Source organism: Paenibacillus sp. DMB20, assembly GCF_000987955.1.
Classification (GTDB): Bacteria; Bacillota; Bacilli; order Paenibacillales; family Paenibacillaceae; genus Paenibacillus_AQ.
In genome coordinates, this window is the sequence record NZ_LAZU01000040.1 from 1 (window position 1) to 57,671 (window position 57,671).

The 57,671-nt window shown below is 46.3% G+C and carries 64 protein-coding genes, 8 pseudogenes and 1 riboswitch (1 of these 73 running past the window's edge); of the genes and pseudogenes, 66 read left to right on the top strand and 6 right to left on the bottom strand.

Annotated elements, in window-relative coordinates; genetic code table 11:
* Positions 1-225: pseudogene (locus XI25_RS23465) on the bottom strand (IS110 family transposase); the annotation flags it as partial.
* 334 nt (positions 226-559) lie between these two features.
* Here XI25_RS23465 and XI25_RS23470 point away from each other — a divergent pair.
* From XI25_RS23470 to XI25_RS32450, 14 genes and pseudogenes are all read left to right on the top strand, one after another.
* Positions 560-760, top strand: coding sequence for a hypothetical protein (locus tag XI25_RS23470; RefSeq protein ID WP_046680524.1), 201 nt, complete (start codon positions 560-562; stop codon positions 758-760).
* Positions 761-1,920: 1,160 nt separating this feature from the next.
* Positions 1,921-2,451, top strand: a complete 531-nt coding sequence (locus XI25_RS23485) for a hypothetical protein (RefSeq protein WP_046680527.1) — start codon at positions 1,921-1,923, stop codon at positions 2,449-2,451.
* Between the two features lie 155 nt (positions 2,452-2,606).
* Entirely contained in the window at positions 2,607-3,092 is a 486-nt protein-coding gene (locus tag XI25_RS23490; RefSeq protein WP_046680621.1) for an NUDIX domain-containing protein, read from the top strand.
* Positions 3,093-3,251: 159 nt separating this feature from the next.
* The gene (locus XI25_RS33050) at positions 3,252-3,485 is read left to right on the top strand and encodes an HAD family hydrolase (protein ID WP_152669206.1); all 234 of its coding nucleotides are present in this window, start codon (positions 3,252-3,254) and stop codon (positions 3,483-3,485) included.
* Positions 3,486-3,701: 216 nt separating this feature from the next.
* Positions 3,702-3,845, top strand: a pseudogene (locus XI25_RS37010) (immunity protein Imm33 domain-containing protein); the annotation flags it as partial.
* 33 nt (positions 3,846-3,878) lie between these two features.
* Positions 3,879-4,448, top strand: coding sequence for a histidine phosphatase family protein (locus XI25_RS23495; RefSeq protein ID WP_046680528.1), 570 nt, complete (start codon positions 3,879-3,881; stop codon positions 4,446-4,448).
* Positions 4,449-4,514: 66 nt separating this feature from the next.
* Complete coding sequence (locus XI25_RS23500; protein WP_268794558.1) at positions 4,515-5,042, top strand: GrpB family protein; 528 nt, start codon at positions 4,515-4,517, stop codon at positions 5,040-5,042.
* 44 nt (positions 5,043-5,086) lie between these two features.
* Positions 5,087-5,464: a class I SAM-dependent methyltransferase gene (locus XI25_RS33800; RefSeq protein ID WP_200901475.1), complete on the top strand. Its 378-nt coding sequence runs from the start codon at positions 5,087-5,089 to the stop codon at positions 5,462-5,464.
* A gap of 406 nt (positions 5,465-5,870) precedes the next feature.
* Positions 5,871-6,278 (top strand): NUDIX hydrolase, encoded by a 408-nt coding sequence (locus XI25_RS23510; RefSeq protein WP_046680529.1) that lies wholly within the window; start codon positions 5,871-5,873, stop codon positions 6,276-6,278.
* A gap of 172 nt (positions 6,279-6,450) precedes the next feature.
* Positions 6,451-6,648 (top strand): hypothetical protein, encoded by a 198-nt coding sequence (locus XI25_RS23515; RefSeq protein WP_046680530.1) that lies wholly within the window; start codon positions 6,451-6,453, stop codon positions 6,646-6,648.
* Positions 6,649-6,752: 104 nt separating this feature from the next.
* Positions 6,753-7,676, top strand: coding sequence for a DUF7638 domain-containing protein (locus XI25_RS23520; RefSeq protein WP_046680531.1), 924 nt, complete (start codon positions 6,753-6,755; stop codon positions 7,674-7,676).
* Between the two features lie 22 nt (positions 7,677-7,698).
* Positions 7,699-8,091 carry a DUF6508 domain-containing protein gene (locus XI25_RS23525; protein WP_046680532.1) on the top strand — a complete coding sequence of 131 codons (393 nt, stop codon included), beginning with the start codon at positions 7,699-7,701 and terminating at the stop codon, positions 8,089-8,091.
* Between the two features lie 306 nt (positions 8,092-8,397).
* The gene (locus tag XI25_RS23535) at positions 8,398-9,207 is read left to right on the top strand and encodes a GNAT family N-acetyltransferase (RefSeq protein ID WP_046680534.1); all 810 of its coding nucleotides are present in this window, start codon (positions 8,398-8,400) and stop codon (positions 9,205-9,207) included.
* Between the two features lie 280 nt (positions 9,208-9,487).
* A complete protein-coding gene (locus XI25_RS32450; protein WP_082112479.1) occupies positions 9,488-9,913 on the top strand; it encodes a CPBP family intramembrane glutamic endopeptidase in 426 nt (141 codons plus the stop codon).
* A 221-nt stretch (positions 9,914-10,134) separates the two neighbouring features.
* Here the strand turns inward: XI25_RS32450 and XI25_RS23540 are convergent.
* A pseudogene (locus XI25_RS23540) lies at positions 10,135-11,044 on the bottom strand (EamA family transporter).
* A gap of 479 nt (positions 11,045-11,523) precedes the next feature.
* Here XI25_RS23540 and XI25_RS23545 point away from each other — a divergent pair.
* From XI25_RS23545 to XI25_RS23750, 43 genes and pseudogenes are all read left to right on the top strand, one after another.
* Positions 11,524-11,979, top strand: a complete 456-nt coding sequence (locus XI25_RS23545) for a RidA family protein (RefSeq protein WP_046680623.1) — start codon at positions 11,524-11,526, stop codon at positions 11,977-11,979.
* A gap of 150 nt (positions 11,980-12,129) precedes the next feature.
* Positions 12,130-12,954, top strand: coding sequence for an isoprenyl transferase (locus XI25_RS23550; RefSeq protein ID WP_442950430.1), 825 nt, complete (start codon positions 12,130-12,132; stop codon positions 12,952-12,954).
* Between the two features lie 286 nt (positions 12,955-13,240).
* Positions 13,241-13,506 (top strand): annotated as a pseudogene (locus XI25_RS36480) (FadR/GntR family transcriptional regulator); the annotation flags it as partial.
* 201 nt (positions 13,507-13,707) lie between these two features.
* The gene (locus tag XI25_RS23555; RefSeq protein WP_046680535.1) at positions 13,708-14,490 is read left to right on the top strand and encodes an ABC transporter ATP-binding protein; all 783 of its coding nucleotides are present in this window, start codon (positions 13,708-13,710) and stop codon (positions 14,488-14,490) included.
* Between the two features lie 242 nt (positions 14,491-14,732).
* On the top strand, positions 14,733-15,164 hold the full coding sequence (locus XI25_RS23560) for an NUDIX hydrolase (RefSeq protein ID WP_052759726.1): 432 nt from the start codon (positions 14,733-14,735) through the stop codon (positions 15,162-15,164).
* Positions 15,165-15,195: 31 nt separating this feature from the next.
* Entirely contained in the window at positions 15,196-15,579 is a 384-nt protein-coding gene (locus XI25_RS23565) for a hypothetical protein (protein WP_046680536.1), read from the top strand.
* Between the two features lie 92 nt (positions 15,580-15,671).
* Positions 15,672-16,037, top strand: a complete 366-nt coding sequence (locus XI25_RS23570) for a DUF4180 domain-containing protein (protein ID WP_046680537.1) — start codon at positions 15,672-15,674, stop codon at positions 16,035-16,037.
* Between the two features lie 59 nt (positions 16,038-16,096).
* The gene (locus tag XI25_RS23575; RefSeq protein ID WP_046680625.1) at positions 16,097-16,525 is read left to right on the top strand and encodes a hypothetical protein; all 429 of its coding nucleotides are present in this window, start codon (positions 16,097-16,099) and stop codon (positions 16,523-16,525) included.
* Positions 16,526-16,570: 45 nt separating this feature from the next.
* A complete protein-coding gene (locus XI25_RS23580) occupies positions 16,571-17,185 on the top strand; it encodes a cyclase family protein (protein WP_046680538.1) in 615 nt (204 codons plus the stop codon).
* Positions 17,186-17,223: 38 nt separating this feature from the next.
* On the top strand, positions 17,224-18,021 hold the full coding sequence (locus XI25_RS23585) for a phosphotransferase family protein (RefSeq protein ID WP_046680626.1): 798 nt from the start codon (positions 17,224-17,226) through the stop codon (positions 18,019-18,021).
* 152 nt (positions 18,022-18,173) lie between these two features.
* On the top strand, positions 18,174-18,716 hold the full coding sequence (locus tag XI25_RS23590) for a GNAT family N-acetyltransferase (protein ID WP_046680539.1): 543 nt from the start codon (positions 18,174-18,176) through the stop codon (positions 18,714-18,716).
* A 139-nt stretch (positions 18,717-18,855) separates the two neighbouring features.
* A pseudogene (locus XI25_RS36485) lies at positions 18,856-19,231 on the top strand (hypothetical protein).
* A 615-nt stretch (positions 19,232-19,846) separates the two neighbouring features.
* Positions 19,847-20,263, top strand: coding sequence for a hypothetical protein (locus XI25_RS23600; protein ID WP_235440134.1), 417 nt, complete (start codon positions 19,847-19,849; stop codon positions 20,261-20,263).
* A gap of 130 nt (positions 20,264-20,393) precedes the next feature.
* Complete coding sequence (locus XI25_RS23605; RefSeq protein ID WP_046680540.1) at positions 20,394-20,903, top strand: NUDIX hydrolase; 510 nt, start codon at positions 20,394-20,396, stop codon at positions 20,901-20,903.
* A gap of 17 nt (positions 20,904-20,920) precedes the next feature.
* Positions 20,921-21,460, top strand: coding sequence for a histidine phosphatase family protein (locus tag XI25_RS23610; protein ID WP_046680541.1), 540 nt, complete (start codon positions 20,921-20,923; stop codon positions 21,458-21,460).
* Between the two features lie 36 nt (positions 21,461-21,496).
* Entirely contained in the window at positions 21,497-22,054 is a 558-nt protein-coding gene (locus XI25_RS23615) for a GNAT family N-acetyltransferase (RefSeq protein WP_046680542.1), read from the top strand.
* A gap of 42 nt (positions 22,055-22,096) precedes the next feature.
* Complete coding sequence (locus XI25_RS23620) at positions 22,097-22,549, top strand: NUDIX domain-containing protein (protein ID WP_046680628.1); 453 nt, start codon at positions 22,097-22,099, stop codon at positions 22,547-22,549.
* A gap of 177 nt (positions 22,550-22,726) precedes the next feature.
* Positions 22,727-23,143, top strand: a complete 417-nt coding sequence (locus XI25_RS23625; protein ID WP_235440136.1) for a hypothetical protein — start codon at positions 22,727-22,729, stop codon at positions 23,141-23,143.
* A 1-nt stretch (position 23,144) separates the two neighbouring features.
* Positions 23,145-23,633, top strand: coding sequence for a GNAT family N-acetyltransferase (locus XI25_RS23630; RefSeq protein WP_046680544.1), 489 nt, complete (start codon positions 23,145-23,147; stop codon positions 23,631-23,633).
* Positions 23,634-23,707: 74 nt separating this feature from the next.
* Complete coding sequence (locus XI25_RS23635) at positions 23,708-24,370, top strand: HAD family hydrolase (RefSeq protein ID WP_046680545.1); 663 nt, start codon at positions 23,708-23,710, stop codon at positions 24,368-24,370.
* 104 nt (positions 24,371-24,474) lie between these two features.
* Positions 24,475-24,628: riboswitch (adenosylcobalamin (AdoCbl) riboswitch) on the top strand.
* Between the two features lie 505 nt (positions 24,629-25,133).
* Positions 25,134-26,276 carry a 1-propanol dehydrogenase PduQ gene (locus tag XI25_RS23640; protein ID WP_046680546.1) on the top strand — a complete coding sequence of 381 codons (1,143 nt, stop codon included), beginning with the start codon at positions 25,134-25,136 and terminating at the stop codon, positions 26,274-26,276.
* Positions 26,277-26,472: 196 nt separating this feature from the next.
* Positions 26,473-26,823 (top strand): BMC domain-containing protein, encoded by a 351-nt coding sequence (locus tag XI25_RS23645; RefSeq protein ID WP_046680547.1) that lies wholly within the window; start codon positions 26,473-26,475, stop codon positions 26,821-26,823.
* 11 nt (positions 26,824-26,834) lie between these two features.
* Positions 26,835-27,266 (top strand): EutP/PduV family microcompartment system protein, encoded by a 432-nt coding sequence (locus XI25_RS23650; RefSeq protein ID WP_046680548.1) that lies wholly within the window; start codon positions 26,835-26,837, stop codon positions 27,264-27,266.
* A gap of 64 nt (positions 27,267-27,330) precedes the next feature.
* Positions 27,331-27,903, top strand: coding sequence for an ANTAR domain-containing response regulator (locus tag XI25_RS23655; protein WP_046680549.1), 573 nt, complete (start codon positions 27,331-27,333; stop codon positions 27,901-27,903).
* Complete coding sequence (locus XI25_RS23660; protein WP_046680550.1) at positions 27,896-29,320, top strand: sensor histidine kinase; 1,425 nt, start codon at positions 27,896-27,898, stop codon at positions 29,318-29,320. The genes XI25_RS23655 and XI25_RS23660 overlap by 8 nt, the downstream gene beginning before the upstream one ends.
* A gap of 132 nt (positions 29,321-29,452) precedes the next feature.
* Positions 29,453-30,883, top strand: a complete 1,431-nt coding sequence (gene eutA, locus XI25_RS23665) for an ethanolamine ammonia-lyase reactivating factor EutA (RefSeq protein ID WP_046680551.1) — start codon at positions 29,453-29,455, stop codon at positions 30,881-30,883.
* 30 nt (positions 30,884-30,913) lie between these two features.
* Positions 30,914-32,280 (top strand): annotated as a pseudogene (locus XI25_RS23670) (ethanolamine ammonia-lyase subunit EutB).
* A gap of 43 nt (positions 32,281-32,323) precedes the next feature.
* Positions 32,324-33,268 (top strand): ethanolamine ammonia-lyase subunit EutC, encoded by a 945-nt coding sequence (gene eutC, locus XI25_RS23675; RefSeq protein WP_046680552.1) that lies wholly within the window; start codon positions 32,324-32,326, stop codon positions 33,266-33,268.
* 19 nt (positions 33,269-33,287) lie between these two features.
* Positions 33,288-33,941 carry an ethanolamine utilization microcompartment protein EutL gene (eutL, locus tag XI25_RS23680; protein WP_046680553.1) on the top strand — a complete coding sequence of 218 codons (654 nt, stop codon included), beginning with the start codon at positions 33,288-33,290 and terminating at the stop codon, positions 33,939-33,941.
* Positions 33,942-33,951: 10 nt separating this feature from the next.
* Positions 33,952-34,704, top strand: a complete 753-nt coding sequence (locus XI25_RS37015) for a BMC domain-containing protein (protein ID WP_052759727.1) — start codon at positions 33,952-33,954, stop codon at positions 34,702-34,704.
* 27 nt (positions 34,705-34,731) lie between these two features.
* Positions 34,732-36,198, top strand: a complete 1,467-nt coding sequence (locus tag XI25_RS23690) for an acetaldehyde dehydrogenase (acetylating) (protein ID WP_046680554.1) — start codon at positions 34,732-34,734, stop codon at positions 36,196-36,198.
* 111 nt (positions 36,199-36,309) lie between these two features.
* On the top strand, positions 36,310-36,600 hold the full coding sequence (locus XI25_RS23695; RefSeq protein WP_005549798.1) for a BMC domain-containing protein: 291 nt from the start codon (positions 36,310-36,312) through the stop codon (positions 36,598-36,600).
* A gap of 152 nt (positions 36,601-36,752) precedes the next feature.
* Positions 36,753-37,562 carry an ethanolamine utilization cobalamin adenosyltransferase gene (locus tag XI25_RS23700; protein WP_046680555.1) on the top strand — a complete coding sequence of 270 codons (810 nt, stop codon included), beginning with the start codon at positions 36,753-36,755 and terminating at the stop codon, positions 37,560-37,562.
* A gap of 10 nt (positions 37,563-37,572) precedes the next feature.
* On the top strand, positions 37,573-38,208 hold the full coding sequence (eutD, locus tag XI25_RS23705; protein ID WP_046680556.1) for an ethanolamine utilization phosphate acetyltransferase EutD: 636 nt from the start codon (positions 37,573-37,575) through the stop codon (positions 38,206-38,208).
* 18 nt (positions 38,209-38,226) lie between these two features.
* Positions 38,227-38,928 (top strand): ethanolamine utilization protein, encoded by a 702-nt coding sequence (locus tag XI25_RS23710; protein ID WP_046680557.1) that lies wholly within the window; start codon positions 38,227-38,229, stop codon positions 38,926-38,928.
* Positions 38,929-38,943: 15 nt separating this feature from the next.
* Positions 38,944-39,219 (top strand): EutN/CcmL family microcompartment protein, encoded by a 276-nt coding sequence (locus tag XI25_RS23715; protein ID WP_046680558.1) that lies wholly within the window; start codon positions 38,944-38,946, stop codon positions 39,217-39,219.
* On the top strand, positions 39,212-39,757 hold the full coding sequence (locus XI25_RS23720) for a BMC domain-containing protein (RefSeq protein ID WP_046680559.1): 546 nt from the start codon (positions 39,212-39,214) through the stop codon (positions 39,755-39,757). The genes XI25_RS23715 and XI25_RS23720 overlap by 8 nt, the downstream gene beginning before the upstream one ends.
* 49 nt (positions 39,758-39,806) lie before the next feature.
* Positions 39,807-40,916, top strand: a complete 1,110-nt coding sequence (eutH, locus tag XI25_RS23725) for an ethanolamine utilization protein EutH (RefSeq protein ID WP_046680630.1) — start codon at positions 39,807-39,809, stop codon at positions 40,914-40,916.
* A gap of 418 nt (positions 40,917-41,334) precedes the next feature.
* Complete coding sequence (locus tag XI25_RS32460) at positions 41,335-44,814, top strand: discoidin domain-containing protein (protein WP_052759728.1); 3,480 nt, start codon at positions 41,335-41,337, stop codon at positions 44,812-44,814.
* A gap of 134 nt (positions 44,815-44,948) precedes the next feature.
* Positions 44,949-46,110: pseudogene (locus tag XI25_RS35185) on the top strand (glycosyl hydrolase family 8); the annotation flags it as partial.
* Positions 46,111-46,161: 51 nt separating this feature from the next.
* Positions 46,162-47,619: a CBM96 family carbohydrate-binding protein gene (locus tag XI25_RS36490; protein WP_327204854.1), complete on the top strand. Its 1,458-nt coding sequence runs from the start codon at positions 46,162-46,164 to the stop codon at positions 47,617-47,619.
* Positions 47,620-48,073: 454 nt separating this feature from the next.
* Positions 48,074-48,604, top strand: a complete 531-nt coding sequence (locus tag XI25_RS23745) for a class I SAM-dependent DNA methyltransferase (RefSeq protein WP_160308951.1) — start codon at positions 48,074-48,076, stop codon at positions 48,602-48,604.
* Positions 48,604-49,578, top strand: coding sequence for an SMI1/KNR4 family protein (locus tag XI25_RS23750; RefSeq protein WP_046680561.1), 975 nt, complete (start codon positions 48,604-48,606; stop codon positions 49,576-49,578). The genes XI25_RS23745 and XI25_RS23750 overlap by 1 nt, the downstream gene beginning before the upstream one ends.
* 189 nt (positions 49,579-49,767) lie before the next feature.
* On the opposite strand, the gene XI25_RS35900 is transcribed toward XI25_RS23750, so the two are convergent.
* A complete protein-coding gene (locus tag XI25_RS35900; protein WP_327204855.1) occupies positions 49,768-50,190 on the bottom strand; it encodes a cytochrome P450 in 423 nt (140 codons plus the stop codon).
* Positions 50,105-51,148: a cytochrome P450 gene (locus XI25_RS23755; protein WP_268794561.1), complete on the bottom strand. Its 1,044-nt coding sequence runs from the start codon at positions 51,146-51,148 to the stop codon at positions 50,105-50,107. The genes XI25_RS35900 and XI25_RS23755 overlap by 86 nt, the downstream gene beginning before the upstream one ends.
* A 384-nt stretch (positions 51,149-51,532) precedes the next feature.
* Here XI25_RS23755 and XI25_RS36495 point away from each other — a divergent pair, with 384 nt between their 5' ends.
* The 6 genes and pseudogenes from XI25_RS36495 to XI25_RS23790 all read left to right on the top strand — a co-directional run bounded on the left by XI25_RS36495 (position 51,533) and on the right by XI25_RS23790 (position 55,165).
* Positions 51,533-52,000, top strand: a complete 468-nt coding sequence (locus XI25_RS36495) for a phosphotransferase (RefSeq protein ID WP_046680563.1) — start codon at positions 51,533-51,535, stop codon at positions 51,998-52,000.
* Positions 51,979-52,476 carry a phosphotransferase family protein gene (locus XI25_RS36500; RefSeq protein WP_046680564.1) on the top strand — a complete coding sequence of 166 codons (498 nt, stop codon included), beginning with the start codon at positions 51,979-51,981 and terminating at the stop codon, positions 52,474-52,476. Before XI25_RS36495 ends, XI25_RS36500 begins: the two co-directional genes overlap by 22 nt.
* A gap of 67 nt (positions 52,477-52,543) precedes the next feature.
* Positions 52,544-52,901: pseudogene (locus tag XI25_RS23775) on the top strand (VOC family protein).
* Positions 52,902-52,951: 50 nt separating this feature from the next.
* On the top strand, positions 52,952-53,602 hold the full coding sequence (locus XI25_RS23780) for a Gfo/Idh/MocA family protein (RefSeq protein ID WP_046680565.1): 651 nt from the start codon (positions 52,952-52,954) through the stop codon (positions 53,600-53,602).
* Positions 53,592-54,065, top strand: coding sequence for a hypothetical protein (locus XI25_RS23785; RefSeq protein WP_046680566.1), 474 nt, complete (start codon positions 53,592-53,594; stop codon positions 54,063-54,065). The genes XI25_RS23780 and XI25_RS23785 overlap by 11 nt, the downstream gene beginning before the upstream one ends.
* Before the next feature lie 95 nt (positions 54,066-54,160).
* Entirely contained in the window at positions 54,161-55,165 is a 1,005-nt protein-coding gene (locus XI25_RS23790) for a phosphotransferase (RefSeq protein WP_046680567.1), read from the top strand.
* Positions 55,166-55,261: 96 nt separating this feature from the next.
* On the opposite strand, the gene XI25_RS36505 is transcribed toward XI25_RS23790, so the two are convergent.
* Entirely contained in the window at positions 55,262-55,756 is a 495-nt protein-coding gene (locus tag XI25_RS36505; protein ID WP_327204845.1) for a polysaccharide deacetylase family protein, read from the bottom strand.
* Positions 55,671-56,114: a polysaccharide deacetylase family protein gene (locus XI25_RS36510; protein ID WP_327204846.1), complete on the bottom strand. Its 444-nt coding sequence runs from the start codon at positions 56,112-56,114 to the stop codon at positions 55,671-55,673. Before XI25_RS36510 ends, XI25_RS36505 begins: the two co-directional genes overlap by 86 nt.
* A gap of 554 nt (positions 56,115-56,668) precedes the next feature.
* Between XI25_RS36510 and XI25_RS35210 the strand changes: the two genes are divergently transcribed.
* The 3 genes from XI25_RS35210 to XI25_RS23810 all read left to right on the top strand — a co-directional run.
* Positions 56,669-56,860, top strand: a complete 192-nt coding sequence (locus XI25_RS35210) for a hypothetical protein (RefSeq protein ID WP_235440138.1) — start codon at positions 56,669-56,671, stop codon at positions 56,858-56,860.
* A gap of 61 nt (positions 56,861-56,921) precedes the next feature.
* Positions 56,922-57,284, top strand: a complete 363-nt coding sequence (locus XI25_RS23805; protein ID WP_046680568.1) for a VOC family protein — start codon at positions 56,922-56,924, stop codon at positions 57,282-57,284.
* A gap of 50 nt (positions 57,285-57,334) precedes the next feature.
* Positions 57,335-57,671, top strand: the 5' portion of a protein-coding gene (locus XI25_RS23810) for a GNAT family N-acetyltransferase (protein WP_046680569.1). The gene runs 80 nt beyond the window's last position; only the first 337 of its 417 coding nucleotides appear in the window; its start codon is at positions 57,335-57,337; the stop codon falls past the right edge of the window.

Below are 57,671 nucleotides of genomic sequence, written 5' to 3' on the forward strand. Positions count from 1 at the left end.
GAAAGAAGCAATAGGTTTTGAATAATTCCCAGTGGCTTCGAGAACCACTTTTGGTTCTTGACCGGAGAGAGACTTCAATTCCTCCAGAATAGCCAGGACCCGCTGAAGATCTTCTTCTGAATGGTAAAACGGAAACGGTTTATACATACAATCTTGGTAAGAAAGAAACGCAGCAGCAACGCTTTTTCCTTTCGCAACATCGATACTTAGAACAGGTTGATTCATATAACCTCCTTAAATAAACCGGGGCAAGCACTTTTGCTCTCCACAGGTTGGCACGGTGATACGGGTTCTAGACCCAACCAGCTGAATCGGGGTATGAACAAAAGGCTAGGGCGTACAACACTTTATGCGACAGGATCTGTGTCCTAACAAAACATATGTTTTTCAGCCCGGTGTTTTCTCCAGTATAAAAGAAAAAGTTCATCCCCGAACCAGTCGGGTATGAACTGAGAATACCAACAACATATTCACGCTTTGGGCCATTCGACCCTCGGTCGCCCGGAGTCCGATGTATTTCGAAGAGGCATTACAGTATCTGAAGAACGGAGGATAATAGATGAAATCAGATCTGAATGAACTTAGTTTCGAAATTAAGAACGAAGCGGAAGAAATTCTTTATGAGCATGGTTTAATGAGGATTTTGGAACGATTCGGAAAAATCTTTGTAAGTGGCAGTTACTTTTTGGATTTAATGACTTGGAGAGATTTGGATATTTATTTAGAAGGCGACAATATGAATATTGAAACTTTTTTTTGAATTAGGCAAGGACATATCTTTATGTATAAAACCTTCAAAAATGAATTATCGAAATGAGTTTATTGGGCGTACTGAACATTTGCCGAAGGGATATTATTGGGGGTGTCATGCACTTATTAATTCAAGTGCTTGGAAGGTTGATGTTTGGTCGATATCTTCTAAAGATTTTGCTCAAAAAACAGCGTGAGGTACATGAATTGAAATCCCAGATTAATGGAGTGCAAAGAATGGCTATTTTGAAGTTAAAGAACAACCTAGATGGCCACCCTTTATACCGTAAAAAATTCTTTAGCGTAGATATTTATAATGCAGTAATCCAAGATAATATCTTTTCAGTAGACAACTTTAGAGAGTGGTTACAACATACCAGAGCAATTACTTTGTAAATGGAATCTTGTGAACTAGGCACGATAAGGTCTTATGGTGGGGCGTGGTAAATGCGAGAAACGTTATTATGAAGCTTTGAAAATAATATTGGTCAAGATAAATCGGAGAGGTATTAAAGAGATGGAAAAAATCAAAGCCATAAAAAACCGAATTAGGTGAAATTCATGGAAGAGACGCGATCTTCCTTGATGAAATTCAATTCAATCATCAAAAGAATGAAGTTAAATTAATTGGTGAGATAAATGGACTATTATGTACAGAATCAGATGATGATGAGTTTATTGGATACGAATTGCTATTCAAGAAAGTTTATTACTTTAATATGGTTGAGTTAGATGTAAGTTTACACATGTTTGATAATCCATACAATGAAAGTAGTAGTTTTGGGGAAATATCTAACACAAAAATACTTAGAGATATAAAGAATGCAAGAGATCTGGAGTTAAAGCAATATGTCATATATACATACGACGACGTTTTCGTTATAGCATGTCAAGAGTTCGAATTAAGGTTAAAGAAATAAGAGCAGTGGGCAACAAATTAGAAGGCTGATTCAGAGAAAACTAGAAATTTATTTAACATGCTATATCTAGATTTGGGTTTTACCCTTGGTTCACATGGTTGTATGCAGAAAGAGGATTCAGTGAACAACCCTGCTAGTCCAAGTCCGTCGGCCCCGGCGCGGAGCGCCTAAAGCTCTCGGGTTCATAGATATAAGAACGTTATATGAAAGAGTCGCAAATATAAAAAAAGTAAAATCAAAAGGAGAAGAAATGAAAGAGCCAGTAAAGGCTATTGTTATTGGTTTATTGGTTTGTTTTGGAATTATATCCTTGTACGTAAATAATTACAACAAAGAATATTTTATAAGTGACTCGATCAGAGATACTGAAACTGTGTTGGAAGAAAGATTGGGTACAGATATTACAGTTCGGACTAGTAAAGTAACAGACGATAAAATACATTTTGTTTTTACAATCGGTGAAACTGTCGGATCAGGTGAACTAAGTCTGGGCTGGAATCATAAATACAAACTTGAGTACTTTGGACATGGAACTAATTGGATACGAGAGAGAATTATTGAGTCTAAGTCTGGACAGTTTTTAAAACTTGCAGGACGTAATGATGAAAACATCGGGAGTATTAGAGCATTTATTGATCATGAAGTATATAACGTTAATATTCCAGATAAAGAGTATTATGTCGTGATGATACCAGTGAAAGAGACGAAACGGGAATTTACATCTGCAATGATTGTATATGATAGAGAAGGAAAAGAAATTGAAAGAAAAAATTCTTCCTAGCGAGTAAAATTCAAAGAAGGCAATTTCATTATATAACAACGTAATTACGCTGCGGGCTTATCGCCCTTGGTTCGCAAGAGTCGAATGTTAAACAAATACACGGAAGATCAAATGATTTTTCCTATGGACTGGACTCAAACATGAAGATGAGGGAAATGGCAACAGCCTTTATTTCATACAAAAATCAGTTGCTTTTAATAAAGAAGAAGCCCGGAGGATTATTTCCTTTTGAGTTTTGGAGTGGAATAGGAGGACATTTAGAAGCAGAGGAATTAAACCATCCATATACCGCTTGCCTTAGAGAGATAGAAGAAGAGACGGGCTTAAAGAAAGATGATATAGCGCATTTGGAATTGAGATATATTTTGTTGCGTCGGAAAGACAATGAAATCAGACAACAATATGTTTATTTTGGAGAGAGTAGGCATTCGAATGTGATTAGTTCTGAAGAAGGAGAATTATGCTGGATACATAAGGATGAAATAGCGAATTTAAAGATTTCTACGATTTTGAAGTACATGATTCAGCATTATAACGAGAATAGAAATAAAACAAGCGTTTATGTAGGGACAATGACAATGAGGAATAATGAAAAACCAGAAGTACAATGGACTGAATTAATAGACCCAATGATATTTTAGCAAATTCTAAGAAAGCATCCCCATCATAAAAACAACGCAGCGTGCCGAGGAATCTCGCCCCTTGGTTGTCGGAAACTTAGGACATAGAAGCGTATTCGGACAACACATCCCCGGCCTAAGAAAGAGCTATCTAAGGTTGGGTCATTTCATGAATACAAAATGATAGCAAGATTTTATACTGATTATGGGATTCATACTTTTATTTCTGAGCAATATCAATCTTATAAAAATGATGACAAGAATACGATGTTTAAAGAATTACTTAAATTTTATAATGCAGACCCAAGAAAAGTTATTCACATAGGAGATTCTATTTCCGATGTTGTAGGAGCAAAGCGAGAAGGAATCATAGCATGTTGGTTAAATCGAGACAAAAAAGACGTGGGAACATGAACTGAAACCTGATTTAGTTATAGAATCATTAAATGATTTAGAAAATATTTTGTAAATACTCTTAGAAGTCATTGCAAGTGACAGAATAACAGTGGAATAGATGCAAGGTCGGGTTTATGTATAGGGAGGAAACTTGGAATAGTAAATATCCAGATAGTGGGTGAAGGTTTATGGCTGGGGATGAGGACGAAGAATACATGAAAAAATGCTGATAATCATGCCATTTATCTGGTTAACACGATATGCAATTATGATCCCGATAGTATACTTTTTCTTAACTCGGCCCCAGGGACAGCGTTCATTCGGAGTGAAAGTGGAGTATTAGTGCTCGATGAGGAGTGGGAAGATCCGAATCATTAGTAATAACTTTGCGAGGAAATACAAGGAGGTAACATGAAAACAAACATTTTTATGGTCAGGCATGCTGAGTCTCCATTCGTTTTTGGTGAGGAACAAACTCGGGGGCTTTCTGACGAAGGGTTTCGTGATGCCGTCAAAGTTGCTGATTTATTAGAAGTTGAGGACATACATATCGTTGCTTCGAGTACTTATGCTAGAGCGAAACAAACCGTTCAGTTTTTAGCCGAGCGTAAAGGCTTGCCGATCATAGAGTTTGAAGAATTAAGAGAAAGGGCAATTAAAGGATTGAACTATAAAGCTCCGTGGGAGGAGCTTTTGATCGCAATAGATAGGTCTTTTACTGATCTGGATTTTGCATTGGAAGGTGGGGAATCAACGAGAAAAGCACAAGAAAGAGCAGTCCCGGTAATCATGGATTTGCTAGAGAAAAATAATGGGAAAAACATAGTATTAGGAACTCATGGGAATATCATGACAATCGTAATGCACTACTTTGATAGGAACTACGGGTTTGAATTTTGGAATAGCACATCGAAGCCGGACATCTATAGGATGACTTTTATAAAAGGGCAGTTGCAAGGTATCGACCGTTTATGGACTTGAGAGTAGCTAAAGAAGAGGCTGGCGTTCAAAGGAGAAATTTGATGAAGAGTCAAAAATCAAAAACCAGTGATAATTGAAGAATATAATAATGAATGGCCCGAAATGTTCAAAAATATTGAATCCATCGTATCAGAAAAACTTGATGGTCTTGTATTACGCATAGAGCATGTCGGTAGTACATCGATTCCAAATCTGGCAGCCAAGCCAATCATCGATATTGATGTCGTAATTGAATCCATGGATGATCTGCCAAGGGTAGTCAAAAAGTTAGATGAACTGGGATATGCACATGAAGGGGATTTGGGTATCAAGAATAGAGAAGCCTTTGCAAGAAGGGACGATAAGGTACCATATAGTAGTGATGGCAATGATAAGTGCGAACATCATCTATATGTATGCAATAAGGATAGCGAAGAATTAAAGAGACATATTTTGTTTCGGGATATATTAAGAAAGCATCCTTCTTTGGTATCAGAGTATGCAAAATTGAAAATTGAACTTTCTGAAAAATTCAAAAACAACCGAAAAGCTTATACCGATGGAAAGTCACAATTTGTTACGGAAGTAATGCGAAAATATAAAGAAGTTTTGTAGTTATTTGAGATGGACATAGATCTTAACTATTAGGGGTGTTTTCTTTGAAAATCGTAAGTACAAAGGAACATTATGATCTCTTGATTGAAGAGGGAAATGATCCATATTATGACCCGCCATTACTTCAAGAATATATGAGTAATTGGGATGGACCGCACTTTTATAAAGCTTTGGATGTTAAAGATAAAGTGGTTTTGGAAATTGGAGTAGGGACCGGTAGATTAGCAAAGAAAATGTTATTGTCGGGGTGTAAAAAATTCGATGGAATTGACATTTCCCTCAAGACATTAAATAGGGCAAAAGAAAATCTTGTTGATTTTTCAAACGCTGAATTTGAATTGGTTGATATTATTGACTATGTAAGACCTGATTTTTACGACTGTGCCTATAGTGTTTTAACTTTTTTTACATATCGAAGATAAGGAAAGGGCTTTCAATAACATAAACAAATCGCTTAAGAATAATGGAACGTTTGTTATATCAGTCAGTAACGATAATGATTGGTTAGAGATTGGTAACGACAGAAGAATAAAACTTTATCCACTCATGTTGGATGATTATTTGAATTTATTAACTAGAAATGGATTTATCATTGAATCCGTTCATGAGACTGAAAGTAAGTTTGCTACTGTAATAAAAAAGCATCAAACCCTGAAAGCAAATGGGAAGAAGAGATACACCGACCTTTGATATAAGAAGATCCATGAGATCAACTCATATCCAGAACCTTAGTTCACTTTGAATCAGTAAGCAATCTAATGGAATCACGGAATGCAATAAATACCTTAAAGCCCCTTTCAGTGCATTGTTTTGAGTAAGGAGAATAGTATGAACCCACCTAAACATTTTATTTCTGCTGCTGCCATTGTTTTGAATGATCAAAATGAAATATTGCTTATCCGAGGTCCGCAAAGAGGTTGGGAAATGCCAGGCGGAGTAGTTGAAGTCGGCGAGTCACTGGCACAAGCAGCAATCAGGGAAACCAAAGAAGAGGCTGGTGTTGATATTGAGATCATAAGATTTTGTGGGGTATTCCAAAATGTAAAGGAGAGTATTTGTAATACACTTTTTCTAGCGAAATACATTGGGGGTACTCCAATAACTACAACAGAGAGTCTTGAATCAGGATTTTTCCCAATTGATAAAGCATTGACCATGGTGACATATATGAATTTTAGGGAGAGAATAGAAGTTTGCTTAAAACCAATTGAAGAGCCGGTATATGTTGAGTTCTAGAATAAAGTGGCGACAACCCTGCACCACCTAAACACACCGCGACGGGTGAACCCGGGAGGAACGCCTGCAAAAAAAACGGTTTAAACTTCGAATTTTAGTATTCTGTACAGCGTCGTCTGGATTGACGGTTTGGCCGAGTTGCTTGCACGTTGAAAAAGGATAAACCGAAACCATGAAACAACTCCAAACACAGAACCGTGAATATTTGTTGTCGATTAACGATATGGGGAAGCGTGTGACCTATAGCAACACCATGGGAGAAACGTTTCAGAATCCCAGCCTGATTCCATCATTGCAAATCGAAGAGAGCAAATCATATTCATTTTTAGAGTCGGTGAATGTTCTGGCCGACCACGCATTGAATCCATAATTAAATGGAACGTATATACAGGGATGCATGGTTTGCTAATTGACCCATGAATCTCGGGTTCGTGAAATACCTGAAAGGACAACCATAATCGGAAGGTGATCTCCATGAAGAAAATTCGAAGATCCAAAATAGTTGAGGGTACTTCTATACCCGGTATTATTTGTAACGGCGGTCAATACTTTTATATTGACGTAGATATCTATGAAGATGGTATGACGAATTGCTGGGAGCTTGTGGATCTAAAAGGTTTAAAAAATAAAATCAATTCGAACTGGCTCACGCCTGTAGTTCCGGTTGGCGAAAATCTGTCCATCCATGGTTTGGGTGCATTCCAAGTCGAGGAAGCCAGCTGGAGGTTTGATCAAGAAAGTTATTATCAACACATTGAACAGACCATTCGCGTGCTTAATCCGGAATTCGTGAATATATATGAAGTTTCAGAGCGAGAGCAGAAGCAATGGGAAACTAGGAGAGTGGCACATTCCCCCAGCTTCACTGATTTTTACGTGAAAAGCGAAATGTTCTATCAGACCGTGGAGGGTAACGGCTTCACCATTTTCATGAAACACGATGGTAAGAATTATTTAGTTCATATGATCGTTTACATGGATGGCCAAGTCGTGATCTACAACCTTCCCCAAGAAGTGCAATGTAATATTGATGAAGTAAGTGAATGGTTCCAGGACGGGACATTTTTCACTACCTTCGATAATTCCAAGCCCATTTGTATTCTGGGACTCGGCGAAGTAACATTGTCTGAATCGCTGTATGCGGCAGAGGTTGAGGAGAAGTTTAAGGAACTCATGGATATTCACAAGAAATTGAATGGAGAAAAATCAACGCTCGAAGAATGCAGGGACGCTTATTATTTATATTTAGAAAATCCAATTGAGTTTTACAGGGAAAACTTAAGAGAGAAGTATGAACGGGTACCCGAGCATGAAAGAATGTATTTGGGTGATATGGATACTAGAGATTGGGATTACCAAAGAATCCTATATCGGCCGGATGAGAAACGGGAAGTGTAATGATCAAAGCGGGGAGGATTTTATGCCGTATAACTCGGATTTAACCGTTGCAGATGTGGATCGATTACTCCAATACCTCGAATATTTCCAAGATCCTTATACTGTTTTCTATCATGAAGTAAATGGATACATGTGCGAAAGTCAGGAAATCGGAAGTTTTCGTAAAGCAATAGATGATACCGGTTTCTTATTGGTATTTAATTGGAGCGAATGGTTAGCAGAGAATGAGGTCTATAGGAATTTAGATAACAATATTGAGAGCAACATCATGAACGCCGATCTGGAAACCCTTAGAAAATTAATGACCAGTTATCTTCGAGGGGATCGCTTCAGTGAAGGGTTATTTATCAGCGTATGCATGAAAGGGCATGCAGCTAAAATCTTGTTAAGACTGAGAGAATTGAAGAACTCATGATAATACTTACGCCAGGACGGAGAGGAATAAATGCAAGTAACTATAAATCTGACTGACCATAGTACTAAATTCATAATAAACAATTTATACCCGTTATATTTGCATGATCTATCTGAGATATGGGGATGGAAGCCCAATATATACGGGGTTTTTGAAGACGATGAGATTTTATCTTTGAATGAGCAGAATGAAGTTTTTGATTTAGATTTAACAAAAGCAATAAAGAATAAACAATTGCAAGGATTTCAAAGTTCCATCGTGTAACAACGTTAAACGACATTTTCTAAAACCATAGTGAGGTGAAGCATGGGCAATATTCTACCCTCTCAAGAATTAGTAATGAAGATTGAACAATCAGAGAAAGATTATATGAAAGACAGGATGGAAGCCATTCAGAATCGACAGGGTAATCCTGAAGGAGTTGAAATTGCTTACTTCGGTACGGCGATGTGCTTGTACAGCAGAACTATGCCCTGGCCAACTTTTAATACTGTCAAAGGATTAACTACGGCAGACTTGGATTATCTTGATGATATTATTGACTTTTACAGAAAGAGAGAACGGAAAGTACAATTTGAAATCGTTCCAACAAGAGTTGATCTGCGGGTATTATCCGAGTTAAGTAATCGAGGCTTGTACCAGTCCGGATTCCATGCATCGACATATTGTACACCCGTGGATCAGTTATTGTTTAAACCTGATCATGTACATATCACAGAAGTGGAGGAAAAAGACTTCCATATTTACGCTGCTATCCATTGTCGCGGAACAGGACTACCGGATGATGGGATACCATACGTGGCAGAGAATAACAAGGTCCTGTGGTATCGTCATGGGTGGAAATTCTATATTGCATATGCCGAAGAGCAGCCTGCTGCTACCGGGGTGATGTACACGAAGGATGGGATAACTTCATTAACTTTTGCCGCTACTTTACCGGAATATCGAGGACAGGGATTGCACAAGTATTTGCTGAATACCAGACTATATGAGGCATCCCAACAAAACTGTGAATTGGTGGTTGGGCAGTGTACGTTTTTGTCTCAAAGCCATCGGAATATGGAACAAGCGGGCATGAAATTAGGGTATGTAAGAACTACTTGGACAGAACGGTAGTATGAGGAAACTGAGAAGTGGAAACGTCATATAAATGTACAATGCCAATAGCGACAGAGATTTTTTAGGAATCGGGGAAGAAGTTATCTATGTTCATAGCCTTAGGTTTATCATTAATTTTAGCTTTTTCATATAAAATTGTTGAGATTTTCATCAGAATATGGTCTAAGGGTCTGATAAGATACAGTTTTATATTTTTGGGCTGTTGTTATCGTGATTCTGGTACCTTTTTTTTAAGGGGAATTATATAGTCAGTGCTCCAGTTAACATCATAACGGCAATGCCGGGATTCCTGATACTTATTGCAGCTAATTATGCATTATCCCGATTTTCGGGATATGATCCAATCGGCAAATTCAACATAGTGAATTTTGTGATCATCTATCCCATTATTGAAGAATTCATCTTTAGAGGTTTAATCCTTTCCAACTTGAATCCATATCTTAGTTCTGAAGTGTTATTGGAATTGTTGTATATGCCGGTGACTCTTTCGGTGGTCATTACTGCATTGCTATTTGCTGTTTCGCACCTGCAATATTATAGATTATCGCGACAAAGTATAAGATATATGTGTTTTGCTTTTATTGGAGGAATCTTTTTCGGGGCAATGGCAGATATGACGCAATCTATTTGGTTATCGTGTTTGTTGCATATTGAATTTAATGTATTGGCAGTATACTTCGGGAAAAAAACTCAGAGAATTTGATCATAAGAAGACATGAGAAAACTTATGGGTCATCGTCCCCGGATACCGTCATTCCCAAGCCGACCGTTTAAGGTCGGCTTTTTTTAGATATAGAATTTATAAGTTATCAGCGGAGCTGATGGAATTCTATATCGCAAGAAAAACTTCTGCTAAATGCGGTCTGTCTTCTGAGAAAGTACGACGATAGGCGTTTTTCTTAGGCTTGGTGAACAAAAAACAGACTACAGCTCATCCGCAAGGCCTAACAAAGCGATGCCGGCGATGACCATGACAACAATCGCATATTGCTTCTTGTTCAGCCGCTCCTGAAGAAAGATTCGGGACAGGATGACCGAAAAAATACTGTAGGAAGCAATGAGGGGCGCCGCAATGATGGCATTGCTGGACATGGCGAACACATAGAAGAACTGCCCCGTTGTTTCAAATAGGGCGGCATAGCCTTTCACGCGTTCCTGGAATATGCGGAAAGGCTGTTTTTTAATAAATTTCAGATATGTAAAGGCCAACACGGCGTAAATGAAAAAGGTGAATTCATACGCGAGCAGAGCAGCGTCTTCGCTGATTAGACTCAGCTCATCCAAATAAATCCCGTCGGCAAACGTCCCTAGCCCGTCGATAATGCAGTATAGAATCGGGAAGGTGATGGCCATAAAGCCGATTTGATATTTTTGATCGATTGGGGTCGAGCTGTTCTGAAGCGCCTCGCGTTCCGCCCTCTTTTCAAAAACGGCAATCCCAATCACGCCGGCAGTAATCATGGTTATGCCTAATATTTCAATGATGCTCAGCTCATGGGTGAAGAACATAAACAATAGTATGGCGGTGACGGCTCCAGACGAATTCTGTACGGGAGATGCTATGGACAGCTCCATATACCGCAACCCAATATAACCGATCGTCATCGACAAGATGTACATCGCGGATACCGGCAAATAGCGAACGAGATCCATCGGGTCAAAATTAATTCCTTTGATGAACAGATAAGTCGTAGCGTGAATTCCCATGACCAAACCGACCATAATGACGATTTTGATATGGCTGAATCGATCATGAGGATCGCTGCCTTTTTTTATAAAAGAGATCAGCGCCTCCCCAAGCTAAAGCGGTTACTACCGCAAACAAAAACCACATGACTTCGCTCTCCTTGTTATATATTTCACATATCCTATAAGCTTTATCATTATAATGACTTCGCCATGAATGTCAAGAGCATGAGATCGCGATGCAGGTCAGATATAGAGCAAGGTATGCTTGATAAGATCACAGGGAAAAGGCGGGGGCCTTCGTATATGAATGGAAATACACTTCTACGCATGATACTTAAAATAATTGTCCAAATAATCATCGCTACAATAGCGTTATAAAATGAGTTATACTGAGGCCATAGGTCAAGAGATCGACCGTTATCACCTCCCTTCACATTGAACTTGCGTTGCGGGACAATCGCCCCTTGGTTGTCGGAGGTTATACAATTAGAAGAATAATATTCAGACAACACACGACCCGGCCTAAGATAAGAGCTATCTAAGGCCGGGTCGCGTCGTAGATGCGGAAACGTTATGTGAATCCCTTGAAATTATTTTTAACCATGAAAGGCGGAAAACACATTGATACAATCCATTGAATCCAGATTAGAAAGTTTAGGAATTGTTTTACCTAAAGCCAGCAATCCTCAGGCAAGTTATACGAATTTCGTAATCGTAAACGGACTAATGTTTGTTTCAGGAAAAGGCCCAACAGGAAACCCGAAAGGTAAACTCGGAAGTGATTTTTCAACTGAACAAGGCTATCATTTTGCCAGGTTGACTGGGATTGAGGTTCTTGCAGTATTAAAAGATGCTTTAGGATCATTAGATAAAGTAAAGAGGGTAGTAAAAGTCCAAGGATTTGTTAATGCAGAACCGACTTTTGAAGAACACCATAAAGTTTTGAATGGATTCTCGGAACTGATGTTTGAAGTATTTCAAGACAAAGGAGTACATGCAAGATCCGTCTTCGGAGCGGTATCGGTAAGGGATAACCTTCCGATTATTGTGGATTCCATATTTGAAGTGCAGGAACCTTAGATGAGACCGCCAAGATCAATTAAAAAAAAGCAGGTGTGAAGTTGAAGCCTTTAGATCCGGACGCGAAAGAGAAATCAAAAGTTATATGATCACTGGCAGGACATATTGAACGATTAGTAAAGGAAAGAAAACCGGATTTATAATCAATATGTGAAAAGCAATTTTGTCTGCTTCTCGAAGAAGTGGAAGTATCATCTAACACGGTATTTAAGCATATGCACATTTTGTGAAGGGATTTCATCAGGATGCCTATTAAAAAAAACAAATTTGGATCAAAATTCATTTGAAATGTCGGGCGTTATTCCAAAACATATTGCCATCATGATGGATGGAAATGGAAGGTGGGCTACAAAAAGAGGTTTACCGCGCACTGCCGGGCATTATGCAGGCATGATGGCAATGAGAGAAGTCATTCGAAATTGTAATGCATTTAATATTAAATGTCTTACTTTGTATGCCTTTTCAACAGAGAATTGGAAACGACCAGAAGAAGAGGTAAACTATCTGATTAACTTGCCTAAACTTTTTTTTCAAGCTGAAATCATTAACGAGCTTGTGATTAATAACATAAGTATCCGGTTTATTGGTGATTTGTCCCGATTTCCCATCTCCATACAAGAGATTTTGCACAACGCTGTTGAAATTACTTCTGCAAATACGGGAATGATTGTAAATTTCGCAATGAATTATGGCGGTAGGGCAGATATTATACAAGCGTTTAAAAATTGCATTCGGGATGGGGTTACATCTGAGGAATTAACTGAAGCGCATTTTCAATCTTATTTATATACAAAAGAATGGTCAGAACCGGAACTCATATTAAGAACCAGCGGGGAACGAAGACTAAGCAATTTCTTATTGTGGCAATCATCCCAATCCGAGCTCATGTTTATCGATACGCTATGGCCAGATTTTAATGCAGAACATTTGAAGAAGGCCATCATGGAGTATCAGGAAAGATTAAAGAGATTATGATAGTGACTGTCATGACAATGAACCGGCCATTAAGACTTATGAAAAAAGCCGGTATGTCAGAGTAGAGGAAATCGTACTCGAAAAGGAGCTTGACTGATCAATTAGATAAATGATGCCAAGAAGCTTGGGGACTATTCCCTAAGCTTCTTTTTGTTTGTGGAGGAAGATTTATCTGTTCCTTATGGACCGTTGATTTATGCATGCCCCACATCGCGGGCTGCACTTAACGCCAGATGGTACTTTTTTTCTTGTATGCTTTTTGTGAATATGTTAAACTTCCAGAAATAAAATTCCAACAGAACCGGAACTGATGGAACTATTCGGAGTACGGCGATCCACGATCCGTGAAGCTATCCGGGTCCTTGTGCATGCTGGACTGCTTGAGAAAAAACAAGGTTCGGTACTTATCTAAAAGCCAGCCCCGTCATCCAAGAGCCTCTTGCACATCGGCTGCATCGCGCAGAGCTTATAGAGGTATACGAGGCGAGGAAGATGTTGGAGTTGGAAATATCACGGTTAGCCGCTCTTCGCCGGGATGAAGCAGTTATACGAGGCTATTAAGGATCAAGCCCCGGATCTTGCTTTAAAGTGGACGCTTCTTAATCTGGAAGGAACAATTGCTGGGTTATAGCCATTTTTTTTATGACAAAACAGCAGATGATGTGATCTTTAACTGAAAGCGGAAAATCTCAAAGGCAAATGGACTTTCAGCATACATAATTCTGCTACCCCAAATCTAGGAGGAATAATGCTATGTCAAATATTATTGAGGTCAAAGATGTCCTTTGGGGGCGTGATCAAAAAATCATATTGAACAACATCAATTGGACGATCCGAAAAGGGGAACATTGGGCGATTTTGGGACTAAATGGCTCGGGAAAGACCACGCTATTGAATATGATAACGGGGTACATTTGGCCGACAAAAGGACAAATTTCCGTATTGGGCCATCGGTATGGAACCGTCGATTTGCGGGAAATGCGCAAACGAATCGGATGGGTAAGCTCGTCTTTCCAAGAACGGATTCACCCCAATGAGAAAACGCAGCATTTGGTGATCAGCGGGCTGCATGCCTCCGTTGGATTATTTGAGAAACCGACGGAGGAAAACATCCAAAAAGCCGCTCACCTCATGGAAACGCTCGGCTGTGCACACCTGTTTGACCGTCAATATCAGACCTGCTCACAAGGGGAAAAACAAAAACTTCTTATCGCCAGAGCGCTTATGGCCTCGCCGGAGTTGCTTATTTTAGATGAAGCTTGTAACGGACTGGACTTCTTGTCCAGAGAATCCTTGCTTCAAAGCATCGTAAATCTGACTAATCAAGAAGACGCTCCTACGCTTTTGTATGTGACCCATCATGTGGAGGAAATATTGCCTGAATTTACGCACTCCTTGCTGCTCCGAAGAGGAACCGTATTTGGAAGTGGAAGAACGACAGAAGTTCTTACCAGTGAACAGTTATCCGCTTTGTTTGAGACCCCTGTTCAAGTATCTTGGCAAAACAAGCGGGCTTGGCTTTCGCTTTCGCGATAACGTATTGACGCAACTTCAGAGCACAAAAACTGCATAGAGAAGCAGTCGACCGCAAGTAGTCGAAATTGACCGTTGCCTTAGGGGGGCGGTCCATTTCTTTTTGGGTTGAACATTAATTTCGAGTCAGCCAATTAAAAACGATTTATTGTGCCAAAAGGAGGCCAAAATGGAGGAATTAAACATCATATACCGAAATAATGGAAAAACCATCGTAGAAGATAAATACAAAAAAGACCTATATCATGGAAGAGGATAATCATGCTGTAGTGATATTGGCCCGATATTTGAATTCCTTTATTTTTGTAAAGCAATTCAGAAGAGCTGTTAACGATGATGTCATTCAACTTCCTGGAGGAAAGGTCGAAAAAGGGGAGGAACTTGAGAAAGCCGCTCGCAGGGAGTTCCTTGAAGAAACAGGTGCTCAATGCGGAAGTATGGATTATCTTGGTTCTCTAGTACCGGCTAGTTGGATAAGCAATGTCGTGACTCATGTGTTTTATACAGATGATATTGTAAACTTTTCGGATCAGCAGCTTGAGGAATATGAATCCATTGAAGTGCTGAGAGTGAGTGTCGAAGATACCGTAAACATGATTAAAGAGAGCAAGATCAATGATTCCGAGGTAACCTTTGCCGTCTTGCAAGGAATACTCAAAGGCTATATTAAACTATAAGTTTCGATCAGGTTTAAAAGGAGGCGAGTATATGTTGGTGATGGAATCTGCAATAATATTTTCTGCTTTAATTGGTATTGTGGTTGTATTCCAGCTATTGTTAGCTGCAGGAATGCCATGGGGAAGTTACGCGATGGGCGGGAAGTTTCCAGGCAAATATCCACCGTCTATGCGACTAGCTTCTGTTATTCAAGCCATCATATTAATATTCATAGCCTCCATCGTATTAAGTAAATCAGGCTTAATATTACCGGGGTGGTACTCTTTTACGAAAACGGCGATCTGGTTTGTTGTCGGTTTTTCTGTGGTCGCCACCATACTGAACTTAATTACAAGGAGTGTATGGGAGAGGAGAATTTGGGCTCCTGTATCTTTGCTGCTTCTCATAACAAGCATTAATGTAGCCATTGGATGACCGAAAGCTGCAGTTTTATCCCACGAGGTCACCTAGTATTCTTATGAAGGCCGGGTTCCTTTATGAAACGTAAAAAAAACGGGAGGTTTATTATGAATATAACCGCGGTTAAACACAACGGAGCAGAGATTGCCCTTGTTCGCAGCAACGAAATATTGATAACGGACGTGCAGTCGGCTTTGGATCTTATGATGACTGTGAACTATGAGGTTGGATGCAATCGAATAGTTATCGACAAGTCGGCAGTGTGCGAGGAATTTTTTGATTTGAAAACCCGGCTCGCTGGGGAAATATTGCAAAAGTTTATTAATTATCAGACTAAAATTGCAATAATTGGCGATTTTTCTGCGTATTCAAGCAAGAGTCTCAAAGATTTCATATACGAAAGCAACCATGGAAGGGATATATTTTTCTTGGACAATGAAGAACAGGCTATTGAAAAATTGAGTACATTCTAGGTTAGAAAAGAAACGATAAAATGTGATTCCGGAAGATCGAATTGAAAGGACAGGGATTGATGGATAAAGCGGAAGCACTTTTCCTGCTCAAATGCCATGCATTCGCTCATGATGATGTGGAGCATGAAAAGATGCGGCATGGATTTTTGGGAATGCTTAGACCTTTTCGCGGGGAATTGTATGAACGTAATTTCCATGAGCTGATGTTGATTATCGAAGTACTGGCGGAAGAGTTCGAAAAGCCGCAAGTACAACGAGTCATGATCTCATGCCTCTGGAGCATTTGTCAGCTTGCCCGGGCCTGGGCTGTATATCCTGACGGTATGCTGCAGAGCAACGGGTTGATCTCCAAGGAGCAAGTCGATCAGATGGAAGAGTGGCTCGACATGATTTCATATGCTGTTATGGTTATTTTGGAAGGCGAAGGTCAGTTGGATGAGGCGTTGTGGGGATATCGGGAATATTTGCACAAGGATAAAGGTAATTAAGCTCTAATTAAGACTCAGCAAAAAACTGTATTAGGAGAGAACACGATGTTCATAGATCTTACCCACTTGATCGTAGACGACATGCCCGTTTATCCCGGCGATTCGAAAACGGAACTGATTCAATCCAAGCATCTTCAAAGGGACGGTTACAATAATCATCATTTAACCATGAATATGCATGTGGGTACGCATATTGATGGTCCGATGCATTTAACGGACGCCGACTCTTATTTAAGCGATTTCCCTTTATATTCGTTTATCGGAAACGGCGTGGTCCTGGATGTTTCAGGACAAAAGGAAATTGAGTACAAAATAGAATATGAAACCTTCATTAAAGTGCAGCATATTGTCATTTTGTATACAGGGTACAGTAAATTTTTCGGAGAACATGAGTATTTTACAAAACATCCGGTACTCACGAAACCATTCGCTGAATTATTGGTCAGAAAGAAAGTCAAAATGATCGGTTTGGACACCCCATCGCCGGACAGGCATCCATTTGAGATTCATAAATATTTGTTTCAGAATAAGGTGCTTATAGCCGAAAATTTAACGAATGTTGGGTTGCTGCTGCAAGCCAAGTCTTTTGAAGTTATTGCGCTGCCCTTGCATATCAAAGCGGATTCGTCGCCTGCGCGCGTTATTGCTCGCGTGGAGTAAACGTCACCGTGGCGGCACAATTCAGAAAGGAAAGGACCATGAAAATCGGAGAATTGCTTGGCACGGGTAACACGGCAAACGTTTATCAATGGGGAAATACCGAAGTCATCAAAATTTTTCATGATCATATCTGCTCCATGCATGAGGCCCAAAAAGAAGCAAGCCATGCAGAGATGATCAATGACTTAAACCTGAGAACACCGAAATATTCAGGTTCCATCGAATATGAAGGAAAACCTTGTCTCATCTATGAACGAATTGATGGGCCGACTATGCTAAGGCAGATCGAAGCATCCAAATCAAGCGTATCCTACTATGCCCGGCTAATGGCACAGCTTCATTTTGAAATGCATAAGGTTGAGATAACACGTACCTCTAATCTAAAAGACGAAATAACCAACAGGATTAACATGACTAGTAAAATCAAAGAATCCGAGAAACAACCCGTTCATGCCATTCTTGGGGCCTTGCCTGAGGGCAATGCTATTTGTCATTATGATTTTCATCCGGATAACATCATCCTTTCATCCAATGGACCCATCATTATTGACTGGATAAATGTATTGATCGGTCATCCGGCAGCAGATGTCGCAAGGAGTTCAATGATGATTCAGTCACATGCACTCCCGCCCAATGCTCCCCGCTGGTTGAACGAAAGAGAATATCGCGAGTTTTTCGATGAAGAATATGTACGGGAATATTTTATGCTGTCCGGGATGGATCAAAGCATGCTTGATGATTGGATGGCCCCAACTTTAGCGGCCCGAATTGATGAATTGAACCAAGAAGCCCAAAGCGAGATTATAGATAAATTACGAAACATACTAATGAACTAATTTGGAGGTTCCTATAAAAGAAACCTGATAAAATGTTCGAAAGTATAAATACAGTTCATCTAAATATGCAGAGATAGAAGAGATCAAGATTTAATATGGTTTTATTTTTACGAGAGCGTTTGCAGAAAATAATCTTCTGAGGTGAAAATAACATGTTGGTATATAAATCGGAAGAGATCGCCGTTCGTGAACTCGAGAAATCGGATGAGCTGCTGTTAGTTGCCTGGTTATCCAATTCCAGTGTACTTCAATATTATGAAGGGCGAGACCGCCCCCATGATCTGGAGATGGTTCGAGAATCTTTTTATGTCGATGATGATGAGAGCAGATGCATCATTGAGTACAATGGAAAACCGATCGGTTATATCCAATTCTATCTTCTGGATGAAGAGACAAGGGCCGATTACGGCTATCTGGAAACCAACGAAAAGATTTATGGAATGGATCAATTTATTGGCGAAATTGAATATTGGAATAAAGGCATTGGAAAGAAACTGGTCAAGTCAATGGTTGAATATCTGGTTAATCATGAAGGTGCCGATAAAATCGTAATGGATCCGCAAGCTTGGAATTTGCGGGCATTAACCTGTTATGAGAGATGCGGGTTCAAGAAAATAAAAGTTTTGAAAGAACATGAAGAGCATGAAGGTGAACTCAGAGATTGCTGGTTGATAGAGTATTCACGCAGTAACTGATGCCCTATCCTTGATTCATGACAAGAAAGTGGATAACCTTTTTTCTGAAAAACAAACTTTTTAACGGGTGTAAGTGTCTTACACCGATCTTGGAGTTTGCCAATATACTATATCAACCTTTGAAAAGGAGTGATATAAATTGGCAAACAGAGATGTACGTCTTGCGCTTTGGTCTAACACGTTTTTTTTCGGGTCGTCGGATCCTCTTAAGACGCGGAGGAGTTGCGGTTCGGGATCTTGGGGCTTTCCGGTTTGATAACGTCCTCTCGAGCTTCCGGCTCAGAAACGTTGTGCAAAGTTCCCAAGTAACGCTTGTGCTGTTCTCAAGAATTAACTTCCAGGGATCGTTCCGCGTGTTCCGCGGCAGCCAAAACGTGGCGAACCTGGGTACCTTGGGCTTTGACAATGTCACATCTTCATTGATTTTGGTAGGCCGCAATCTTACGGACAACGAAATTACTCAAATTCAAAACACTGGCAGACCGCCTCAAGACATCCTCATCATTAGACAGTGACAGGTTTCATCGTTAGGTCGAAAGGAGTCCCTATCTTAGGGGCTCCTTTCGACTGTTAAAAAAGAATGATTTTTCCAAGATTCCCTCAAGGCTTACTTGTTTCTTCTCCGTAAACAGCGAAGTTGCAAATTTAACCTCAGGATACTTTTGATTTGGCCCTTCAAGCAGATTCCGCTGGCAGTGAAGAGCAGAAGTCGGCGATTCCCGTTTTTAAAGAAGATCATGACAGCCAACAAACCTGCGTTTGACAAAAGAAGCAGCAGTTCAAAAATTCTCACTTTAGAATTCTCTTTAATTTAATCTTTATAAACTGCAAATGAATCCATCAATACATATTCTTGCTGAATGCCAACCTGAAAAGAGCAGCCGCCTCCATCCATTGGAAAATGTTTTACTTTATCCTATCCCGTCAGGCATGATTAACCTTACTAAGGCTTGTAATGATGTCATTTTGAAGGAATGATGCTTTACATTCGCTGGACATTACCTCATTCCAGGTTCATGGTATGAAATCTCCGTTTCTTGGAAGGAAGGTTGCAAATATAAAAAGGTAAATACCGAATGGCATAGAACTATTTATAAGGATTTAAAAATATTTGGGGGAGGCACTCGAAAGTGTCCAGAATTTTCAAATCTGTCCTGTGTTTTGTCTTTATGTTCTGTTTGTTTATCCAACCTTCGTCGGCATCCGGAAAAACAGGCGCGATCAAAGTCACGCTCGTCCGGATCGAACTGGTCGAGAATAATCATGTCGGGAACGATTGGTACACCACGGCCCATGTAAACGGCAAAGTAATCGCAGAGGGGTCGACAGTCTCCTTAAATCTCAAATCAAATAGTAGTATAAAGCTTAAAGCCTATGCAGAAGAGCAGGATAAAATCCCTGACATTGGCACAGCGAATGCGTCGATAAAATTAAGCACGATCAAGAAGACAACGAACAAGGAGCTCAACGTCAGGGTAGTCGAGAATAGGGGAAGATATTCGGGAAACACGGCACTTTGGAAATTCACGTTTAAAATACAAAAATAATAGATCGTTTTGCCAATAACCTGAAGATGGACCGGGTTATTGGTTTCTTATTTACATGGACCAAATTTTTCCGGATTTAAGGGAATCTGCTTGCGGACTCCTCAATTTTCAAGTTTGGAGGATTATACTCATGATCGATTTTACCGTTTGTTTCATTAAGCAGGGCTCAAAAGTATTGCTGCTAAATCGTGAATTTCCCGCTTGGATGGGGCATTGGAACGGGGTGGGCGGAAAGATCGAACCAGGCGAATCGCCGCGCGAGTCGATGGTTCGCGAGATTTATGAAGAAACGGGACTAACGATACCCGATGTTCAGTTCAAGGGGATTGAAACCTGGTTTGTAGACCAGCAATTTGTGGGCGGAATGTATTTGTATTCGGCAGATCTTCCCGATGAGCACATATACGAGACACCCGTCAAGATCTCAGAGGGGATTTTGGACTGGAAGGAGCTTTCTTGGATCACCAATCCCCAAAACACCGGAGTGGCAAGCGATATTCCGTTGACCTTGAAGCATATTCTTTACGACGAGGAAATATACGAGCATCGTTGTTCCTACTCGGAAGGAAAGCTGGTGAAGCATCGGCTAATAGGTGTGGACAAACCATATGAGCTGCCCGAATTACCGGAAAGGGTTTGAAGAGAAGGGGGAAGTGAATGAAAAACATCTTTCTAATCAGACATTGCAAGGCTGAAGGACAGGAACCGGCAGCCCGATTAACCAGTGAAGGCGCAGAGCAATCCCATCAGCTTGCCGAACGGTTGCGGGGGATGGGGATTGATTTGGTTGTCACGAGCCCTTATCAACGAGCCATTGAATCGATTCGGCCTTTATGCGATATGCTGGGACTGGCTTATACGGTTGATCGCCGGCTTGAAGAACGGGTTTTGAGTTCAAAGAATCTGGACAACTGGATGGAGCTCTTAAAGGAAACCTATGTAGACTTGGACATCGTTTATGAGGGTGGAGAATCATCCAAGGAAGCTATGCAAAGAGGAATGGAAGTCATCAATGAAGCCATCAATGGACCGTACCATAATATAGCGGTGGTTACGTACGGTGCATTAATGTCTTTGATATTGAAGCATTTTGATGATTCCGTGGGATTCGAAGAATGGCTTAACCTATCCAATCCGGATATCTATTTAATAAGAGTAGAAAACCGGAAATATGAGATAGAACGATTCTGGGAATAGACTTGCTTGACTTGTCGGCCTTTGGAGGGATACGCAGTGGAGTATAAAAGTGATCGTCTGACGTTTAGGGAGTATAACAAAGGAGATTTTCCATTGTTATATTCTATTTTTTCGAATGAACAAATCATGAAGTATGCTTATATGGATAAGGTTGGAAAAGAAGAGGATCTGCTGCCCTATTTTAAAAGGATTCTCCAGAATAACAATACACCGGAGGGGCGCACTTCTTACGAATTTGGCGTTTTTTTTTATCATCGAGCGGGCAATTTTATCGGTTTTGCGGATGTGGAAATAGTAAAGCAGAATCAGGATGGAGGCAATGGGGAGATCGGTTATTTTTTTGCTGCCGGACTTTTTGGGGGGCAGGGGTTTGCGACCGAAATCGTAAATATGTTGCTTAAAGTATGTTTTGAGGAAATGAATTTACATAGGGTTTTCGCAAGATGCAACGCCAACAACACCAATTCGGAAAAAGTCATGATCAAAGCCGGCATGGCAAAAGAGGGGCGTTTCCGGAAGGTTAGATACAAAAATGGCCGTTGGGATGATGAGCTTCAGTACAGTATTTTGGATGAAGATTGGAGACGGCAGTAAGTGGGGGAGCACCCAATAGACGCCAAAAAAGAGGGAGTGCCTATGGCAAAACCATTGTTGAGAGCTGAAGGGATCATATACGATAAAGACTTTACGCGAATATTGGTTCAATGCGATAAGGAAGAGTCTTTTTTCAGGTTTCCTGGCGGGGGAGTTGAATTCGGGGAGACGGCTTGCGAAGCCATTGCCAGGGAGCTTATCGAAGAATTTGATCTAACCGTTTGGGTAGGGCCCTTGGCATTAGTTAATGAAAGTATTGTTGAATACGATGGCATTCAAAGACATGATTGCACGTTGATCCATTGGTGCAGACTGCGGGATGACGGCGATATATTAGAATGGAAAAGGCATAAAGAGCATGATGGCATAAAATTAATATGGAAAACCATTGGCGAGTTGGGAACGAAGCCGTTGTATCCTGAAGGAGCATTGGAAGTCATTGAGAAGAAAAACACGAATGAACAACGCCATTTAGTCGTTAGAAAGACTTACTGAGAAAAGGGCTAATATAAGGAATGGTGTCCAATGAGCTACCTGCTATATCACTACTATGATAAAGACCTAGGACCGTTTAGAAATTTATCGAGCCTGCCTTTTTCACAAGCCAACCAGATCTTGAACCAACTTATACAAGAAGGGAAGGGCTTTGCAAGCCGGAGATCGAATGATTATTTGGTGATTCGAAGAGAACTGGAAGAACAAGCAAGGAACGCATTTATCCGTAAGGGCGGGAAACCGAGAAACGAATTCCCTCACTATATGACCCTGGAAGCATGCTGCTGGATTAAGGAATGGTACATCGAAGGCTGCGAAATCAATATACGCCTGGATGAATTTAACGAAGATTCCATTAGCTTCACTTATGGCGACTTGTTTCCGACGATGAGATATGAAGATGGCAAATTCTATCGAAAACAAGTTTACACGAAGAAAGAAATCATGGAATTGGTAGGTAAATTAGGCTTGCCGCAGGAGTGGAACAAGGATGGGACATTGGGGCCGGAAAGATATGTTGAAGTTCAGATATGGGATGAAGACATCATAAGCAAATATCTAAAAAAGAGATCGATCATTATTGGAGGTGCCTAAGATGCTGGAGTATAGAGATGCTGTCAGTGATGATTTTAGGATTATCGCGAATTTTCCACAGAATCCGGTAGAGCTGTTTTATATGTTCCCGAAGGGAACTTACCCCGTAACACCGGAACAGCTCGAAGAAACGGCTTTGGTTAGATACGCTCCGACCGTGATTACCCAAAGGGGTAAAGTGGTTGGGTATTGTAATTTATACGATGTAACCGAAGGGAATGACAGTTGGCTGGGCAATGTGATCGTTCACCCTGGCTTCAGAAGAGCCGGGATCGGCGAGTTTTTATTGAACAGCATGAAGCATAGGGCCCGTTCTGAGTATGCATGCCGCAATCTGAAGCTGATATGCCATAACACGAATACCGGAGCGCTGTTGTTTTATTATAGGCATGGCTTCAAGCCGTTTGATATGAAGGTGATGGAGGATGATAAGGGCAGCCGCATAGCGGGGATAATCATGTCCCTGGATCTCGGCCTGAAATCTGATTAAATGGTACTCAAAATCATGGAAGCCCAAGCCGGTCAGGCATCCGTTAACCAAACGGCGTGGAAGTGGAGGGGACGATGAATCATATAAAAGCCATCATTTTTGATCTGGATAACACTATTCTGGATCGGACAAGCACGTTCGGCAGTTTTACGCATTCCTTCATCAACCATTATTTTAAACATTTGGAGTCGACTCAAAAAGTTTACGATCGCATCATTGAGCTTGACCAGGACGGATACAAAGACAAAGATGAATTGTTTGCCGAGCTCATTGAGGAATTGCCTTGGATGGCGAAACCTCAACGAACCGAGCTGCTGGATTTTTACAGAAAGGAATATGTGAACAGTGCCGTCCTGATGAAAGGGGCTAAGGAAGTTATAGCCCATTCAAGAAAGAAATATAAGACGGGTTTAATAACGAACGGAAAGACCTCCATACAGTATGGGAAAATTGATAAACTGGGCCTTAGAAACGACTTTGATTTAATCCTGGTTTCGGAAGAAGCAGGAATAAAGAAGCCCGACCCCGGCATTTTTGAGATGGCCTTGAATAAACTTCGTTTAAAACCTGAAGAATGCATTTACGTCGGCGATCATCCGGCCAACGACATTGAAGGCGCGGCAAAAACCGGGATGGAAACGATATGGATTCAAGTCAATCAGCCTTGGAATCCCGAGATCACGGCCAGACCGCGGCATTCGATAAAACATATGAGTGAATTGCTGGAGTTGTTATAAAAAAAAGAGATGCCGGGAGGGTAGAAACAATTTTACCCGGTTGCATATTGCCAATCTGTATGTTTGTGCTATAATAATGTCGAATGGACGCCCATTCGAGTTTTGCACAATAGAAAAAGTTATAGGCAATGGAAGTTTGGTGCAAATCCAACGCGGTCCCGCCACTGTGATAGATCGATCATGATCGGTCTTAAGTCAGGTCTTTTGCCTAGAAACTTTGTCTGGCCAGTCATTTCGAGGCGAAAGTGACTGGTTTACGAGTCTAGTGACGTTTACGCCTCGCTAGGCTTTTTTTACGTTGCAAGACGGCAGCCGACACGGATGTCGGCCAGGCCGGGTGCTCGCCGCCAAACCTATACGATGAGGTATAGCAACGAAGCAAGCGGGTAATTCCTCAATGCCGAGGAATTCTGTGCACAATGAAGTGCATATCCCATTTTTTTAAGATATAAGAAAGTATATGCTTCGAAAGACGCGGCTTCCTTATATCGCAAGAAAAACTTCCGCTAAATGCGGTCTGTCTTCTGAGAAAGTACGTCGATAGACGTTTTTCTTAAGGAATCGCTCATGCACAGAGCCGGTCAAGTTAATATTTGGTTGACGGGTCATCGGCTAAAGGTGTACATTAAATAATGATAATTGAATAATGATAGATTGCACAATGGCGTGCGCTATGGATAAAAGCAAAGAGGCTTTTGAAGGGAATCCCTCCCTTTAGAGGCCTCTTTTTTTGTTGCCAATTCATCCTTGGAGGTGCCTTTACATGGACAAACTATCTATTAAAACCGATCTTTATATGGGGCAAGACGCGTTGGATCGCCTCATGGAATGGCGGAACAAACGGATCTTCATCGTCACGGATCCATTCATGGTCCAGTCGGGAATGATTAACATGGTGTTTGACCGGCTGCATGACAGCAATGAACAGTATATTTTCAGCAAGATCGTGCCCGATCCTCCAGTGGAGGTGGTTGCGGAAGGAGTCGAGGCGCTGGGCTCGTTCAACACCGAACTGATCATTGCCATTGGCGGGGGGTCTGCCATTGATGCGGCGAAAGCGATGAAACTGTTCGCGAAAAAACTGTTAAACCAGCACGATATTCCGTTCGTGGCCATCCCGACGACAAGCGGAACGGGCTCGGAGGTGACATCGTTCTCCGTCATCAGCGACAAGAAGAAGAACATTAAATATCCTCTCGTATCCGATGACATGCTGCCGCAGGAAGCTATTTTGGACCCGATATTGGTTAAGAGCGTGCCGAATTTCATAACGGCCGATACCGGAATGGATGTATTAACCCATGCCATTGAAGCTTATGTATCCACCAAGGCGAACGATATATCCGATGCCTTGGCGGAGAAGGCCATCAAGCTTGTCTTTGCCTATTTGCCAAGAGCTTATGAGAACGGGGATGATCTCGAAGCGCGCGAGAAAATGCATAATGCATCCTGCCTGGCAGGAATGGCGTTCAATATTGCGTCGCTTGGACTTAACCATGGGATCGCGCATGTCGCCGGAGCCAAATTCAAAATCGCACATGGACGCATGAACGCGATTTTGCTGCCGCATGTCATTGAATTCAATGCGGATTACAAGCCGGGATACGGCAAGGAAGAAAGTACCGCGACCGCGGTTCGATACGCTGAAATATCCAAGAGCTTAGGGCTTCCGGCCCCTAACGCAAAGAGCGGCGTACGGAGTCTGGTTCAGGCTATCAAGCAGCTGCAGAAGCAGTTGCACATGCCGCAAACGCTGCGGGAATGCGGCGTGGAGCGCGCTGCACTGGAAGAGATGCGAGAATCCATTGCCGAAGGAGCGCTTCAGGACGGGTGCACGGCTACGAATCCCCGTGTTCCTACCTCGGCCGATGTTGGTGAAATTTTGAACAAAATGTTTCAATCCTGATTTCGAGTCGAATTTTGTCCGATATGCTGTTGACAACGTTTGCAGTTTTAAAATATAGTAAAAGTAACACAACGGCGTGTTGCATACAAATATAAGCGATGAGGCTTCTTAAAAATTCCGTGCGAACTTTTTAAGGAGTCTTTATGTTTTTTTACAGCTATGTTGGATGTTTGAGACATGAGAGTGAGTTGATTGTATGGAACAGAATGAAAAGCAACGCGTCATTCAGGAATACGTGCCTGGGAAACAGGTTACGCTGGCTCATATTATCGCGAATCCGAACCCGGATATTTACAAGAAGCTGGGATTGGGAAGCGAAACGCATGATTCGATCGGCGTAATGACGATAACCCCAAGCGAAGCCTCGATTATTGCGGCGGATATTGCGACCAAGGCGGCTGGAATACAGATCGGCTTTGTGGATCGATTCAGCGGATCGCTCGTCATTACCGGCGACGTATCATCGGTGGAATCAGCCGTAAGCGAAGTGCTGCTTGGGTTGCAGAATATTCTAGGCTTCTCGGCTGCGAAGATTACAAGAACCTAGGAGAAGCCGCTATGAAGAGAATCATTTTTGCCGGAAGTACCGGCTCGGGCAAGACTACGCTGTGCCAACGGCTGCACGGCCATGCCATTGCCTATAAGAAGACGCAAGCCGTAGAGAATTTCGAGCAGGCGATCGATACGCCCGGGGAATGCATTGAGAACCGATATCTGTACAAGATGCTGTTAGTCTCCAGTGTGGATGCGGATGTTATCGGGCTTGTGCAGGATTGTACGAAGGAAGACAGCTACTTTCCGCCAGCCTTCTCCACCATGTTTGCCAAGCCGGTCATCGGAATTGTAACCAAGGTGGAATTGGCGCGATCGCAAGAAGACATCGCCCAAGCGAGAGATCATTTGCAAGCGGCGGGCGTTGAGCGGATTTTTGAAGTCTCGACGATGGAAAACATAGGAGTGGAGGCGCTTCAGTCGTATTTGGAAGCGTAATCGACTGCAAGAGGGGCTAAACTATCGACAAGCAAATAACGGCAGACAATGAGGTGCAAAACACATGAATGGAAAAATTGTAATAGTCGACGACGAACCTATTACAAGGATGGATATTCGTGAGATGCTTGAAGAGGCGAACTACAATGTAGTAGGGGAAGCTTCCGATGGCTTTGAAGCCATTGAATTATGCAAGAAGCATCTGCCTGACCTCGTCATCATGGATGTTCAAATGCCTATTTTGGATGGGCTGAAGGCGGGTAAACGAATCATTTCAGAGCAGCTGGCGGGAGGGATTATTCTCTTGACCGCCTTCAGCGACAAACCGACAATCGAAAAAGCATCCGCTGTCGGTGCGCTTGGTTACCTGGTAAAGCCGCTTGATGAAAAGTCGTTCATTCCTATGGTGGAAGTAACCATTGCCAAAGGCAAGGAAATACGCAAGTTGGAGCAAAACCTGTCGAAGCTGACGCAGAAGATGGAAGAGCGCAAAGCGGTGGAGAAGGCGAAAGGGATCTTGATGAAGGAAAGCGGCTGCACCGAAGAAGAAGCTTATCAGACCCTGCGCAAACTAAGCATGGATCGGCGATGTCCCATGATCGAAATTGCAACCACGATCGTCATTTCCTATGATTGATTTCAAAGAGCGGATCGATCAGCTGTGCACGCTTTATACCGGATTGACCGAAGCGGATATCTTGCAAATATCCGAAGTGGCGGAGTCCTTTGAATTATCCGCGGTGCAGTGCGACGTATTCATCGACGTTTTATCCAGCGTCGAGGACGAGGCCATTGTCGTATATCACCGCGCTCCGGATGAAGGAAAATCGTTGTACAAGCGGTCGGTTGCAGGGGAGAAAGCGCTCCGCGAAAACGAGCCCGGCGTCCTGCGGACACTCGAAACAGGGATTATGTCGCAAGGACTCGTTGCCAATACGCAGGAAAATCATCTGGTCCGGCAAACCGTGTATCCGATCAAGAATCAAGATGGCGTGATTGCCGTCGTTATCTATGAAAAAGACGTGAGCGACAATATTCAAGACCACTTCAATATGACGGGAGCGCCATGTGAAGATGGAGAGATGTCTTCAATGCTTACGGCCATGCTGAGGTTTAAGGATTCCATCATCAACCAGCTGGAGGATGCCGTTCTCGTATTCGACAAGCATGGATTTCTGAAGCTGAAAAATAAGCAGGCCGACGCCTACTATCGGCAGCTTGGTTATTTGGAGGATATCGAAGGCTTGCATTATGACAATTTGTCGCTCGATCAGACGACCTTCTCCGAGGTGATGAAACAATACTCGGTTTCTCCGTCTTATCCGTTGACGACGGATGTGAAGGCAGCCGGCCGTTATTTTCAAGTAAAGCGTCTGTTTATTGCGGAGCAGGACTTGTGCGTAGGCGTTATCCTGCATGACGTGAGCGAGATTAAAAACAAGGAAGCGGAGATCATCTCCAAATCGGTGGCCATCCGCGAAATTCACCACCGGGTGAAGAACAATTTGCAGACCGTGGCTTCCCTGCTGCGCATTCAAGGACGGCAGACCGAAAGCCCCGAGGCCAAGAAATGCCTGAATGACAGTGTCAGCCGGATCCTGGCGATTGCCGCGACGCATGAACTGTTATCGACGGAGATTGAGGCGCAGGTGGATTTGCTGGATGTCATTCGGCTGATTGTATCGAATATCGAGCGTTGTTTCGTGGATTGTCAGGCCATCCGTGTCGATATTGCCTCGGATCATAGCATCTGCTTGGACAGTGATCGCACCGTGGCGATCGCGCTCATTGTGAGCGAGCTGCTGCATAATAGCTATGAACATGCGTTCGGCGATTGCTCGAAAGGGACGATTACGGTGAATGCCCGGCTGGACGGCGAGCTGGTTACGGTTGTCGTTGCCGATAATGGAACCGGATTTTCCGTTGAACAGGCTTCGACGAAAAGTTTGGGACTTTCCATCGTGCGCAGCTATGTGAAAGATAAGCTGAAGGGCAAGCTTTCCATCGTGTCGGGCGGTGGCGGAACAACGGTTACGTTTAAATTCAAAAAATGAATAATCGGGCTACAAGGCTGTAGTCCATGAAGCGATGAGGCTTAAAGTTAACCATTTCCGGGGAACCGGAAGGGTATTGCTTTAAGCCTTTTTGCGTTCGCGACAGTAAAACAAGCGATGGGGGTGAGAGAAGTGAACGAGCATTTGCTAAGCGTTGGCATCGATATGGGGACATCCACGACCCAGCTTGTGCTGTCGAAGCTCCATATACAGAACCTTGCGTCCTCTTTTTCGGTACCTCGTTTGGTCATTACGGACAAGGAAGTGGTCTATCGAAGCGATATTTGCTTCACGCCCGTGCTGGCGGACAATCGGATCGACATGGAGCAGATCCAGATGTTTGTGCAGGAGCAGTACGAGAAAGCCGGCATTCGGAAGGATGAGATTCAAACCGGCGCCGTCATTATTACGGGCGAAACCGCACGTAAGGAAAATGCGAATGAAGTGCTGCTTTCGTTAAGCGGCTTCGCAGGGGACTTCGTGGTCGCCACCGCCGGCCCGGACCTGGAAAGCATCATCGCCGCCAAAGGAGCGGGAGCCCATACGTACTCCAAAGAGCACGCTACTTCCATTGTCAATATTGACATTGGCGGAGGAACCAGCAATCTGGCGCTGTTCTCCGAAGGAGAGCTGCTGGATACGGGATGTCTCGACATCGGTGGGCGTCTTATAAAAGTGGACCGGGAATCTCACGAAATTACGTATATCGCGCCGAAAATTAAACAGCTTGCGGAACGAAGGGGATTGGAGCTGGCCTTGGGCCAAAGGGTGACCCCGGCTGACCTAACGCCGATGATCGGAGAAATGGTCAAGTTGCTGGAAGAGAGCGTCGGCCTGCGGACGCCGGGCGATTTCTACGACACGATCGTCACGAATAAAGGACTGAAACTGGATCGCGTGATCCCGTGCATCTCTTTCTCGGGCGGCGTGGCCGACTACATTTACCAAGAATCGACGGGGGATGTGTTTCAGTATGGAGATATCGGGATCTTGCTCGGCAGGGCGATTGCGGAGTCTCCGTTGGCACGGCAGATGACCGTGGCTAGGTCAGCCGAAACCATCCGGGCTACCGTAGTCGGAGCGGGTTCCCACACGACCGAAATCAGCGGGAGCACCATTACCTATACGGAAGAAAGCTTCCCGATCAAGAATATTCCGATTCTGAAGCTTGCCTTGGCCGATGAGTCGGGAAGCGGCGAGGAACTGGCTAAAGCCATTTCGGACAAGCTGAACTGGTTCAAGCTGAACAATGATTTGCAGCGGGTAGCCATTGCGTTGGAAGGAAAGAACAGTCCCAGTTTTCAAGAGGTGCAGAAATATGCCCAGGGACTGTACCAAGGGATGGCGGAACTGCTGGAGCGGGAGTATCCGCTAATCGTCATCGTTCATCACGATATGGCGAAAGTGCTGGGGCAGACGCTGTATGGGCTGCTCGGCTACAAGAAGGATGTCGTGTGCATCGACAGCGTACTGGTCGACAACGGGGATTATATCGACATCGGCAAGCCGATAGCGGGCGGAAAAGTACTGCCCGTCGTCATCAAAACGCTCGTGTTTCACTAAATCGGGTCGTATTTGGAAGGAGGAGCTTTTGTGATTTTAAAAACGAAACTGTTTGGCCGAGTCTATCAATTCAAGACGCTGATGGAAGTGATGGCAAAAGCCAACGAGGAAAAATCGGGGGGATATGCTTGCCGGTTTGGGGGCGACCTCATCGGAAGAGCGCGTCGCCGCCAAGGTGGTGCTGTCCCAGATTACGCTGGCGGATTTGCGCAATCATCCCGCGGTTCCCTATGAGCAGGATGAGGTTACCAGAATCATTCAGGATTCGGTGAATGAACGCATCTACAGTGAAATTCAGAACTGGACGGTAGAAGAACTGCGGGAGTGGATTTTGAACGAAAACACAACCGAAGCCGACATCAAACGCGTATCCCGCGGATTGACGGCCGAAATGGTGGCCGCGGTCGCCAAGATCATGTCCAACCTGGACCTAATCTACGGGGCGAAGAAGATCCGGATTACGGCGAGCGCCAATACAACGATTGGACGCCAAGGCACGTTGTCGGCACGGCTGCAGCCGAACCACCCGACGGACGATCCCGATGGAATCATGGCTTCCCTCATGGAGGGCTTGACCTTCGGCATCGGGGACGCGGTGCTTGGACTCAACCCGGTGGATGATTCCGTAGAGAGCGTAACGCGGGTTTTGAAGCGGTTCGAGGAGTTCCGGCAGAAGTGGGAAATCCCGACGCAAACATGCGTGTTGGCCCACGTTACCACCCAGATGGAAGCGGTCAAGCAAGGCGCGCCGACAGGTCTCATCTTCCAGTCGATCGCAGGTTCGCAGAAAGGGAATGAAGCGTTCGGCTTTAATGCCGCAACGATCGAGGAAGCGCAGCAGCTGGTATTGCACCATGGTCAGGTGGCCGGGCCGAACGTCATGTATTTCGAAACCGGGCAGGGTTCGGAGCTGTCTTCCGAAGCCCATCACGGGATCGACCAGGTGACGATGGAAGCTCGCTGCTATGGCTTTGCCAAGAAATATAACCCGTTCCTCGTCAATACCGTGGTCGGGTTCATCGGACCGGAATATTTGTACGATGCGAAACAGGTCATTCGTGCCGGACTGGAAGATCACTTCATGGGCAAGCTGACTGGCATTTCCATGGGCTGCGACGCTTGCTACACGAACCATATGAAGGCCGATCAGAACGATTTGGAGAACCTGGCTGTTCTGTTGTCCACGGCAGGCTGCAACTTCTTCATGGGCATTCCGCATGGCGACGATGTCATGCTCAATTATCAAACAACCGGCTACCACGAGACGGCTACGCTGCGTGAATTGCTCGGCTTGCGTCCGATCCGGGAGTTTGAACAGTGGATGGAGAAGATGGGCTTTATCGAAAACGGCAAGTTGACTAAAAAAAGCCGGGGACGCGTCAGTGTTTCTCAAGTAGGGAAAGGAGGAAATCCGCATGAACGAAAAAAGACCTGAAGTCGATGATTGAATCGATTTTGAACGAGATGGTAGGAAACATACCGGAGCAGGATGCAGCGGTCAAACCGGCAGAAGCGGAAGCGCCTGTAGCGGTACCGGAGGCGCCAGTCGCCGAGCCGAAGGAGCCGAACGCAAGTGGGCTTGAGCAGGCAAACCTGCCGGAGGAAGAGCCGGCGGATAACGGCGAATGCCTGGATGATATAACGGAGATCGACCTTCGCAGACAATTGCTCGTACCGGAGCCGGCGGATCGCGATGGATACATGAAAATGAAAGAAAAGACGCCGGCCCGTCTTGGAGTATGGCGTGCGGGCCCGCGCTACATGACGATTACGTCGATGCGATTCCGCGCCGACCATGCAGCCGCGCAGGATGCCGTCTTCTCTTACGTGTCCGAGGAATTCGTGAAGGAAATGGATCTCCTGTCGATCGAGACGTTGTGCCGGGACAAGGATGAATACATTACCCGTCCGGATTTGGGCCGCCAATTCTCCGCAGAGACCATCGAGTACATCAAGCAGCATACGACCAAGCGGGCCAACGTGCAGATTATGGTCGGGGACGGCTTGAGCTCGGCTGCGATCGAAGCCAATCTGCGCGACATCATGCCGGCTATCACGCAAGGACTCAAAATGTATGGCTTGGAGGCAAGCAATACGTTGTTCATCAAGCACTGCCGAGTTCCTTCGATGGATGTGATCGGCGATGTGACCGAAGCGGATGTGGTGTGTTTGTTGGTCGGTGAACGTCCGGGTCTTGTAACGGCAGAGTCCATGAGCGCCTACATTGCGTATAAACCGACGGTTGGCATGCCTGAAGCAAGACGTACGGTCATCTCCAACATCCACTCCGGCGGTACGCCTGCGGTTGAAGCGGGTGCGCATATTGCCGAATTGATCAAGACGATGATTGACCGCAAAGCATCAGGCATTGACTTGAAATTATAGGGGAGGCAAGGAGGCACATATGAGAAACGAACCGATTCATGCAACGGTGCTCGGCATAAAACTCATTTCCAACGTAAGCCTGGATATGGCAAGCAAATTGGAACTGAAGCCGCATCATAAAAGCTTGGGAATCATTACGGCCGACATTGACGATGTGACCTATGCCGCGCTGGACGAAGCGACCAAAGCAGCCGCCGTGGACGTTGTTTATGCAAGAAGCATGTATGCCGGCTCGGCCAATGCTTCGACGAAACTCGCGGGCGAAGTCATCGGGATTTTGGCGGGTCCGAGCCCCGAGGAAGTTCGAAGCGGCCTGAACGCCGTCGTTGATTTTATCGAGAGCGGCGCTCACTTCGTCAGCGCCAACGAGGATAACAGCATCACCTATTTCGCCCACTGCGTCTCTCGCACGGGCACCTATTTGTCCGAGACCGCGAACATCAGGGAAGGGGAAGCGCTGGCGTATCTGATCGCTCCTCCGCTGGAAGCGATGTATGCTTTGGACGCGGCGCTGAAGGCTGCCGACGTTACCATTGCCGCCTTCTTCGGTCCGCCTTCCGAGACGAACTTCGGCGGTGCATTGCTGACGGGCAGCCAGTCGGCCTGCAAGGCGGCATGCGATGCTTTTGCGGACGCCGTCCAATTCGTTGCGGATAACCCGACGAGTTATTAGGGAATAGCCTATGAGACATAGCGCGTTAGGGTTGGTGGAAGTCAGAGGGTATCTCGGGGCAGTCGCCGCAGCGGATGCCGCGTTGAAAGCGGCAAGCGTGTCCTGCATCGGCGTGGAGGTCATCAAAGGCGGACTTACGACCGTCAAGCTGGACGGTGACGTCGGGGCCGTGCAGGCTGCCGTCGAAGCAGGTGCGGCGATGGCAGCGCAATTGAATGTGCTGGTGACGAGCCATGTCATTGCAAGATTGCATGAAGAGACAAAAGCTCTGGTAGCGAATCAGGTCGAGGTTAGTCAAACCGAAATGAATGTCTCGATTGTAGAACCCCAAAGGACTGCAGTTAAAGAAGAAACGGCCGTCATGACCGATACTGCCGCGGCGGGTACGGAAACGGAATTGACGGAGGGCGAGGCTGCTGCATCCGGAACAAGCCCGGAAGCCGAGGCCGTAAAGGCGGCTGAACCTGCCAAGGCGAAGGAAACGAATGCGGCCGAATCCAAGAAGCCTGTCGTACAGGCAGCTTCGCAAGCGGATAAGGCGGATTTCCCCGCCACGCCGGCTTCCAAAGCAGCCGAAGAAGTCAAGCCGGCTTCCAAGGAGGCGGGAGCCGAGCCTCAAGCCCATACGGCGCAAGCTGCCGGGAAGCCGAACAGTGCACATGAAAAACAAAGCAATGCCAACAATCTACGGGTGAAGCCGTCGGCAAGCGCATCGAAACCGACAGCGAAGCAGAACAAAAACACAAAGAAAGCTAGCTCGTAAAAAACCTAATGAGGAGAAGGAATATTGATGGAAACATTGGATAAAGACCTAAGATCCATTCAAGAAGTCCGAAATCTGATCAAGAAGGCCAAGGAAGCCCAAGCCAAACTGGCCGAGATGTCGCAGGAAAAAATCGACGCCATCGTCAAAGCGGTAGCCGATGCAGGTTATGAGCACCGCGAGAAGCTGGCGAAGATGGCCAATGAGGAAACAGGTTTTGGCCGCTGGCAGGACAAGATCATTAAGAACGCATTTGCTTCGAAAAATGTGTATGAGTGGATCAAGGACATGAAAACCGTTGGCATCCTGAAGGATGACAAAGCGAACAAAGTGATGGAGGTCGCCGTGCCTGTTGGCGTCATTGCCGGCTTGATACCGTCAACCAACCCGACATCCACAGTTATCTACAAGGCGCTGATTGCGCTCAAGGCCGGGAACAGCATCGTGTTTTCCCCGCATCCGAATGCGCTGAAGAGCATTTTGGAAACCGTAAAGGTCATCCATGAAGCGGCTATCAAGGCTGGATGTCCGGAGGGAGCCATTGGCGTCATGACGGTTCCAACCATTCAAGGAACGGATCAATTGATGAAGCACAACGATGTTGCCTTGATTCTCGCTACCGGGGGAACGGCGATGGTTAAAGCCGCTTATTCATCCGGCACGCCTGCCATCGGCGTCGGCCCGGGCAACGGTCCGGCCTTCATCGAGAAGAGCGCGAATATCGCGCTTGCCGTCAAGCGCATCATGGATTCCAAAACATTCGACAACGGCACCATTTGCGCTTCGGAGCAGTCCGTCGTCGTCGAGGCGTGCAGTAAGGACGCGGTCGTTGCCGAATTCAAGAAGCAGGGCGGTTATTTCCTCTCCCAAGAGGAAGCGGCGAAGCTCGGCAAGTTCATCATGCGGGCCAACGGCACGATGAACCCTCAAATCGTCGGCCGCAGCGTGGAGCATATCGCCAAATTGGCGGATCTGGACATCCCTGCAGGAACTCGGGTACTGATTGCCGAGGAGACGCGAGTTGGACGCAATGTGCCGTATTCGCGCGAGAAGTTGGCTCCGATCCTGGCGTTCTACACCGAAGACAACTGGGAAGCCGCGTGTGAACGCTGCATCGAGATTCTGAACGGGGAGGGCGCCGGACACACGATGGTCATTCATTCCGAGAATGAAGAGATCGTGCGGCAGTTCGCTTTGAAAAAGCCGGTATCGCGCTTGCTGGTCAACACGCCGGGCACGCTTGGCGGAATCGGCGCAACCACGGCGCTGGCGCCCGCGCTTACGCTGGGCTGCGGCGCAGTAGGCGGAAGCTCCACATCCGACAACATCGACCCGTTCAATCTGCTTAACATTCGCAGAATCGCATACGGTCTCAAAGAAATGGAAGATTTGGCGGAGCAGCCGGCCCTGCAATCCGAGGCGTCAAGCATCGATCTTGGCGATAAAGAGCAGTTGATCAACATGATCGTGAATCGAATTCTCGAAAAAATGTAAGATCACTGTTGAACAGAAACGTCAAACAACCAATGGTAACACAATTAACGGCAACACAACCTACGGCAACTCAAAAATTAACATATACCCTATATTAGGAGGAATTTTATCATGGCAAACGCAAACGCATTGGGAATGGTGGAAACAAAAGGTCTGGTAGGCGCAATCGAGGCAGCTGACGCAATGGTGAAAGCAGCTAACGTTACTTTGATCGGCAAAGAGCAAATCGGTGCAGGCCTCGTAACCGTTATGGTTCGCGGCGACGTGGGCGCCGTTAAGGCAGCTACGGATGCAGGCGCAGCAGCGGCGGAGCGTGTGGGCGAATTGTTGTCCGTACACGTCATTCCAAGACCGCATTCGGAAGTGGACGCAATCCTGCCTAAGACAAAAACCGTGGAATAATAAGGATTTTCGAAGTAAGGTTACCGATCAGGATGGAGGGAGGGACGGGCCTTTCGCCGGCCCCTCCTGCATACCTGTCGCAATTTTCCCATCGCCTGCAGCTTGAATGACCGCGTGTATACGAGGTACGCGCAGCAAAAGGATGTGAGAACATGGCTGTGATAACGGAAAGCGATCTGCGCAAGCATTTTCGAAATCGGAATCTGAAAGAAGTATCTGTTTACGAGACGGCGGCAGGGACGATTTTAACGCCATCGGCCAAGAGCTTTCTGACCGATCACCAGATCGAGCTTCGATATGTGGAGGCTCAAGGGGAAGTTTCGGATACGGCGGATACGCCGGCTCCCAAGAAGGAAGTCAAGCTTCAAATCACCAAAAACCTGGACGTTGAACAACCGGCCGAAGCCAAAAAACGGTTTCGCACGCTGTACGGCGGTTTCCTGGAAACGAAACCGGAGCATATGACGCATTTGTATGGAAATATGCTTGTGTTTAAGGATCATCCCCGGATCTTGTTCCGCGGCAAGCTGGATTCATTGGAAACGAAACTTTTGGAAGCGCAAATCACCTGCTTCAAGCTGAATATGAGCAACCTGGTCGATGATTTGGAGGAAATATTGCAATTCGTACGGCGAATCGTACGATGCGAAGTGATGAACGAAAGCATTGATGAATTTCATTTGCTTGGGATGACGCCTAAGGAATTGCGGGAGCAGTCCCATTTTCCCAAGAAATACTTTGGATTGGACCATTTTCAACCCAGCTATGATATGGGCGAAGCGGTTGTTGTCATAAATGCGCTGCGTACGTTGACGAGAGAGACGGAGCTGCTGGCTTACCAAGCCTTTAAAAAGGAACACGGAGACGCTGAACGCGAAGATATCATTCGAACGCTGAACCGTCTGTCTTCCTTGTTCTGGATCATCATGTTCCGAATCCGTGTAGGACAGTACAACACATGAGGTGAGATGGATGGATAATGTTCTGGTGGAGAGCATTGTAAACGAAGTGATAAAACGGGTGCAGGAAGAAGCCTGCATTGAGATTGAAGCATCCGGCAAGCATGTGCATTTGAACCGAGAGGCGATTGATGCCTTGTTTGGCGAAGGCTATCAATTGACGAAAGCGAAGGACCTGTCCCAGCCGGGACAATATGCCTGCAAAGAGCGCGTTACGCTGATCGGGCCCAAGGGCGCGCTGCACAATGTCGTCGTGCTCGGACCGGAGCGCAAGGAGTCGCAGGTAGAGGTTTCGCAGACGGATGCCGTTGTGCTGGGAGTGCCCGTTCCCGTGAAAGAGAGCGGAAAACTGGAAGGAACGCCGGGCATCGTGATTGCTAGCGGCAGCAGTATGATCCGGCTGGATCGGGGATTGATCGCCGCCCAGCGCCATATACACGTGAAGGCGGAGGATGCGGAGAAATACGACGTAAAGAATGGCGAGATCGTGCAGGTCAAGGTGTACGGCAAACGCCCTCTCATTTTCGACGACGTGCTCGTGCGTGTCAGTCCCAACTATGAAACGTACATGCATATCGATTATGACGAGGCCAACGCTTGCGGCTTCGTAAAAGGAACGAAGGGGAAGATTTTGAAGAAGAGTTTCTAGGCCGGGGAGTGTGAAAAAATGAACATTGAAGCTCTGGATCGGTCTGCGATTATTGAAGCCGTTACGGCCGAAGTGATCAAGAGGCTGGGGCAGTCACCGTCGAACGATGCGACTGTGCCCAAGAAGCTGGCGGTTCTTCTGGCGGTTGAACCGGTACCGGAATTAGAGGGTTTGCTGGGCCAGAACTTTGAGGTGCGATATTACGACGAGTCGCTCCGCGATTGCGATGTGCTGATCATTCCGAAGCTGTGTCTTCAGCTGTTGTCCAATCTCGCGAACGGCATAAGCGCGGGGCAGCGCGAGCGGTTCATCCTGACGATGCTGTTGAAAGGAAGACGGGTAGTGGCACTTGAGGAAGGACTGCTTTACCGGAAATATAAATCAACGGCGCCCGTCCTGTTGTACAAGCAATTTGACGAATATTCGGATAAGCTAAGCAGTTTCGGTATCCGGATGGTTAAAACGGCGAAGCTGCTCACGGCTTGTCTGGAAGATGGACGCGCGGATGACGCGAGTCCTTCCTCATCCGCTATTGAACACGCCATAGCGCTTCCGCAGCCGGAACTGTTGACCTTGACCAGCAAAGTCGTTACCGAATCGCAGCTTAAGAAATACCGTCTTCAACACCGGAAGGAAATCGGAATCGACCGGCACAGTATCATTACGCCGCTCGCTCAGGATTATCTGCGCATGCAGCAGATCCGGGTACACAGAACATAACGGCGAGGTGAAACCATGATCGTGGGACAAGTGATGGGCAGCCTGTGGGCCACCCGAAAAGACAATAAGCTGAACGGTCTGACCTTCCTGGTGATCAAACCGCTTAGTTACAACAAAGAAGCCGTTCAGCGCGACTATTTCGTTGCAGCGGATAATACGGGAGCGGGCATCGGGGAGACCGTGCTCGTGACGACCGGAAGCGCTGCCCGCACATCGATTGCCGGATCGGACGTACCCGTGGACGCGGTCATTGTGGGCATCGTCGATTCCATCGAGGTGGCCCATGAGTAGCGCGATCGGCGTTGTAGAGCTGCGCAGCATTAGCAAAGGGTATGAGACGGCTGACCGCATGCTTAAGACCTCTTCCGTCAACGTGCATCATATGAAGCCGATTTGCCCGGGCAAATTCCTCATCATCATGAGCGGCGACACGGCAGACGTTGAAGCAGCGATGGATGCGGCGAAGGCGGAGGCGGCCGAATTCCGAATCAGCGATTTTGTGCTGCATGGCGTTCATTCGGATATCGTGGACGGCTTGAAACGGCGCTATTCCTCCCGGGCGGTGGAGACCATTGGAATCGTGGAAACTTCTACGGTGTCGTCCGGCATTTTTGCATTGAATGAGGCTTTGAAGCAGTGCGATATTCATGTGAAACGAATGAACCTCGGCATGGCGATTGGCGGCAAGTTTCTGGCCGTGTTTACGGGAAATGTCAGTGACGTGGAGCAGGGGATGAAGGTGTTCGCGTCCTCTATCGATCAAAAACGGATCATCCATCATACCGTGCTGCGTTCTCCGACCGAGGAAATCAAGCAGCATTTTCAATAGGAGAACGATAAAGCAGTAATATGCACATTCAGAATGGAGGAGCATGTTCGTGGAGATTAACGAAATCATCATTTACGGCATGGTTATATTCATGATTCTTGGCGCCATCGACAAATGTCTGGGGAATAAATTCGGCCTGGGACAACAGTTCGAAGAGGGGATCATGGCCATGGGCTCGCTCACGTTGGCAATGGTAGGGATCATCTCCCTTTCTCCCGTGCTGGCCAAGGTGTTAAGCCCGATTGTCGTTCCGATCTATAGCGCGCTGGGAGCGGACCCCGCGATGTTTGCAACCACGCTTCTTGCGAATGACATGGGCGGATATTCGCTGGCTCTCGAGCTGGCTCAGAATCCGGAAGCAGGCCTGTTCGCCGGCACGATTCTGGGAGCCATGCTCGGCCCGACCATCGTGTTCATTATTCCGGTTGCGCTCGGCATCATCAAGAAGGAAGATCATAAATATTTGGCTACCGGCGTGCTGGCCGGCATCGTCACGATTCCGATCGGATGCTTGATCGGGGGACTGGTGGCCGGTTACTCGATCTCGATGATCTTGTCCAACCTGGTGCCGATTCTTATTTTCGCCGTGCTTATCGTGATTGGCTTGTGGAGATTCCCGCAAGGCATGATCAAAGGCTTTACGGTTTTCGGCCAGTTTATCGTAATCGTGGCGACGTTGGGGCTGGCGGCCGGCATCACCCAGCAGCTGACGGACATCACGATCATTCCGGGTCTGGCCCCGATCGAGGATGGAATCAAGATCGTGGGCGATATTTCCATCGTGCTGGCCGGCGCGTTTGCGATGGTATTCGTGATTACGAAGGTGTTCAACAAGCCGCTCATGAAGCTTGGCAAAATTCTCGGCATGAATGAAATTGCGGCAGCAGGCATGGTGGCAACGCTTGCCAACGTCATTCCGATGTTCGGCATGATGAAAGACATGGATGCGCGGGGCAAGGTCATCAACGTGGCTTTTGCCGTGTCCGCCGCATTCGTATTTGGCGACCATCTCGGCTTTACGGCAGGGGTGGCGAAAGAAATGATTTTCCCGATGATCGTCGGGAAGCTGGTCGGCGGGATTACAGCGATTTTCGTTGCCGTATTTTTGGCGAAAAAGATGGCTTCGGAACCGAAGGAAGGACAACCGAAGTCGGCTTAGGTTTACATCAAAGCGATATTTAAGCATCTGAATTTACGTTTTTTTTGGGTCAACGTCTACATTGCATGAACTCATCTCAAGGTCTAGTGCCTGGAGGCGGGTTCTTTTTTTTTAGAGATAAGAAAGCATAAACTTCAAGGGTTAGCCATCCTTATCTCGCAGGAAAAAACTTCCGCTAAAAGCGGTCTGTCTTCTGAGAAAGTACGTCGAAAGACGTTTTTTTTAATTTACCTTGAAAAAACTACAATGTACCTAAATTTTGTCCCTTTCCGATTCCGGGAAATGGGATTAGAACTAAAGTGACAAACAATTTTTTGAATACATCCCAGAATGTGGACGATAACTCCGCGAAAGGGGGGAGGGCGTATACCGGGCGTGGTTGGTTGCTTTGCAACTTCATATTTGGGGAGGGATTGGTTTGAGGGTAGACGCGAGAAGATGTTCTGCGCTGGTGCTGAGCGCGATCCTTGCTCTTGTTTTATGGGCGGGCCTTCCGTTTTCGAAAGCGGAGGCTGTCGGGGTGCACCCGTCGCTTCCGGATTGGTCTAAAGCGGGTTATAAAGGCGGGGCGTCCCTCCCGGCGGGAGGGACGGTCATCGATTTGGCCGCAAAAGGCGTCGTTGCCGATGACGGCGTGGATGATTCCGATGCGCTGCAATCGGTTGTCGACTCGATCCGTAGCGGTTCTTTAACCGTTAACGGTGCCAAGGTTAGCGAAACCAATCGGGCTGTTTTGCAATTTCCTGCCGGACAAATCGATCTAAGCCAATTCATCCGGGCGGATGCCAGTTGGGTTACCTTCAGAGGCGCAGGCTCGGATCCGTCCACAGGAACGAAGATCGTATTCAAGCCTGCCAGCACCTATGTTTCGGACGGCGGCCTTCCCGTCATCGACGGAAAGCTTTGGCCCGGGTATGGCGCATTTCGCGTGGAAGATCGGGCCAAAAGTCCGAGTGAACCCAATTATGAAGGCAGCATCAATTTCCATTGGAAAAGCGGCGTTAAAGTAGCCAGCGCAGGCGGCGGAACGAAAGGCAGCAGTCAAGTGAAGTTGGCGAGCGGAGGCGGCAGCAAATTCAAGGCGGGAGATACGGTCTATGTCGGAGCGGCCAATACGCCGGGGTTTTATGAGCTTATGGGGGCGCCGGAAACGTATTGGATCAATCAGCACATGCGCAGCCAAATGTTTAAAGTGACAAGCGTGAGCGGGGATGCGCTGACCATCGACAAACCGCTTGAATTTGACATTCCGTACAGCAATGGCGGGGCGATATTGGGAACGACCTATTACAGCAAGGTCATGCCGATCAAACTCGTGGAAGGCGTCGGTTTTGAAAATTTTTATTTCACGCAAGACATCTCCTACACGCCATATAGCCATAAGAACGCAAACGATTATGATCCGGTCGGCAATCCGAACGGCGTCGGCCTGAAGTATACCAACGAGGCCCCGGAATATGCGATCCATGCGATTGTTTTTAAATGGGCCCAAAACGGTTGGGTGAAAGGCGTTCGTACTTACATGACGGGTTCCCACCCGATCGTGACGGAATTTGCGAGACATATGGAGTTTCGGGACAATGTCATTTTCGGTTCGTGGAATAAAGGCAAGGGAGGGCACGGCTACGTCCGCGGATCCAAATTGTACGACAGCAAAATCATAAATAATACGATTGACCGCGTTCGCCATTTGACGCTTCAATGGTCGGCAACGGGCAACGTCGTCTCAGGCAATGCCATGACGGTGGATATGAACCTGCATGGAGGTTGGGAGCGCCGCAATTTGATCGAGAACAATACGATAGCCGTTCCGTATCTTCATCGCAGTTGGGGCGAGGGAGAGGGCGGCGCGGAACCGGAGGGCGGAACATGGTATCCCATCTGGTATGGAGCGGGTCCTCATGCTTCGAAGTGGTCCGGCTCAAGCGGGGAGCAGAATGTGTTCTTTAACAACACCATGAGCAAGCAGGAAACGGAAGGCGGAAGTTATACGGCTTATGTCCCTTATCAAGACCCTCGCCGGATCTATCAAATCGGTTGGGACGGAGACAAGTGGGCGCATCTGGAAAAACCGGCGGGAACCCTCATCAGCACCTGGACGTACAACGAAAAGGCGGACTTTGGACTTTCTCCGAACAAAGGCGTTTATGACTGCCTGACTTTTTCCGGAAACTCCTTATTGGGAAGCGGAACGGCTGTGGTGAATTGCAGGGGCGACATTCCCGAGGATACGCAAGCGCCTGCTGCTCCGGCAAACTTGGCTGTAACGGGCGTAACCGAATCAAGCGTATCGCTTTCTTGGGGGGCTTCCACCGACAATGTGGGTGTTACGGGTTATGAGGTATACCAAGGCACGGCCTTGGCTGCTTCGGTTACGGGCACAAGCGCGACGGTGAGCGGGTTGAGCGCGAGCACGGCATACACGTTCACGGTGAAAGCCAGGGATGCTGCCGGCAACGTATCTGCCGCAAGCAATGCGGCAACGGCAACGACAAACGACGGAACGACGCCTCCCTCCGGGAATCTGGCTCTAAACAAAACCGGAACGTCGAGTTCAAATGAAACTTCGAGTTTGGGCGCAGCCCAAGCTTTCGACGGTAATGCGGCCACAAGATGGGCAAGTTCGGAGGGAACTGATCCGCAATGGATTTATGTGGACCTTGGCTCCGTGAAAAGCATTAATAAAGTCAAACTCATTTGGGAAGCCGCCTATGGGAAAAGCTACAAAGTCCAAGTATCGACCGATACGGCAGCCCCTGTAAATTGGACGGATGTTTATTCCACCGTTACCGGTGACGGAGGGACGGACGAGATTGTTTTCACAGCGCGGGATGCCAGATATGTAAGAATGTATGGTATTTCTAGAGGAACATCCTACGGGTACTCTTTGTACGAATTCGAGGTGTACGGTTCCAATGCTCCAAGCGGCGATACACAGGCATGCTCCAATGCGCTGAATTCCACGGCAGCGATCCAAAATGCCATGAAAAACGCGAACCCCGGCGATATCATCAGCATTGCTCCGGGAACTTACATCGGCGATGTTTCGACATCCGGAGATACCCCTAGAACCCCGGAAAGCCCTTATGGACCGGGACTTTTCTTTTCGCAGAAAAATGGGACGGCCGACGCTCCCATCGTGCTGAAAAGCTGCGATCCGCAGAACCGGGCGATTTTAAAAGGAGTTTCCTTGAACGACGGGTCTTATGGCATTCATTTGACGGGAGACTACTGGGAAATTCGTGATCTTGTCGTCATGAACGCACAAAAAGGAATTGTTGTGGATAACGGTAACAACAACTTGTTGAATAACGTGGAGGTACATCTGATCGGAGACGAAGGCGTCCATTTCAGAGACGGCAGCTCGTACAATACGCTGGAGCATTCCAGGATTTACGATACGGGCAACAGGGAGCCGGGGTATGGAGAAGGCGCTTATGTCGGTTCGGACGTAAATGCGCCTTATGAACACGTCCTTATCGGGAACGCCATCAGATACACCGTATTCGACGGAGACATTACGGCAGAGCATATCGATATCAAGGAAGGGGCGGACGGCACCATAGTCGAGAATTGCACGTTCAACGGAACGGGCATAACGGGAGACAATAGCGCCGATAGTTTCGTTGACGTGAAGGGCATCCATTCCGTTATCCGTTATAACGAGGGTTACCGAAACGGAAATGAAAAGGTGGTGGACGCGTTTCAGGTACGCACACACGGCACCCTATACCCGACCGGAAAGAACAACGCGTTTTACGGCAATAAGGTGAATCTCGATCATGCGCCCGGATACGTGGTATATGCCACAAGTGCCACAACAGGGACAACGGCGCGCGATGACGTCAGAATAGGCGGCGGCAACTTATATAACAAACATGTAAATAAGCAGCTATGACCGTAGGCACCATACCGAAACCAATCCATTAGGAGGAATGGGAATGTTGAGAAAGTGGTCTATTCACGGGCTTTGTTTCGTCTTTTTGTTGTCGATTTTTTTTCTCACCGGTGTTTGCTGCAGACGATGCCTGCGCAGCAGGCGAGCAAAAGCCGTTTCCCCAGCAAGTAAGCTATGCTGGAATTACGAAGCCGAATCATCTCTCGCAGTCGCAATTGAATGCAGACGTCATCGCTTATTATAATGCATGGAAATCCAAATATTTGAAGAGCAACCTGACCTCCTTGCCCGGCGGATATTATGTGAAAGGCGGCTCAACAGGAGAGACAGACGGGTATGAGGCATTGGGCAATTCAGAAGGTCAAGGATACGGAATGGTTATTACGGTGTTAATAGCCGGCCATGATCCGAATGCCAAAACCATTTACGACGGCCTGTTCAAAACGGCCAGGACCTATAAAAGCAAGGGGAACCCTAACCTGATGGGCTGGATTGTAGCGGACGAAAAAAAGCGCGCAGGGACATTTCTATTCGGCGACCGACGGGGATTTGGACATCGCTTATTCGCTTATCCTCGCTCACAATCAATGGGGTTCCTCCGGAACGATCAATTATTTGGCCGAAGCCAAAAAAATGATAACGGATGGCATTAAGGCGAGCAATGTCACGACCAACAACCGGTTGAATCTCGGCGATTGGGATAGCAAAAGCGAGCTGAACACGAGACCTTCGGATTGGATGCTCAGCCATTTAAGAGCCTTTTATGAGGTTACCGGCGATTCAACGTGGTTGAATGTCATCAATAACCTGTACAACGTTTATAGTCAATTCAGCGCCTCCTATTCGCCGAACACGGGGTTGATTTCGGATTTTGTTATTGACAATCCTCCGAAGCCCGCTCCGGAATGTTATTTGAAAGAGTTTAAGCCAACGAACGAGTACAACTATAACGCTTCCCGCGTACCGCTGAGAATCGTGATGGATTATGCGCTCTACGGCGACATGAGAGCCAAAGCGATCACCGATAAACAGTCTGCCTGGATCAAAGCAAAGACGGGCGGCAACCCCAACAATATTCGGGACGGGTATCTATTGAACGGAACGGTGTCTTCATATGCAAGCGGGCCGACAGGTGTTTTTGTCTCTTCGTTTATTTCGGGGGGAACCTCGAACAGCGGAAACCAGGCGTGGATCAACAGCGGCTGGGATTGGATGAAAAGCCATAAATCCGGCTATTACAGCGATACCTACACGCTTTTAAACATGCTGTTCATTTCAGGCAACTGGTGGAAGCCGGGTCAGGGAGGCAACCCTTCGGATACGCAAGCACCAACGACTCCGACGAATTTGGCCGTAACTGGAACGACTTCGTCCAGTGTCTCGCTTTCATGGAATGCTTCTACCGACAACGTAGGGGTTACGGGTTATGAAGTTTTTAACGGCTCAGCGCCAGCCGCTTCCGTTACGGGAACGAACGCGACCATCAGCGGCCTGAGCGCCAACACGACTTACACCTTCACGGTGAAAGCCAAAGATGCCGCCGGCAATATATCCGGCGCAAGCAATGCTGTAACGGCCACGACGAATAACGATACAGCATCCCCGAATCTTGCCTTGAACAAAACGGCCGTTGCAAGCTCAAGCGAAGCCTCGGGCTTAGAGCCGGCCAAAGCTTTCGACGGCAGCCAGGCAACGCGATGGGCAAGCGCAGAAGGCGCTGACCCGCAATGGATTTATGTCGATCTTGGGGCTGTGAAGAACATCAACCGAATCAAATTAAATTGGGAAGCCGCATATGCGAAAAATTACAAGATTCAAGTATCCGTCGATGACGGGGCCCCTACCCATTGGACGGATGTATTCTCAACGACAACCGGAAATGGCGCCATGGATGATATCTCCATCCCGGACCAAAATGCGAGATACGTAAGAATGTACGGCACGGCAAGAGGTACCTCCTACGGATATTCCTTATATGAGTTTGAAGTATACGGAACAGATTCGGGGGGCGGCTTGGATACCGAGGTGCCGTCGGCTCCGGGGAATTTGGCGGTAACGAACGCTACTTCCTCCAGCGTTACGCTTTCTTGGTCGGCTGCAACGGATAACGTAGGAGTGACGGGCTACGAAATTTATAACGGACCGACGTTGGCTGCCACCGTTACGGACACGGAAGCGACGGTCAGCGGGTTAAATGCCAACACGGCGTATACGTTTACGGTCAAAGCAAAAGATGCGGCAGGCAACGTATCGGCTGCAAGCAACGAAGTCAGTGCGACTACAAGCGGAGACACGACGAACCCTGTCAAACTCACGGCGATCGAGGACAGCTTCGTTCGCGGCGGTACGTATGCCGGGGATAATTATGGTTCGCTGAATGCGATGACCGTTAAGCTGCGTTCCTCCAATGCCTCTTACGACCGCACAGGATACGTGAAATTCGATACTTCTTCATTAAGCGGGACCGTAAGCTCCGCCATTATAAAAATCTACGTGACCAATATTCATAGCAATACGACATCCTACAAAATGGAAGCCAGAGGAATCAGCAACGATGTTTGGTCTGAAACGTCGATCAACGCAACCAACCAACCGACTGAAGCCGGGACGGCGCTGGGTACCGTGACGGTAAGCCAAGAAGGCGTCTATGTGAGCTTTGATGTTACTTCCTTTGTCAACAATCAATCGGATGGAACCGTAAGTTTCCGCATCGTCGGGTTAGATGAAGATATGGGCGCAGATTTTGCTTCCAAAGAAAACTCGGATCCCGCAATTCGTCCAGTTCTTGTCATTAACGAAGGCTAATTATAGGCATGGAGCGCGTATGACCGGCACGACATGATTCTTCTTTGGAAAATAACAAAGACAGACATTCTCCCTTCGCGGAGGATGTCTCTTTTTTAGATATGTATAAGCTTCGCACGCTTCCTTATATCGCAAGAAAAACTTACGCTAAATGCGGTCTGGCTTCCTCGAAAATATACGTCGATAGACGTTTTTTTTTATGTGGCAGGAACGATCGATCCTTTTAAACAATAATGCGAAAAAAGTTCATTCCAAGTATTTATGTAACAATTGATAAAATATTTTGATAAACTATCGGGTGTAGTAAGCGTTTTCAAATAGGGCGCGGGGAAATAAATATAAAGTTTGATAGGCGAAAGGACACGATTTATGGAGAACATCATAAAAAAAAAGCGACATTGAATTTTTCGACCAAATGGCTTCCGAATGGAATAAAGGCGTTCCCCATCATGCCATGTGTTGCATCGATCGGCTGGTTGAGCGTTTCAGCATTACAAGCGACCATTCCATACTTGATGTGGCGTCGGGAACGGGCATCTTACTCTCCAGATTAACCGATCTGCAGATTCATCCCCGCAGCTATGCCGCAATCGACATCTCAAGTAAAATGCTTAACCAGCTGGCTCTGCACTTTCCGGGAACCAGAACGTGCTGTTTGGATTTCGAGAAGGATGTAACCTTGGATGAGCCTTTTGATTTGGTGATTATATACAATAGCATTCCCCATTTTCAGAATCTCGAAGCCGTTTTCCGCAATGCACACCAGAATTTGAACAATAACGGAAAGTTCGTCATAGCCCATTCCCGTACCCGGGCAGGATTGAAGGAACATCATGAAAAAATCGGCTATGTTAGTCCGATAGATCCTATCCCAAGCGACCGGAGGCTGGTACAATTATCCAAAAAATATCATTTTCAAAACGTGATGCTGCAGGATGAGGAATTCTTCTGTTATTGCGGAGAGAAAAAGAGAGGGGAGAACTGATGGACTTTACAAACTTTTGGGACGATAGTGATTATGCGCTGAAGGAGTATGTTTCCGAGCCTCCGACGGACGAGCTCATTGCCTCCATCGAGAAAGAATTGGGATACAAGCTGCCGGCATCCTATATTGCGATGATGAAGGAACACAACGGCGGGATTCCGGTAAATACCTGTTTTCCGACGGATGAGGCAACATCCTGGGCGGAGGATCATATCGCGATCTCGGGAATTCTCGGAATCGGACGCAAGAAACCGTATTCCTTGTGCGGGGAGTTTGGCAGCCCGTTTATGATTGAGGAATGGGGTTATCCCGACATCGGGGTAGTGATTTGCGACTGTCCTTCCGCAGGGCACGACGTGGTCATGCTGGATTACCGGGCATGCGGCAGGGACGGGGAACCGGCGGTCGTTCATGTGGACCAGGAATGCGATTATGAAATTACATACCTGGCGCCGAACTTTGCGGCCTTTATTCAAGGATTGGTAAATGAGGAGGAATTTGATAATTCAGAGGAGATGAAGCAGGAGGACCTTAGGAAAGTGGCCGCTGCCCGATTCTCGCCGCTGTTATCGGAACTATGCTCCAAGGTTGCCGAAGTCGAGGACATAGAAAGCGTCATCCGTTCCATCTGCCAAGAAATCGTGGAAGAAAAGGGCCATTTTTCGTTTCATGCGGATGAACGGTCGATGTTGATGTATGACCTGCAATTTTGGCTGTATACGAAGTCGTATCCCCGTACCACCCGTGAACAATACCTGGCTGTTTACGACAAAATGATTGCTTTTGGCAAGGATTTTGGCACGGGCGGATATGCTCCTGCTTTCATTACCGATTGGCTGGACGCGCGATTGCAGGAGGAACGTATTGTGGAGACTGACGGTATCCTTAGTTTTACGGCATCCGCGGCACAACAATTAATAGACCGGCTGAACGCCATTGTTATTTCCAGTCCAAAAGGCATTGGCAATGAGTAATCCATAACGATGGCTAAGCACGCCATGGCAAGTATACGTGTCAAGCGGAAGAACCTCTAAAAGTTATTTTTAGAGGTTCTTTGTGAAGAGATAAGAAAGTATAAGCTTCGGAGACGCTGCTTCCTTATCCCGCAAGAAAAATTTCTGCTAAATGCGGTCTGTCTTCTGAGAAAGTACGTCGATAGGCGTTCAAAACCCGATCAATTCATGAATGGTACCGCGTACAGGCACCCGTTCAAATTTTCCGCCATGCGGGCCGATGTGCAGGGGCATTCCGTGAACAGGGCGCATCATCAGATTCGGGCTGATCCTTGCATCACGGACAACCGAATAGCGGTATCGCTGAAGAAGGACAGCAAGGACGATCTTAAGCTCCTGCATGGCAAAATGCCAGCCAATGCACATATGCGGTCCGGCGCTAAACGGCAAAAATTCGAACGCGGATGGTTTAAGCTTCTCCCAACGCTGCGGCTTGAACCGATCCGGCTCCTCATATAGCTCGGGCAGCCGATGCGTGACCAGCTGGCTAAAAAAAGACGTTCGTTCGCTCCGGTAGAGAATATCCGCCCAACTCGGAAGGAGCGGCGGTGATCCGCGTACCGATGCTGGCAGGGGGCATCAAGCGCAAGCCCTCTTTAATCACCCCGTCCAGCAGCGGCAGTCTTCCAAGCTGCTCCAGCGCTGGCGGGTCTCCGTTCAGCACGGCGTTTAATTCATCCATAACGCCGGAATAAACCTCCGGGTGCTGGATGAGCAGAAACAAGGTCCAAGTCAAAGCATTGGCCGTCGTTTCATGTCCGGCGACATATAAGGAGAACGTATGCCCGACCAGCTCTTCGTCCGTCAAGGCTGTACCATCCTCATCATGCGCCCGGATAAGAGCGGCAAGCACATCCGGCTTCGAATCCAGATGTTGCCGCTTATTATGAATCATCGAACGGATCCGTTCGTTAAGCTGCCCGGCAATGCCGAGTGCGCGATGATAGGGAGTTAAAGGAATATTGACGGGTGCCAGAGTGACCAACAAAATTGACTTCGTCAGGCGGTAAATCAACTCCCCCATGTGATCCATTTCATGTTCGTCCTGCATACCGAACAGCGTCTTGACAGCGATCCGCTGCGTTAATTTTTTCATTTCGGCGTTTAACTCTATTTCCGTCCTGCCCCTCCATTCGTCAGCCAACCGTTCTGTAATCATGGCCATATCCTGACCGTATCGGACAATTTGGTCATGCTGGAAGGCCGGCTGCATCAGGCGGCGATGCTGTCTGTGTTTTTGTCCGGACATGAGCATTAGGTTATGGTAAAACATATCTCCCAGAACGGTGTTTTGGGGGATCTTGACGAATGCCGAGCTGACTTCGAAAAAATCCGGATTGGTTAATATTTGACGGTTCATTTCAGGACCAAAAGCAAACACGGTCGAAGGCTTGCTGCCTTGGCCTAAAGCGACAATGCTGCCATACGTGTCATGCAGCCAACGTTGAAAGGTAAAAGGGCGACGAAAGAACTTAAACATATTCGCTTTTGGGCCTAAGACGGAGTAGGGTCCGGGAATGCTGTTCATCATCACACATCCTTTTTTTAAATGTTTTGAAATGAAATGTTTTATATTATTCATAATATACAAAATTACGAAAGATGATCAAGATATTTTTGTGCTGGATGAGTCAGAAACGGGAAGAATGATTTATCTCTTTTCGAACCAAGAACAGGAAAATCATGTTATGTTATAAACAATGAAATGAATCCACCGAGTATTGGGCTTCGCGTAACATTGTATTCAAGGCATTAGAATGAACAAGATTTTGAATTGGCTGGTTTATTTAAGCAGGCGCATCAGTCCGGACAATTACAAACCACAGAGGATGTTGTGAAAACATTGATTACCGGCTATTTATAACCATGGGAAAGATCTTATTGCATTACGGTTTCGGGCTGGAGGAAGGACCCTATGGACAAGATCAAAACCGTATTAAAAGATTACTATGAACTCGATCGCATGAACGTTTCCCAACAGCAGGGGGGCTGGGCCGCCCTCGCCTTTAAAGTGTTTGACGATGATAGGACCTATTTCCTGAAGGTATACGAAAAGAGCAGAGCATCGACGCCCAAATGGACGGCTCTTATTGACCATTATGTGCCCGTGCTGCGCTGGTTCGAGCATAACAGCGGGCTTAAGGGCAAAATTCCCGTGCCGCTATTGACGAAGCACGGCGAATATAAATGTGAGAGCGAGGATGCCATCTATCTTCTGTATCAGTACATCGAGGGAGAAACGATCGGCAATCGAGAGTTGACCAAAGAGCAAGTCTGCGAGCTGGCGGACATCATATCCGAGCTTCATTCCTATGGTGAAGAACTTCCCGTTGTATCGGAAGCGATTAGGAGGATTTTGACGTGCCGTTTATCCAGCAGCTGAGGGACGTGTTGGAGAAGGATTTTAACGGTTTACCGGCGGACATTAAGGAAATGATCACTCCCCATATTCTACAAATAGAAGAGCTGGCGGATACCGTTGAGAGGTTTTCGATGAAATTGAAAAACGGCCATACTTGCATGGCCCTGTGCCATACGGATATTCACAATTGGAATCTGATGCAATCCGGGCCACAACTGATGCTGATCGACTGGGAAGGTCTGAAACTGGCTCCTGTCGAAGCGGACCTGATGTTTTTGGTGGATCATCCGCACTTTGAGGATTTTATGCACACGTATCGAAAAGCCCATAAGGATTATGAATTGAACCCCGAGGTGCTGCATTTTTATCAGGGCAGACGTAAGCTGGAAGACATTTGGGAATTTGTGGAGCAGCTTCTTTTTGATGAGCAAAATGACCAGGAAAGAGCCGAGACCGTAGGTAATTTGTCAAAAGAGCTGAAGGAATTAAGCCAATAATTCGATGTTAAGCCTTTATCTACAATGAAATTATGCATTACATGAACATGTCACGGAGGCGGGGGAAATGACAGTCAAACGGATTGTCTCCAACATAAATACAGCGGATATCCAAGCGGCCAAACGTTTTTTATCAGGATGTGCTCGGACTTGATTTGCTGATGGATCACGGCTGGATAGCGACATACGGCTCAAACCAGGAAATGAGCGTGCAAATCAGTTTTGCGTCACAGGGAGGTTCCGACACGTTAACGCCTGATCTCTCCATTGAAGTCGATGATATAGACCGGGTTTACGAGCAGATGAAAATCGCCGGATTCCCGATAGCGTACGGACCAGCCGACGAGCCTTGGGGGGTAAGGAGATTCTATGTCCGCGATCCGTTTGGGAAGCTTGTTAATATTCTGGCTCACAATTCCAACTGATCGATCTGTGATTCGAATGCCGAACGCTAAAATCCACTAAAGGAGACATAATGAAAACCATTCATTTAGGCATGATTGGAAGCGGTCATGTGAGCAACCGATATTTTGAACAGGCAGCCAGCATTGAAGGAGTGGAATTTGCAGCCGTTTGCTCCATGCATTTGGAGCATGCCGAGAGGAAGGCAGCCATGTACGGAATCCCGAGATGGTATGACGATTACGAGGTCATGATGGATCATGAGGCGCTTGATGCCGTAGTCGTCACCACCCCCCATTCCGTGCACGCAGAGCCGGTAATTGCCGCTATCGAGCGAGGTTTGAACGTTTTAAACGAGAAGCCTATGGCAACGACCTTTGAGGATTGCAAACGTATGGTGGCTCTCGCCGAGGAAAAGGGAACGATTTTCATGAGTCTGCCTTATGATTTGAGTCCTGCCTTTTTGGCTGCATCCGAATATGTTGATGACCGATATATTGGAAAAATTACGGGGGCTGAGGCGCAGCTTTCCCTTCCGGGCCCGTGGCGCGATAACTGGTACTATGATAGGTCCATATCCCACGGAGGCGCAGTGCTGGATTGCCTGGTGTATCCGGTTAGCCGGCTTGTGGGTTTACTGGGACCGGCTGTAACCGTAATGGCAGAAGTCAACACGCTGATTCCGAATCGTATCGTAGGCGATGGAAAAAAAAGTGTACAGTGACGTGGATGATAACGTATCGGTCATCGTCCAATTCGAGGGAGGACAGCATGCCGTTATCCGCTCATTATGGGGAATGCCGTTCAAGCAGAACAATACCATCATTTACGGGCGGAGCGGGACTATCGCTTTAAATGACAGCGGGTATCCGCTCGTTATCCAGACGTCGGAGAAGATGATACCGGATGCGGAGCGAGTCGTCTGGCGCGGGATGGAGAATTGTTATGTTCCGCACGGGATGATGTCCGAGCAATCAAACAAGAGTGTGATCGCCCATTTTGTTGACTGTCTCAGAACAGGCAAGCAGCCGGTCCAGTCGGGCAGGCAGCAGCTTCATGTGCATGAGATCATGTTCGGAGCCTATCGATCAGCGGAAACCGGTCAGCGCTACCGGCTGACGACAACGTTTACTCCCTGGTCTAAACTGGATCCCGGCATCTTTGATACCCGCAGTGGTTACCTATGAGTAAATATGCAATTTTTTAACATTTAAATGGTAGGGCAGTATTGATATGCGAACGGTTCATGCTAATACATGGAATCCTAGAGGAGTGTTTTTTGATGTATTTTCCAGTCACCTATTCAACCTTATCCGATCAAGCTTTAAAAGAGTTTATAAGCAAGCACTATGATCTCGAAGATATTACGGAGGTCAAATACTTGCTTCGAGGAATGAACGATACTTATTTAGTTTTAACAGCAGAACGCAAGTACGTGTTTAGAGTATACCGCGGGGATTGGAGACGGGAGTACGCTGAAGTTGCTTTTGAAATGGAGCTGTTGCAGTTCCTCAAGCAGCGCGGGATATCCGTTTCCATGCCTATAGAAGATGCCCAAGGGGAGATCATTCATACGCTGAATGCACCAGAAGGAAAGAGATTTGGTGTTCTCTTTACCTATGCAGAGGGGGCTGAGAGAGATATCGATAGCCAAGAGATAAGTTATGTTTTTGGAAAAGCGGCGGCTGAAATTCACCTGGCATCGGATAACTTTCAAAGTCATTATCCAAGACAAAAGCTGGATTTGAATTACCTCATTCATCAGTCTCTTGCCATAATCGAATCAGGTATGCAGCACCGAAGAGAAGATTTTGAAGGTTTGAAAAATATAGCCAAGCAGCTTGAAGAGAGCCTCTTAAAGCTTTCATTAGCGGAGTTGGATTGGGGCATTTGCCACGGGGATCTTCATGGAAATACCAATATCAGCTACAAGGACGATATGTCGTACACGCATTATGATTTTGATTTGTGCGGATTGGGGTGGCGAGCTTATGATATTGCGGAATTTCGCTTAGCCCGAGAGGTCCGTCTTGGCCATGATCCCCAAAAATTAGAAGAATTATGGGATGCATTTATACAAGGATACAGATCGGTAAGGGATCTTTCGGAGAAAGATGTAAAAGCCGTCCCCATCTTTGTGGGGATCCGGCAGTTGTGGTTAATGGGGCTCTGCCTGATGGACCCTCATATCGTTGGAGGCATTGACTACGGCGATGATTTTATAGATGAGAAGCTCTCATATTTCAACAACCTGGAAGTAATAATGATTCCAGACCCTTCATTGTAAGAATATCAGGGGGAAAGACTGCTCCGGTGCGCGGCAATTAGGAAGAGAGTGATCCTCTCTCCAAACATCGCCGCGCAATGGAGCAAGAAGTTAAATTTATTCAGCCGAGGGCTCCATATCAAACAGTTCTAAAACGGATACCAGCTTCATTCCATTGTTTCTGAGCGTATTGATGATATTGGGCAGGCATTTTACCGTTCCCGACAAATCTTCGCCCTCTCCGCCGCCGGAATGCTGCAAAATAATCGAACCCGGGCGCATGTGAGCCAGAATGTTGGTCTGCACCTCTTCGGCACTTAATCCTTTCCAATCCAAGGAATCCACGTTCCAGTTGATCACTTTTTTACCCTGGCTCGCCAGCCATTTAATTTGCTCTTCGCTGATATTGCCATATGGCGGTCTCACGATATTCGGTACATATCCGGTATACTGGCGGATCAGTTCATCCGTTTTTTGGATTTGATTGCGAAACCTGGCGTCCGCCAATTTTGGAAGATTCGCATGGTTATAGGAATGATTGCCGATGGCATGTCCTTCTTGAACCATGCGTTTCATAATGTCGGGATGGGCTTCGATCCGGTTTCCAACCACAAAAAAACGTCGCTTTGACTCCCTCCTGCTTCAAAACATCAAGGACTTGGGGAGTGAAAATATCATCCGGCGCATCGTCGAACGTCAGGGCAACCTCGCGTTTCGTCGATGGTCCATTCAGCAAGAAGGTGCTGCGGTACTTCTTTTGCAAGTCCGACAAGGAGAGGAGATGCGGGCTCCGGACGTTTTGTTCCTTTCCGCTGGCTAGGTTAGGGGTTGAAGAATTGGATTGTATTTTAGTTTGTTGTTGGGGCAAGGTTTTAGGTTGGGCTTGCTGCGATTGTTGAGCATTGTTTTGTGTACAACCCGAGCTCATCCATATGACCAAAAGGGATAGGATGATCAGACGGAACCGCATGGCATATCGTCCTCCTGTTAATCTGATTTGGTTTCGATGCCGGTAGGGTTTGTTTCATTGGATAAAATTATGTATTTAACGGATTTTGAAGGGAGGCGGCAAATTATGCCTTGGCCAATGGTTCATTTTGCGATTGCAGCGGAAATATCGGGTTTGAATCCCTCACCCTCTTTTTTTATTGGGGAGCATTGCTCCCGATGCCGTGCATATGAGGGGAAACGTGACTAGGGAAGATAAGGGGAAGACGCATCTAGTCAGTAAAGGGATGTTTCCAAGTATAGATAAACTCAAAAATGAATTGTTGATCTGTTGGAACAAGAGAACGGAGCCCGACTGGAAAGAGTATGTACTGGGTTATTTTGCCCATATTTATGCGGACATCCGATGGACCGAGACCATATATGCGGATTTTGAAAAAAAAATTTCAAGGTAATCCCGAAGATATCAGAAAAACTTACAATCAAGAGGTTAGCCAAATCGAGTTTAATTTGCTGAAATCCGAACAATGGGCCGGCATGGTTCTTCGTAAGTTACGGATATCAAGCGCGTTTACCATGGAATCTTTGGTTACCGAAGCGGAAGTAAACGGATACCGGGATGTCAAATTGGAGTGGCTTCAAAATGGCGGCAATGAGCCCAAGATCCAAACGGTCTATTTTATGGATGATGCAGTGAGGATGTTTATCGATTCAACAGCCACGGAATGGAAGGCACTCTTGAAAGAATGGGGGAACTCTTCTGACTGATTCAATGAAATATTGGATTAGAACTTGCAGATCACAATAAAATCTGGAAGGAGCTTTTTGAATGATTACAGGCTTTCATCATGCTCAAATCACCATACCGAAAGGCAGCGAAGAAGAGGCGAGGAACTTTTATTGCGGGCTCCTGCAGTTGAAGGAGATTCCCAAACCCCAATCCTTATTGGGTAGAGGCGGGTTCTGGGTGCAGGTAGGAGATCAGCAGTTGCATATCGGGACGGAGGATGGGGTTGATCGTTTGCGGACAAAAGCCCATCTGGCGTATGAGGTTGAAGATTTAAGATCTCTAGAGAGACTTCTGGCAGACAACGGTATTCAAGTAGAGGAATCCGTGCCCATTCCGGGATATGAAAGGTTTGAATTCAGGGATCCCTTTGGCAACAGAGTGGAGTTTATCAAACGGGCCTAACGTTTTTTAAAAGCAGTAAAAACGAATAAAATCATAGGGCGTGAATGCCGATGTACTCTTTTCGCGAAATGAAAATCCAGGATTATAAGAAGGTTTTCGATCTTTGGTCCGAAACGGAAGGAATGGGGTTGAACGATGCCGATTCGGAAGAATCCATCGCTTTCTTTTTAGACAGAAATGCAGGGCATAGTTTCGTGTGCATGGACGGGGACGAAATCATCGGGACCATTTTATGCGGACATGACGGCAGAAGAGGTTTTTTATATCATGTAGCCGTGTCCGAGGAATATCGGACGGGTGGAGTGGGCAGCAGGTTAGTCGATATGGCGCTGGATACGTTGAGAACAGCGGGCATACGCAAATGCCACCTGATGGTTTATAGAGAGA

Bases quoted from the DNA above. Each gene is read 5' to 3' on its own strand.
- XI25_RS23610 (WP_046680541.1), top strand. From the start codon at position 20,921: ATGAAAAACATCTTTCTAATCAGACATTGCAAGGCTGAAGGACAGGAA.
- eutL (WP_046680553.1), top strand. From the start codon at position 33,288: ATGAGAAACGAACCGATTCATGCAACGGTGCTCGGCATAAAACTCATT.
- XI25_RS23790 (WP_046680567.1), top strand. From the start codon at position 54,161: ATGTATTTTCCAGTCACCTATTCAACCTTATCCGATCAAGCTTTAAAA.
- XI25_RS23470 (WP_046680524.1), top strand. From the start codon at position 560: ATGAAATCAGATCTGAATGAACTTAGTTTCGAAATTAAGAACGAAGCG.
- XI25_RS23490 (WP_046680621.1), top strand. From the start codon at position 2,607: ATGGCAACAGCCTTTATTTCATACAAAAATCAGTTGCTTTTAATAAAG.
- XI25_RS23695 (WP_005549798.1), top strand. From the start codon at position 36,310: ATGGCAAACGCAAACGCATTGGGAATGGTGGAAACAAAAGGTCTGGTA.
- XI25_RS23635 (WP_046680545.1), top strand. From the start codon at position 23,708: ATGAATCATATAAAAGCCATCATTTTTGATCTGGATAACACTATTCTG.
- XI25_RS33050 (WP_152669206.1), top strand. From the start codon at position 3,252: ATGATAGCAAGATTTTATACTGATTATGGGATTCATACTTTTATTTCT.
- XI25_RS23720 (WP_046680559.1), top strand. From the start codon at position 39,212: ATGAGTAGCGCGATCGGCGTTGTAGAGCTGCGCAGCATTAGCAAAGGG.
- XI25_RS23715 (WP_046680558.1), top strand. From the start codon at position 38,944: ATGATCGTGGGACAAGTGATGGGCAGCCTGTGGGCCACCCGAAAAGAC.
- XI25_RS23535 (WP_046680534.1), top strand. From the start codon at position 8,398: ATGGGCAATATTCTACCCTCTCAAGAATTAGTAATGAAGATTGAACAA.
- XI25_RS23605 (WP_046680540.1), top strand. From the start codon at position 20,394: ATGATCGATTTTACCGTTTGTTTCATTAAGCAGGGCTCAAAAGTATTG.
- XI25_RS37015 (WP_052759727.1), top strand. From the start codon at position 33,952: ATGAGACATAGCGCGTTAGGGTTGGTGGAAGTCAGAGGGTATCTCGGG.
- XI25_RS36495 (WP_046680563.1), top strand. From the start codon at position 51,533: ATGGACAAGATCAAAACCGTATTAAAAGATTACTATGAACTCGATCGC.
- XI25_RS23510 (WP_046680529.1), top strand. From the start codon at position 5,871: ATGAACCCACCTAAACATTTTATTTCTGCTGCTGCCATTGTTTTGAAT.
- XI25_RS23655 (WP_046680549.1), top strand. From the start codon at position 27,331: ATGAATGGAAAAATTGTAATAGTCGACGACGAACCTATTACAAGGATG.
- XI25_RS35210 (WP_235440138.1), top strand. From the start codon at position 56,669: ATGGAATCTTTGGTTACCGAAGCGGAAGTAAACGGATACCGGGATGTC.
- XI25_RS23620 (WP_046680628.1), top strand. From the start codon at position 22,097: ATGGCAAAACCATTGTTGAGAGCTGAAGGGATCATATACGATAAAGAC.
- XI25_RS23750 (WP_046680561.1), top strand. From the start codon at position 48,604: ATGGACTTTACAAACTTTTGGGACGATAGTGATTATGCGCTGAAGGAG.
- XI25_RS23645 (WP_046680547.1), top strand. From the start codon at position 26,473: ATGGAACAGAATGAAAAGCAACGCGTCATTCAGGAATACGTGCCTGGG.
- XI25_RS23575 (WP_046680625.1), top strand. From the start codon at position 16,097: ATGGATAAAGCGGAAGCACTTTTCCTGCTCAAATGCCATGCATTCGCT.
- XI25_RS23745 (WP_160308951.1), top strand. From the start codon at position 48,074: ATGTGTTGCATCGATCGGCTGGTTGAGCGTTTCAGCATTACAAGCGAC.
- eutC (WP_046680552.1), top strand. From the start codon at position 32,324: ATGATTGAATCGATTTTGAACGAGATGGTAGGAAACATACCGGAGCAG.
- XI25_RS32450 (WP_082112479.1), top strand. From the start codon at position 9,488: ATGCCGGGATTCCTGATACTTATTGCAGCTAATTATGCATTATCCCGA.
- XI25_RS23520 (WP_046680531.1), top strand. From the start codon at position 6,753: ATGAAGAAAATTCGAAGATCCAAAATAGTTGAGGGTACTTCTATACCC.
- XI25_RS23585 (WP_046680626.1), top strand. From the start codon at position 17,224: ATGAAAATCGGAGAATTGCTTGGCACGGGTAACACGGCAAACGTTTAT.
- XI25_RS23570 (WP_046680537.1), top strand. From the start codon at position 15,672: ATGAATATAACCGCGGTTAAACACAACGGAGCAGAGATTGCCCTTGTT.
- eutD (WP_046680556.1), top strand. From the start codon at position 37,573: ATGGATAATGTTCTGGTGGAGAGCATTGTAAACGAAGTGATAAAACGG.
- XI25_RS23660 (WP_046680550.1), top strand. From the start codon at position 27,896: ATGATTGATTTCAAAGAGCGGATCGATCAGCTGTGCACGCTTTATACC.
- XI25_RS23640 (WP_046680546.1), top strand. From the start codon at position 25,134: ATGGACAAACTATCTATTAAAACCGATCTTTATATGGGGCAAGACGCG.
- XI25_RS23555 (WP_046680535.1), top strand. From the start codon at position 13,708: ATGTCAAATATTATTGAGGTCAAAGATGTCCTTTGGGGGCGTGATCAA.
- XI25_RS23580 (WP_046680538.1), top strand. From the start codon at position 16,571: ATGTTCATAGATCTTACCCACTTGATCGTAGACGACATGCCCGTTTAT.
- XI25_RS23630 (WP_046680544.1), top strand. From the start codon at position 23,145: ATGCTGGAGTATAGAGATGCTGTCAGTGATGATTTTAGGATTATCGCG.
- XI25_RS23560 (WP_052759726.1), top strand. From the start codon at position 14,733: ATGGAAGAGGATAATCATGCTGTAGTGATATTGGCCCGATATTTGAAT.
- XI25_RS23780 (WP_046680565.1), top strand. From the start codon at position 52,952: ATGAAAACCATTCATTTAGGCATGATTGGAAGCGGTCATGTGAGCAAC.
- XI25_RS23515 (WP_046680530.1), top strand. From the start codon at position 6,451: ATGAAACAACTCCAAACACAGAACCGTGAATATTTGTTGTCGATTAAC.
- XI25_RS23755 (WP_268794561.1), bottom strand. From the start codon at position 51,148: ATGATGAACAGCATTCCCGGACCCTACTCCGTCTTAGGCCCAAAAGCG.
- XI25_RS36510 (WP_327204846.1), bottom strand. From the start codon at position 56,114: ATGCGGTTCCGTCTGATCATCCTATCCCTTTTGGTCATATGGATGAGC.
- XI25_RS23710 (WP_046680557.1), top strand. From the start codon at position 38,227: ATGAACATTGAAGCTCTGGATCGGTCTGCGATTATTGAAGCCGTTACG.
- XI25_RS23495 (WP_046680528.1), top strand. From the start codon at position 3,879: ATGAAAACAAACATTTTTATGGTCAGGCATGCTGAGTCTCCATTCGTT.
- XI25_RS23690 (WP_046680554.1), top strand. From the start codon at position 34,732: ATGGAAACATTGGATAAAGACCTAAGATCCATTCAAGAAGTCCGAAAT.
- XI25_RS23525 (WP_046680532.1), top strand. From the start codon at position 7,699: ATGCCGTATAACTCGGATTTAACCGTTGCAGATGTGGATCGATTACTC.
- XI25_RS23650 (WP_046680548.1), top strand. From the start codon at position 26,835: ATGAAGAGAATCATTTTTGCCGGAAGTACCGGCTCGGGCAAGACTACG.
- XI25_RS23565 (WP_046680536.1), top strand. From the start codon at position 15,196: ATGTTGGTGATGGAATCTGCAATAATATTTTCTGCTTTAATTGGTATT.
- XI25_RS23590 (WP_046680539.1), top strand. From the start codon at position 18,174: ATGTTGGTATATAAATCGGAAGAGATCGCCGTTCGTGAACTCGAGAAA.
- XI25_RS23805 (WP_046680568.1), top strand. From the start codon at position 56,922: ATGATTACAGGCTTTCATCATGCTCAAATCACCATACCGAAAGGCAGC.
- XI25_RS23700 (WP_046680555.1), top strand. From the start codon at position 36,753: ATGGCTGTGATAACGGAAAGCGATCTGCGCAAGCATTTTCGAAATCGG.
- XI25_RS23485 (WP_046680527.1), top strand. From the start codon at position 1,921: ATGAAAGAGCCAGTAAAGGCTATTGTTATTGGTTTATTGGTTTGTTTT.